Annotated in this window: 61 protein-coding genes and 1 tRNA gene (2 of these 62 cut by a window edge); 42 read left to right on the forward strand and 20 right to left on the reverse strand. The window is 57.1% G+C overall.

Annotated elements, in window-relative coordinates; all coding sequences use genetic code 11:
* The 3 genes from gcvA to QMZ18_RS25025 form a co-directional block, all read left to right on the forward strand.
* On the forward strand, positions 1-88 hold the end of the coding sequence (gcvA, locus tag QMZ18_RS25015; protein WP_282609101.1) for a transcriptional regulator GcvA. It extends 815 nt beyond the left edge of the window; 88 of the gene's 903 nt are visible here — the last part of the coding sequence; its start codon lies off the left edge, out of view; its stop codon occupies positions 86-88.
* A 173-nt stretch (positions 89-261) separates the two neighbouring features.
* The gene (locus tag QMZ18_RS25020) at positions 262-1407 is read left to right on the forward strand and encodes an FAD-binding oxidoreductase (RefSeq protein ID WP_322097313.1); all 1146 of its coding nucleotides are present in this window, start codon (positions 262-264) and stop codon (positions 1405-1407) included.
* 252 nt (positions 1408-1659) lie between these two features.
* Positions 1660-2265 carry a hypothetical protein gene (locus QMZ18_RS25025; RefSeq protein ID WP_282609103.1) on the forward strand — a complete coding sequence of 202 codons (606 nt, stop codon included), beginning with the start codon at positions 1660-1662 and terminating at the stop codon, positions 2263-2265.
* 125 nt (positions 2266-2390) lie between these two features.
* Here the strand turns inward: QMZ18_RS25025 and QMZ18_RS25030 are convergent, their stop codons facing one another.
* The 9 genes from QMZ18_RS25030 to metA all read right to left on the reverse strand — a co-directional run bounded on the left by QMZ18_RS25030 (position 2391) and on the right by metA (position 12691).
* Positions 2391-3815: a gamma-aminobutyraldehyde dehydrogenase gene (locus tag QMZ18_RS25030; protein WP_282609104.1), complete on the reverse strand. Its 1425-nt coding sequence runs from the start codon at positions 3813-3815 to the stop codon at positions 2391-2393.
* A gap of 22 nt (positions 3816-3837) precedes the next feature.
* On the reverse strand, positions 3838-4653 hold the full coding sequence (locus tag QMZ18_RS25035) for an ABC transporter permease (RefSeq protein WP_282609105.1): 816 nt from the start codon (positions 4651-4653) through the stop codon (positions 3838-3840).
* The gene (locus QMZ18_RS25040) at positions 4643-5590 is read right to left on the reverse strand and encodes an ABC transporter permease (RefSeq protein ID WP_322097276.1); all 948 of its coding nucleotides are present in this window, start codon (positions 5588-5590) and stop codon (positions 4643-4645) included. The genes QMZ18_RS25035 and QMZ18_RS25040 overlap by 11 nt, the downstream gene beginning before the upstream one ends.
* Positions 5583-6575 (reverse strand): ABC transporter ATP-binding protein, encoded by a 993-nt coding sequence (locus QMZ18_RS25045; protein WP_282609107.1) that lies wholly within the window; start codon positions 6573-6575, stop codon positions 5583-5585. Before QMZ18_RS25045 ends, QMZ18_RS25040 begins: the two co-directional genes overlap by 8 nt.
* Before the next feature lie 84 nt (positions 6576-6659).
* Positions 6660-7823, reverse strand: coding sequence for an ABC transporter substrate-binding protein (locus QMZ18_RS25050; RefSeq protein ID WP_322097277.1), 1164 nt, complete (start codon positions 7821-7823; stop codon positions 6660-6662).
* Between the two features lie 137 nt (positions 7824-7960).
* On the reverse strand, positions 7961-8869 hold the full coding sequence (locus tag QMZ18_RS25055) for a LysR substrate-binding domain-containing protein (RefSeq protein WP_282609108.1): 909 nt from the start codon (positions 8867-8869) through the stop codon (positions 7961-7963).
* Between the two features lie 27 nt (positions 8870-8896).
* Complete coding sequence (gene hemB, locus QMZ18_RS25060) at positions 8897-9934, reverse strand: porphobilinogen synthase (RefSeq protein ID WP_282609109.1); 1038 nt, start codon at positions 9932-9934, stop codon at positions 8897-8899.
* 187 nt (positions 9935-10121) lie between these two features.
* Entirely contained in the window at positions 10122-11438 is a 1317-nt protein-coding gene (locus QMZ18_RS25065; protein ID WP_282609110.1) for an O-acetylhomoserine aminocarboxypropyltransferase/cysteine synthase family protein, read from the reverse strand.
* Between the two features lie 320 nt (positions 11439-11758).
* Positions 11759-12691, reverse strand: a complete 933-nt coding sequence (gene metA / locus QMZ18_RS25070; protein ID WP_282609111.1) for a homoserine O-succinyltransferase — start codon at positions 12689-12691, stop codon at positions 11759-11761.
* Between the two features lie 305 nt (positions 12692-12996).
* On the opposite strand from metA, the gene QMZ18_RS25075 reads away from it, so the two are divergent.
* Entirely contained in the window at positions 12997-13833 is an 837-nt protein-coding gene (locus QMZ18_RS25075; RefSeq protein WP_282609112.1) for a carbon-nitrogen hydrolase family protein, read from the forward strand.
* Positions 13834-13866: 33 nt separating this feature from the next.
* On the opposite strand, the gene QMZ18_RS25080 is transcribed toward QMZ18_RS25075, so the two are convergent.
* Positions 13867-14871: an aldo/keto reductase gene (locus QMZ18_RS25080; RefSeq protein WP_282609113.1), complete on the reverse strand. Its 1005-nt coding sequence runs from the start codon at positions 14869-14871 to the stop codon at positions 13867-13869.
* 227 nt (positions 14872-15098) lie between these two features.
* On the opposite strand from QMZ18_RS25080, the gene QMZ18_RS25085 reads away from it, so the two are divergent.
* From QMZ18_RS25085 to QMZ18_RS25095, 3 genes are all read left to right on the forward strand, one after another.
* Positions 15099-15857, forward strand: coding sequence for an SDR family NAD(P)-dependent oxidoreductase (locus QMZ18_RS25085; RefSeq protein WP_282609114.1), 759 nt, complete (start codon positions 15099-15101; stop codon positions 15855-15857).
* Between the two features lie 61 nt (positions 15858-15918).
* Positions 15919-16590 (forward strand): LysE family translocator, encoded by a 672-nt coding sequence (locus QMZ18_RS25090; protein ID WP_282609115.1) that lies wholly within the window; start codon positions 15919-15921, stop codon positions 16588-16590.
* Between the two features lie 44 nt (positions 16591-16634).
* A complete protein-coding gene (locus QMZ18_RS25095) occupies positions 16635-17426 on the forward strand; it encodes a hypothetical protein (protein WP_282609116.1) in 792 nt (263 codons plus the stop codon).
* Between the two features lie 321 nt (positions 17427-17747).
* Here QMZ18_RS25095 and QMZ18_RS25100 read toward each other — a convergent pair whose 3' ends face one another.
* From QMZ18_RS25100 to QMZ18_RS25115, 4 genes are all read right to left on the reverse strand, one after another.
* On the reverse strand, positions 17748-18851 hold the full coding sequence (locus QMZ18_RS25100; RefSeq protein WP_282609117.1) for a lyase family protein: 1104 nt from the start codon (positions 18849-18851) through the stop codon (positions 17748-17750).
* The gene (locus QMZ18_RS25105) at positions 18844-20379 is read right to left on the reverse strand and encodes a tripartite tricarboxylate transporter permease (protein WP_282609118.1); all 1536 of its coding nucleotides are present in this window, start codon (positions 20377-20379) and stop codon (positions 18844-18846) included. The genes QMZ18_RS25100 and QMZ18_RS25105 overlap by 8 nt, the downstream gene beginning before the upstream one ends.
* A 6-nt stretch (positions 20380-20385) precedes the next feature.
* Entirely contained in the window at positions 20386-20856 is a 471-nt protein-coding gene (locus QMZ18_RS25110) for a tripartite tricarboxylate transporter TctB family protein (protein ID WP_282609119.1), read from the reverse strand.
* Positions 20857-20932: 76 nt separating this feature from the next.
* Complete coding sequence (locus QMZ18_RS25115; protein ID WP_282609120.1) at positions 20933-21892, reverse strand: tripartite tricarboxylate transporter substrate binding protein; 960 nt, start codon at positions 21890-21892, stop codon at positions 20933-20935.
* Between the two features lie 115 nt (positions 21893-22007).
* On the opposite strand from QMZ18_RS25115, the gene QMZ18_RS25120 reads away from it, so the two are divergent.
* The 9 genes from QMZ18_RS25120 (at position 22008) to QMZ18_RS25160 (ending at position 29171) form a co-directional block, all read left to right on the forward strand.
* Entirely contained in the window at positions 22008-22922 is a 915-nt protein-coding gene (locus QMZ18_RS25120) for a LysR family transcriptional regulator (protein ID WP_282609121.1), read from the forward strand.
* A 65-nt stretch (positions 22923-22987) separates the two neighbouring features.
* Positions 22988-23755 (forward strand): SDR family NAD(P)-dependent oxidoreductase, encoded by a 768-nt coding sequence (locus QMZ18_RS25125; protein ID WP_282609122.1) that lies wholly within the window; start codon positions 22988-22990, stop codon positions 23753-23755.
* 44 nt (positions 23756-23799) lie between these two features.
* The gene (locus QMZ18_RS25130; RefSeq protein ID WP_282609123.1) at positions 23800-24177 is read left to right on the forward strand and encodes a VOC family protein; all 378 of its coding nucleotides are present in this window, start codon (positions 23800-23802) and stop codon (positions 24175-24177) included.
* The gene (locus tag QMZ18_RS25135; RefSeq protein WP_282609124.1) at positions 24174-24605 is read left to right on the forward strand and encodes a GNAT family N-acetyltransferase; all 432 of its coding nucleotides are present in this window, start codon (positions 24174-24176) and stop codon (positions 24603-24605) included. The genes QMZ18_RS25130 and QMZ18_RS25135 overlap by 4 nt, the downstream gene beginning before the upstream one ends.
* Before the next feature lie 72 nt (positions 24606-24677).
* A complete protein-coding gene (locus tag QMZ18_RS25140; RefSeq protein ID WP_282609125.1) occupies positions 24678-25817 on the forward strand; it encodes an isobutyryl-CoA dehydrogenase in 1140 nt (379 codons plus the stop codon).
* A gap of 43 nt (positions 25818-25860) precedes the next feature.
* Positions 25861-26940 carry an enoyl-CoA hydratase/isomerase family protein gene (locus QMZ18_RS25145; protein WP_282609126.1) on the forward strand — a complete coding sequence of 360 codons (1080 nt, stop codon included), beginning with the start codon at positions 25861-25863 and terminating at the stop codon, positions 26938-26940.
* 82 nt (positions 26941-27022) lie between these two features.
* Entirely contained in the window at positions 27023-27910 is an 888-nt protein-coding gene (mmsB, locus tag QMZ18_RS25150; RefSeq protein ID WP_282609127.1) for a 3-hydroxyisobutyrate dehydrogenase, read from the forward strand.
* 140 nt (positions 27911-28050) lie between these two features.
* Positions 28051-28494 carry a MarR family winged helix-turn-helix transcriptional regulator gene (locus QMZ18_RS25155; RefSeq protein ID WP_282609128.1) on the forward strand — a complete coding sequence of 148 codons (444 nt, stop codon included), beginning with the start codon at positions 28051-28053 and terminating at the stop codon, positions 28492-28494.
* 464 nt (positions 28495-28958) lie between these two features.
* Positions 28959-29171: a hypothetical protein gene (locus QMZ18_RS25160; protein ID WP_282609129.1), complete on the forward strand. Its 213-nt coding sequence runs from the start codon at positions 28959-28961 to the stop codon at positions 29169-29171.
* Positions 29172-29791: 620 nt separating this feature from the next.
* Here the strand turns inward: QMZ18_RS25160 and QMZ18_RS25165 are convergent.
* Positions 29792-30235: a MucR family transcriptional regulator gene (locus QMZ18_RS25165; protein WP_282609130.1), complete on the reverse strand. Its 444-nt coding sequence runs from the start codon at positions 30233-30235 to the stop codon at positions 29792-29794.
* A gap of 328 nt (positions 30236-30563) precedes the next feature.
* On the opposite strand from QMZ18_RS25165, the gene rpiB reads away from it, so the two are divergent.
* From rpiB to QMZ18_RS25225, 12 genes are all read left to right on the forward strand, one after another.
* Positions 30564-31001 (forward strand): ribose 5-phosphate isomerase B, encoded by a 438-nt coding sequence (rpiB, locus tag QMZ18_RS25170; protein ID WP_282609131.1) that lies wholly within the window; start codon positions 30564-30566, stop codon positions 30999-31001.
* Positions 31002-31042: 41 nt separating this feature from the next.
* Positions 31043-32353, forward strand: a complete 1311-nt coding sequence (glyA, locus tag QMZ18_RS25175; protein ID WP_282609132.1) for a serine hydroxymethyltransferase — start codon at positions 31043-31045, stop codon at positions 32351-32353.
* A gap of 59 nt (positions 32354-32412) precedes the next feature.
* A complete protein-coding gene (gene nrdR / locus QMZ18_RS25180; protein ID WP_282609133.1) occupies positions 32413-32871 on the forward strand; it encodes a transcriptional regulator NrdR in 459 nt (152 codons plus the stop codon).
* Positions 32843-33991, forward strand: a complete 1149-nt coding sequence (gene ribD / locus QMZ18_RS25185; RefSeq protein ID WP_282609134.1) for a bifunctional diaminohydroxyphosphoribosylaminopyrimidine deaminase/5-amino-6-(5-phosphoribosylamino)uracil reductase RibD — start codon at positions 32843-32845, stop codon at positions 33989-33991. Before nrdR ends, ribD begins: the two co-directional genes overlap by 29 nt.
* A gap of 2 nt (positions 33992-33993) precedes the next feature.
* The gene (locus QMZ18_RS25190; protein ID WP_282609135.1) at positions 33994-34587 is read left to right on the forward strand and encodes a riboflavin synthase; all 594 of its coding nucleotides are present in this window, start codon (positions 33994-33996) and stop codon (positions 34585-34587) included.
* Positions 34584-35723 carry a 3,4-dihydroxy-2-butanone-4-phosphate synthase gene (ribB, locus tag QMZ18_RS25195; RefSeq protein WP_282609136.1) on the forward strand — a complete coding sequence of 380 codons (1140 nt, stop codon included), beginning with the start codon at positions 34584-34586 and terminating at the stop codon, positions 35721-35723. The genes QMZ18_RS25190 and ribB overlap by 4 nt, the downstream gene beginning before the upstream one ends.
* A 58-nt stretch (positions 35724-35781) precedes the next feature.
* Complete coding sequence (gene ribH, locus QMZ18_RS25200; RefSeq protein WP_282609137.1) at positions 35782-36246, forward strand: 6,7-dimethyl-8-ribityllumazine synthase; 465 nt, start codon at positions 35782-35784, stop codon at positions 36244-36246.
* A 10-nt stretch (positions 36247-36256) separates the two neighbouring features.
* Positions 36257-36787, forward strand: coding sequence for a transcription antitermination factor NusB (nusB, locus tag QMZ18_RS25205; RefSeq protein WP_282609138.1), 531 nt, complete (start codon positions 36257-36259; stop codon positions 36785-36787).
* A gap of 23 nt (positions 36788-36810) precedes the next feature.
* Complete coding sequence (gene thiL, locus QMZ18_RS25210) at positions 36811-37794, forward strand: thiamine-phosphate kinase (protein WP_282609139.1); 984 nt, start codon at positions 36811-36813, stop codon at positions 37792-37794.
* Positions 37795-37970: 176 nt separating this feature from the next.
* Positions 37971-38411, forward strand: a complete 441-nt coding sequence (locus tag QMZ18_RS25215) for a hypothetical protein (protein WP_282609140.1) — start codon at positions 37971-37973, stop codon at positions 38409-38411.
* A gap of 135 nt (positions 38412-38546) precedes the next feature.
* Entirely contained in the window at positions 38547-38843 is a 297-nt protein-coding gene (locus tag QMZ18_RS25220) for a YciI family protein (RefSeq protein ID WP_282609141.1), read from the forward strand.
* A gap of 70 nt (positions 38844-38913) precedes the next feature.
* On the forward strand, positions 38914-39849 hold the full coding sequence (locus QMZ18_RS25225) for a PhzF family phenazine biosynthesis protein (protein WP_282609142.1): 936 nt from the start codon (positions 38914-38916) through the stop codon (positions 39847-39849).
* 18 nt (positions 39850-39867) lie between these two features.
* Here QMZ18_RS25225 and QMZ18_RS25230 read toward each other — a convergent pair whose 3' ends face one another.
* Entirely contained in the window at positions 39868-40305 is a 438-nt protein-coding gene (locus QMZ18_RS25230) for an EamA family transporter (protein ID WP_282609143.1), read from the reverse strand.
* 185 nt (positions 40306-40490) lie between these two features.
* Here QMZ18_RS25230 and QMZ18_RS25235 point away from each other — a divergent pair, with 185 nt between their 5' ends.
* The 3 genes from QMZ18_RS25235 (at position 40491) to QMZ18_RS25245 (ending at position 45069) form a co-directional block, all read left to right on the forward strand.
* A complete protein-coding gene (locus tag QMZ18_RS25235; RefSeq protein ID WP_282609144.1) occupies positions 40491-41675 on the forward strand; it encodes an MFS transporter in 1185 nt (394 codons plus the stop codon).
* 165 nt (positions 41676-41840) lie between these two features.
* Positions 41841-43937: a sodium-translocating pyrophosphatase gene (locus QMZ18_RS25240; protein WP_282609145.1), complete on the forward strand. Its 2097-nt coding sequence runs from the start codon at positions 41841-41843 to the stop codon at positions 43935-43937.
* Between the two features lie 271 nt (positions 43938-44208).
* Complete coding sequence (locus QMZ18_RS25245) at positions 44209-45069, forward strand: MBL fold metallo-hydrolase (RefSeq protein ID WP_282609146.1); 861 nt, start codon at positions 44209-44211, stop codon at positions 45067-45069.
* 57 nt (positions 45070-45126) lie between these two features.
* On the opposite strand, the gene QMZ18_RS25250 is transcribed toward QMZ18_RS25245, so the two are convergent.
* Positions 45127-45636, reverse strand: coding sequence for an outer membrane protein assembly factor BamE (locus tag QMZ18_RS25250; RefSeq protein ID WP_282609147.1), 510 nt, complete (start codon positions 45634-45636; stop codon positions 45127-45129).
* 260 nt (positions 45637-45896) lie between these two features.
* Between QMZ18_RS25250 and QMZ18_RS25255 the strand changes: the two genes are divergently transcribed.
* From QMZ18_RS25255 to QMZ18_RS25290, 8 genes are all read left to right on the forward strand, one after another.
* Positions 45897-46442: a ubiquinol-cytochrome C chaperone family protein gene (locus QMZ18_RS25255; RefSeq protein ID WP_282609148.1), complete on the forward strand. Its 546-nt coding sequence runs from the start codon at positions 45897-45899 to the stop codon at positions 46440-46442.
* 174 nt (positions 46443-46616) lie between these two features.
* Complete coding sequence (locus tag QMZ18_RS25260; protein WP_282609149.1) at positions 46617-47231, forward strand: DUF177 domain-containing protein; 615 nt, start codon at positions 46617-46619, stop codon at positions 47229-47231.
* 99 nt (positions 47232-47330) lie between these two features.
* Positions 47331-47510, forward strand: a complete 180-nt coding sequence (gene rpmF / locus QMZ18_RS25265) for a 50S ribosomal protein L32 (RefSeq protein WP_282609150.1) — start codon at positions 47331-47333, stop codon at positions 47508-47510.
* A gap of 63 nt (positions 47511-47573) precedes the next feature.
* Entirely contained in the window at positions 47574-48620 is a 1047-nt protein-coding gene (gene plsX, locus QMZ18_RS25270; RefSeq protein ID WP_282609151.1) for a phosphate acyltransferase PlsX, read from the forward strand.
* A 1-nt stretch (position 48621) separates the two neighbouring features.
* On the forward strand, positions 48622-49596 hold the full coding sequence (locus QMZ18_RS25275; RefSeq protein ID WP_282609152.1) for a beta-ketoacyl-ACP synthase III: 975 nt from the start codon (positions 48622-48624) through the stop codon (positions 49594-49596).
* A 172-nt stretch (positions 49597-49768) separates the two neighbouring features.
* The gene (locus QMZ18_RS25280) at positions 49769-50074 is read left to right on the forward strand and encodes an integration host factor subunit alpha (protein WP_282609153.1); all 306 of its coding nucleotides are present in this window, start codon (positions 49769-49771) and stop codon (positions 50072-50074) included.
* A gap of 69 nt (positions 50075-50143) precedes the next feature.
* Positions 50144-50545, forward strand: a complete 402-nt coding sequence (locus QMZ18_RS36955) for a MerR family transcriptional regulator (RefSeq protein ID WP_322097281.1) — start codon at positions 50144-50146, stop codon at positions 50543-50545.
* A gap of 234 nt (positions 50546-50779) precedes the next feature.
* A tRNA-Pro gene (locus QMZ18_RS25290) sits at positions 50780-50856 on the forward strand.
* Positions 50857-51002: 146 nt separating this feature from the next.
* Here QMZ18_RS25290 and QMZ18_RS25295 read toward each other — a convergent pair.
* Both QMZ18_RS25295 and QMZ18_RS25300 read right to left on the reverse strand, forming a co-directional pair.
* Complete coding sequence (locus QMZ18_RS25295) at positions 51003-51809, reverse strand: citryl-CoA lyase (RefSeq protein WP_282609154.1); 807 nt, start codon at positions 51807-51809, stop codon at positions 51003-51005.
* A complete protein-coding gene (locus QMZ18_RS25300; RefSeq protein WP_282609155.1) occupies positions 51806-53017 on the reverse strand; it encodes a CaiB/BaiF CoA-transferase family protein in 1212 nt (403 codons plus the stop codon). Before QMZ18_RS25300 ends, QMZ18_RS25295 begins: the two co-directional genes overlap by 4 nt.
* Before the next feature lie 124 nt (positions 53018-53141).
* Here QMZ18_RS25300 and QMZ18_RS25305 point away from each other — a divergent pair, with 124 nt between their 5' ends.
* Positions 53142-53819 (forward strand): IclR family transcriptional regulator, encoded by a 678-nt coding sequence (locus tag QMZ18_RS25305; RefSeq protein ID WP_282609156.1) that lies wholly within the window; start codon positions 53142-53144, stop codon positions 53817-53819.
* Positions 53820-54013: 194 nt separating this feature from the next.
* A complete protein-coding gene (locus QMZ18_RS25310) occupies positions 54014-54268 on the forward strand; it encodes a DUF1344 domain-containing protein (RefSeq protein WP_282609157.1) in 255 nt (84 codons plus the stop codon).
* Positions 54269-54421: 153 nt separating this feature from the next.
* Here QMZ18_RS25310 and QMZ18_RS25315 read toward each other — a convergent pair whose 3' ends face one another.
* Complete coding sequence (locus QMZ18_RS25315) at positions 54422-55294, reverse strand: serine protease (RefSeq protein ID WP_282609158.1); 873 nt, start codon at positions 55292-55294, stop codon at positions 54422-54424.
* Between the two features lie 636 nt (positions 55295-55930).
* Here QMZ18_RS25315 and tssA point away from each other — a divergent pair.
* Positions 55931-56167: the 5' portion of a type VI secretion system protein TssA gene (tssA, locus tag QMZ18_RS25320; RefSeq protein ID WP_282609160.1), read on the forward strand. It continues 888 nt past the right edge of the window; only the first 237 of its 1125 coding nucleotides appear in the window; its start codon is at positions 55931-55933; its stop codon lies off the right edge, out of view.

The following is a 56167-nucleotide window of genomic DNA, read 5'->3' on the forward strand; positions in this document are numbered from 1 at the left end:
GGCGCCACGAAATGCAGGACCCGTAAAGCAAATGAGAGATTGGCTGATCTCTCAGAGTCGATCGGACTCACTCGCTGTAAACGGCTGAATATCTGGCTTCACGCTGGTCTGAAGCCCACATTGTTAAAAGAGACGTTGTTGGATTGCTGAGGTCGTTCGGATGTATCGCCAACCTAATAGTTCGGTTAAAGCTGGTACCTATGTGGAAACCTGGACTCGACCTTTGCTGCCCAATGCATTTTACGAAGTCGAATTTTGACCGTGCGACCCTCATCGGTGCCCGCCAATAGGGCTGATGTGATCGTGATCGGCGGAGGACTGCACGGTTGTTCGGCCGCACTTCACCTCGCACGGCGCGGCCTGTCGGTGATCCTCCTGGAAAAGGATCATGTCGGTCGTCACGCTTCGGGCGTCAATGCCGGTGGCGTGCGCCGCTTGGGTCGCGCGCTGCCCGAGATCCCATTGTCGACCGCCTCGGCAAAGATCTGGCATGAGATTGAGGATCTTGTCGAAGACGATTGCGGTTTCGAGGCCTCCAATCAAATCAAGATCGCAGAAACGGAAGAGGGGCTCGCGCAGCTGAGACAGCGAGCTTCAGATGTTTCCGCCCTCGGGTTCGCTCATGAACAGATCGTCGACCAAGAGTCTCTGCGCGAGTTTCTGCCGGCTGTCGCCCCTCATTGCCAAGGGGGTATGATCGTCGAGGGTGACGGCCATGCCAATCCGCCTCGTACGGTGCAGGCCTTCCGGCGCAAAGGCGAGAGCCTCGGCGTACGTTTCAGGGAAGGTACGTCGGTCGGACATGTCGAACGCAAAGCGGGTGTTTGGTTTATTGAGACCAATGACGGCAGCTTTGAAGCCGGCGTCATCGTAAACTGCGCGGGCGCCTGGGGCGGCAGGATTGCCGAGATGATCGGCGAGCCGGTTCCCATCGAGGTCCGCGCGCCGATGCTCATGATAACAGCACGCATGCCGGCCTTTGTGGCGCCTGTGGTCGGGGTTCAGGGGCGGAAGCTGTCTTTCAAACAGTTCGCGAACGGAACCGTTCTGATCGGCGGAGGTTACGAGGGGACCGCCAATCCCGAGACGAACGAAACCAAACTTGACCGTACTGGCCTAGCAGAAAATGCGCGAAACGCAATGGAGGTTTTCCCCATCATGCGGAAAGCCAGTGTTCTTCGTTGCTGGGCGGGGATCGAAGGAATGATGCCGGATGGAATTCCCGTCATGGGGCCGAGCCAGGAAGAGGGGGCCTTTCACGCCTTTGGCTTTTGTGCCCACGGATTTCAACTCGGGCCTGTCAGCGGTAAAATACTCAGCGATTTCATCGTCGATGGCGGAACAAATTTGCCCATGTCAGCTTTTCGGATCGAACGTTTTTCTGAGATCCGACAAAGCGCCTCTTGAGGGCCGACATCGGCACTCTCATTGACAAAATTGGCGATTGGATCTAGTCAGGCGGCATTATGAAAGCCTGACAGCACAGCAACCGCCACGACCAACTGGACGTTCGCCTCACATCTCCATGATCGGAGATCGATCGCCGGTACGCCTTGTGGCGGTTCGTACCTCAATTCAAACAGAGACGTAAGCGACGCACCTGGTGCCGCATGATTGAGCGCGCCTTGTGACTTGCTGCGCATGTCAAGGATGTCACAAGTGAAAACCTATCCATCTATTCCAACTCAGTTCCAACCCGAGACTGCCTATCACGTATTCGATAAACTTGATGGCTCCAACATCAGAGCCGAATGGACGGCAAAGGCCGGGTTTGACCGCTTCGGCACCAGAAGGTTGCTATTGTCCGAGGGCGATCCACTGGCGCCTTCAAGAGACCTGATTCTCGAGAAGTACGCTGCAGCGCTAGAGACAGTGTTTCGGCGTGATGGCTATCAGAAAGCAACGTGTTTTTTTGAATATGTCGGTCCGAACAGTTTTGCAGGGAATCACCCGGATCCCCTTGAGCGTATGGATGCGATCCTGTTCGACGTCAACCCGCACCGGCGGGGGATCCTGGGGCCGAAGGAATTTTTAAACCTCTTCGGGCATCTGCAGATTCCGAGTTACATCGGCGAACACACGCTGGATGATGGTTTTGTAGAGTCGGTGCAAGCTGGCAAGTTCGAGGGCGTGACCAACGAAGGAGTGGTTTGCAAGGCTGTGCTCAAAAATCGACTCAAAATGACGAAGGTCAAGTCACGTGCCTGGCTGAACCGATTGCGGACAGAGTGTGATAGCGAAGACGAATTTGTCCGGCGGGCCTAAAGCGCAAATGACGCTCACAAACGGCCGGCTCTTATCGGCTGCAGTTGTTTGTGAGCGTCGTGCTGCGATCTTTGTGTCGTTCAGATTCGCAGCCGGAAATACCTCTAGCGCATGCCGGTGCTTGCTCAGTGCGCGATCATGACATGGCGTACGGCTGTGTAGTCCTCCAACGCGTAAACCGACATATCCTTGCCGTAACCCGATTGTTTCAAGCCGCCGTGGGGCATTTCGTTGACCAGCATGAAGTGGGTATTGATCCAGGTGCAGCCGTACTTCAATTGGGCGGCCGTGGACATGGCGCGTGACACATCCTTGGTCCAGATGGACGAAGCGAGCCCGTAGTCGCTGTCGTTGGCCCAGCGAACCGCTTCGTCTACTTCGCTGAAGGGAGTGACGGAGACGACCGGGCCAAAGACCTCACGGCGGACGATTTCATCCTGCTGGGTGGCACCGGCGATCACGGTAGGCTGGTAGAAGAAACCTTTTCCGTCAGGCGATGCGCCGCCGGTAGTGATCTCCATGTGTTTCTGTTCGGACGCCCGTTCGACGAAACTGGCCACGCGGTCGCGTTGGCGTAAAGAGATCAGGGGGCCGATTTCGTTTTGCGCGTCGTCGTCCAGCCCGTACTTGATGTCCGAGACGGCGGAGGTCAGATCGGCGACCAGCTTTTCGTACACTTTGGGACCAGCGTAGATACGGCAGGCTGCAGTGCAATCCTGTCCGGCGTTGTAATAACCAAACGCCCGCAGGCCCTCGACGACTGCACCGATGTCGGCATCGTCGAAGACGATGACCGGAGCCTTGCCGCCGAGTTCCAGATGCGTGCGTTTGACGGACTTTGCCGCGGCTTCCAAAACCTTCTTCCCGGTGGCGATGTCGCCGGTAATGGAGACCATGTCCACCTTAGGATGATTGATCAGCGCGCTGCCGACGCTCTGGCCACGCCCAAGTACGATGTTCACCACGCCCGCAGGCAGGATATCGACCAGGATCTGCGCCATCTTGAGGGCGGTCAGCGGTGTTTGTTCCGAGGGTTTGAAGACCACGGTGTTGCCGCCGCCGATGGCGGGCGCGAGCTTCCAGGCCATCATCATCAGTGGATAGTTCCAGGGTGCGATGGAGGCCACGATGCCGATGGGATCACGGCGGATCATCGAAGTATGGCCCTCCATGTATTCGCCGCCCGCAGAGCCTGGAACGCAGCGCACGGCGCCGGCAAAGAAGCGGTAGCAGTCTACGATGGCAGGGATCTCGTCTTCTTTGACCGCATTGATTGGTTTGCCGCAATTCAGGGCTTCGAGTGCGGCGAAGGCATCCGCCTCGGCTTCGATCCGGTCGGCGATCTTCAGCAGATAACCGGAGCGTTCCGCTGGTGTGGTACGCGACCATTTGGCAAAGGCCGTTTCCGCCGCGGTGACCGCGAGGTCGATTTGGCTCTCAGAAGCTTCGGGCAGCGTGACGATGCTTTCCCCTGTTTTGGGATTGAGGACGATCTCTTCTTTTTCGGTACCGCTTTTGAAGTCCGATCCGATCAGCATTTGGGTATCCATGAGACGTACCTCCTCTGGTGAATTACCTGCCGTGCCCAGCGACCTGATCGCCGTCACGGGTGAGATAGTAGGCTGCGAGAATGGGCAAAAAAGTCACCAGGATTACGACCATGGCGACGACGTTGGTGACCGGACGCTGGCGCGGACGGACCAGTTCTTCGAGCATCCAGATCGGCAGCGTGGCCTGTTGCCCGGCGGTGAAGGTGGTGACGATCACTTCGTCAAAGGACAGCGCGAAGGCCAGCATGCCGCCGGCCAGAAGTGCTGTGGCGATGTTCGGCAGGACGACATAGCGGAAGGTCTGAAAGCCGTTGGCGCCCAGGTCCATGGAGGCTTCGATCAGCGAGCCGGAGGTCCGGCGGAAGCGCGCGACAGCGTTGTTGTAGACCACGACCACGCAGAAGGTCGCGTGCCCGAGCACGATTGTCCAGAAGGAGAAGGGGATGTCCGCGATGTTGAAGGCGGAGCGCAGCGAGATGCCTGTGATGATACCAGGTAAAGCGATGGGCAGGATTACTATCAAGGAAATGGCTTCGCGCCCGAAGAACTTCGTCCGGACCACGGCCGCCGCGCAAAGGGTGCCCAGCACCAGCGCGATCGCCGTGGAGATGCTTGCGACCCGCACCGAAAGCTGCAGAGCTTCCCAAACGTCGGGGCGGTTCCAGGTGACTGCGAACCACTTCAGCGTCAGGCCGGGCGGCGGCCATTGGTAGGTCTTGTCCTCGGTGGTGAAGGCGTAGACCAGAATCAAGAGGATCGGCAGGTGCATGAAGGCCAGTCCGGCTGCTGCCGCGATCTTCAGGCCGGTGGGGGCGCCGGATCTTTTGTCAGAGCGCATCGAATGCCCCCTGGCGTTTGGCCATCCATAGATAGAAGCCCATGATGACGACCGGCACGACGGTGAAGGCGGCGGCCAGCGGAATGTTGCCGGCGGTTCCCTGATGGGTATAGACGGCCTGCCCGATGAAGAGCCGGGATGAGCCGACAATCTGCGGAATGATGTAGTCACCCAGGGTGAGCGAAAAAGTAAAGATCGAGCCGGCGATGATACCCGGCAGCGCCAGTGGCAGCAGCACCAGCCGAAAGGTCTGCAACGGCTTCGCACCAAGATCGGCCGAGGCTTCCAGATAGCTGGCTGAGACCCGTTCAAGTGATGCCTGCATGGGCAGGACCATGAAGGGCAGCCAGACATAGAGAAACACCAGGAAGGTGCCGCTGTAACTGACCGAAAGCGAATTGCCGCCGATCAAAGGAATTGCGAGATAAGCCTCCAGCGCCCAGGTCAGATGTAGAACTTCGAAGATCCAGTTCAGGATGCCTTCCTTCGCGAGGATCAGTTTCCAGGCGTAGACCTTGACCAGATAGCTCGACCAGAGCGGCAGCATGACCCCGAGGTAAAAGAGGGCCTTCCATTTCCCCCGGGCATAGCGGGCAGCATAGTAGGCGATGGGGAAAGCGAGGACCGCCGCCCCGAGAGTCACGCAAGTGGCCATCAAGGTGGTTCGGATGATGATGTCGAGATTGGCCGGAATGAAGAGTTCACGGTAGGTCTTCAGAGTGAATTCGTAGTTGATCAGGCCGGAGAACTCGTCGATCGAGAAGAAGCTTTGAGCCAGGAGTGCGAAGAGCGAGCCCAGGTAGATGATCCCGAGCCAGAGGGCAGGGGGCGCCAACAGCAGAACCAGGAATAAGGTCGGGCGCCGCCAGAGGGCATCGGAAAGTCTGGCGAGGATACCGTCGCCGCGCGGTTGGCTCGTGATCGCGACGTTACTCATCGCCGCCATCCATGAGGTGCAGATCTTCAGGGTTCCAGTCGATGAGTACCTGTTGCCCGACCTCGCAGTCGTGGGTCCGGTGATCGATCAGCGCATGCAGGCGGATGTCGCCCATCTGCAGCGCGAGTTTGGTGGCGGCGCCGACGAAACTGGTCGCGATGATCTCGGCAGGATGCCCGCCTGCACTCACCAATCTGATTGCCTCAGGCCGGAGGCTGGCCTGTGCGTGCCCGCTGCCAAGCTGCGCCACCAGATCCGCCGGCAGAACGTTGGAGGAGCCGACGAAGTTCGCAACGAAGGCTGAAGTCGGTTGCTGGTAGATTTCCTGCGGTGTGCCGATTTGCCGGATCTTGCCCTGATCGAAGACGGCGACACGATCCGCCATGGAAAGCGCTTCACCTTGATCGTGAGTAACGAAGACGAAAGTAATACCGAGGGAACGCTGCAAGACCTTCAGTTCTTCCTGCATGTCCTCGCGCAGTTTCAGATCCAGTGCGCCCAGCGGTTCATCCAGCAGCAGAACTTTTGGTTTGTTAATCAGCGCCCGTGCGAGGGCAACCCGTTGTCGCTGGCCACCGGAAAGCTGACTCGGTTTGCGGGACCCGTAGCCGGTGAGGCGGACCATCTCCAGCGTGGCCTCGGCTGCCCGTCGGCGCTCAGCCTTGCCGACGCCTTTAATCATCAGGCCGTAGGCCACGTTGTCCATGACAGAGAGATGGGGAAAGAGGGCGTAGTCCTGGAAGACAGTATTCACGTTGCGTCGGTAGGGCGGCACGCCGCCCGCAGGCGAACCGAAGATCTCGATCTCACCCGCTGTCGGCTGCTCGAAGCCGGCGATCAGGCGCAGGCAGGTCGTCTTGCCTGATCCCGATGGCCCCAGCATCGCGAAGAACTCGCCTTCACCGATAGCGAGGTCAACCGCGTCGACGGCTTTTACGCTGCCAAAGTGCCGAGATACCCCGTCGAAACGAACCGCAGTGGTCATGAGAAAATCCAGCCGGGCTGCTCCGCCGGGAAGTTCCGGCGGGCAGTCAACATAACAATGAAGCGAGAGTCCGGTGTGACGCGTTCAACGCCCGCCGATCACCCCGATATAGTCGCTGACCCAGCGATAGTAGGGCACGCATTCATTGTTTTGCGTGGCACACTTGGAGACCGGTGTGGTCCAGAACCTGATCTTCTCGAAGTCATCCATGCCGTTGGTCGTACAGCCCTCGGCGGTCTGCATACCCCGGCCGTCGGTGCAGGCGGCGGGAACGCCCGGATTGGCGCCGAACCAGACCGAAAGATCGCTCATGAGGTTGGAAGACAGAGTGTGCTCCATCCACATGTAGGCACAGTTCGGGTTCTCCGCTTCACTGTGCATCATGGTGGTGTCGGCCCAGCCGGTCGCGCCTTCTTCCGGGATCACCGAAGCAATCGGCGCGCCTTTAGATTTCAGAATGTTGACCTGGAAGGGCCAGGAACCGGACGCGACCACGCCTTCATTGGTGAAATCGTCCATCTGAATAAAGGCGTCATGCCAGTAACGCGAGACCAGCTTGCGTTGACCGCGTAGCATGTCGAGGGCGGCCGCATACTGCTCTGCGTTCAGCTCGTAGGGGCTTTTGATGCCCAGTTCAGGCTTGTGCTTCATCAGATAGTTGGCGGCGTCGGCCACGTGGATCGGACCGTCGTAGGCCTGGACCCGACCCTTGTTGGATTTGCCGTCGGGCAGGGTCATTTCTTCGAAGACCACGTTCCAGCTTGTCGGCGGTTCCTTGAAGACCTCGGTGTTGTACATCAGCACGTTCGGACCCCACATGTAGGGCACACCGTAGTGCTCGCCGTTGACCGTATGCCAGGGCGCGGACTTGAGGCGGTCGTCGACCGTATTCCAACTGGGGATCAGATCGGTGTTGACCGGCTGCACCCGCTTTCCGGCTATGAGCCGCAGGGAGGCATCGCCGGAGGCGGTCACCAGATCGAACCCGCCTTCGTTCATCAGCGCGACCATCTCGTCGGAAGTGTTCGCCGTCTTGATCTGGACTTTGCAGCTGGTCTTTTTCTCAAAACCGGTGACCCAGTCGAACTTGGGGTCGGTCTCGCCGCGTTCGATATAACCTGGCCAGGCAACGATATTAACCTGGCCTTCGCCCGCACCAAGGCTCGTCAGTTTTTCGGCCTGTGTGGCCTGCACAAACATGGCCGACGCCAACAGCGCCGTGCCAAGACCTGTCACGATCCTAGTCATCCGAAACTCTCCCTTGTTCAGGTTCCCCGTTTTTCTTGGAGGAAACAATGAACCGCAGGGCGCGTATTCGCAATTTCAATTACCAGAATAGTGATTTCGGAAAAACCGATATCACTGCCTTCGACGGTTCCTCGCGATCACTTCTGACGCATGAGGTTTTGGGATTGGGCGACGGCGATAAAGTTGCGCGCTGCCGTCGAAAGCGACGAGCCGCGGCGCCAGACAACACCAACCTGAACGACCGGCAAAGCTGCAGAGACATCGCGGCTTTCGATGCGATCGCCTTCCAGAGACCAGGGGCGGTAGACCAGGTGGGGCAGGAGCGCGACACCGGCACCGGTCGCGACGAGGCTGCGGACCGCCTCGACCGAGCGGGTGCGGAAGGCAATCTCCGGGCGGGCACCGAGTGCCCCCAGCAGTTTGCCAGTCGCTTCCTCGATCTCATCGATGGTCAGGAGGATCAGCGGTTCGTTGGAAAGATCGGCCGGATCGATACGTTCGGCTGTGGTCAGGGAATGACCCATGGGCAGCCAAAGTTTATAGGGCGAGACTTCCAGAATTTCCGCCTGCAGGGCATCGCGGCTACGTAAGTTCGAAATGACCATGACCGCAGCGTCAAGCTCGCCATTGATCAGGAGGTGTTCCAGATAGCTGCCGTCATCTTCGATCGCGGTCACGTCGATGGAGGGATAAGCCCGGCGGTAGCGAGAAAGAATGTCCGACAAGACATAACCGGCAACCAGAGAGGTGACCCCGAGGTGCAGCGTACCGCTTTCGTCGCGCTGCTGCTCCTGAAAGGCGCGCCGCGCGTCTGAGACGCCGCTAAGGATCGTAGTGGCGTGGCGGAGGAACTGATGGCCCTTGTGAGTGATGTTGAGGCCGCGCGAATGGCGTTCAAAGAGCGGCACGCCAAGATCCGCCTCCAGTTCCTTGATTGCCTCTGTGATGGAAGATTGAGAGATGGACAGGGCCTGTGACGCGCCGGTCACCGTGCCGGATTCTGCAACGGCGACGAAGTACTGAAGCTGGCGGATGGTGAAGGCCATGGGGCGCTTGCTACGGTTTTGGACGCGTTAACCGGCCTTCAGCTTCTCCGCAACTTCGATCGCGGAGTAGGTGAGGACGGCGTCGGCACCGGCTCGTTTGAAGGCCATCAAGCTCTCGTAGACCACCTTGTCGTTGTCCAGCCAGCCGTTGGCTGCCGCAGCCTTCATCATGGCGTATTCGCCACTGACCTGATAGGCCATTGTCGGGACGCCGAAACGGCTCTTCACTCGGTGAATAATGTCCAGATAGGGCAGGCCGGGCTTGACCATCACCATGTCGGCGCCCTCGCCCAGGTCGAGCTCTACTTCGCGCAGGGCTTCGTCGGAATTGGCGTAATCGAGCTGATAGGTCTTTTTGTCGCCGGTCAAAGCGCCGTCGGCACCGACAGCTTCTCGGAAGGGACCATAAAAGGCGCTGGCGTACTTGGCCGAGTAAGCCATGATCTTGGCGTCCTGATAACCCGCGTCATCCAGCGCGCGCCGGATTGCGCCAATACGCCCATCCATCATGTCAGAGGGGCCCAATACATCGCAGCCGGCCGCGGCCTGCACCAACGCCTGTTTGCACAGGGCCTCGACTGATTCGTCGTTCAAAATTCGACCGTCTTGCACCAGACCGTCGTGGCCGAGGGAGTTGAAGGGATCGAGCGCAACATCACAGAGAATACCGATATCGGGCACCTGTTCCTTGATCAGGCGCACAGCGCGGCAGACGATGTTCTCTGGATTGAATGCTTCTTCGCAATCCGGTGTTTTTAGGGACTCATCCACATAGGGAAAGACCGCAATAGCCGGGATTTTGAGTTCTGCGGCCTTGGCAACGGCCTCTACCACAGTATCCAGGCCGTATCGTTGGACGCCGGGCATGGAGGAAATGCCGCTGGTGCCGCTGGGCTCCTGAACAAAGACCGGCCAGATGAAATCCTGCGGCCCCAGGCGGTTTTCCGCGACCAGACTGCGGCTCCAGGCGTCGGTGCGGTTGCGGCGCATTCGAATCTGCGGGTAACCGCCCAATACGGCAGGTTTACGCAAATAAGGGTTCAGTTCGCTTCTTTGGCTGGCCATGACGTTTCCCGTGGCGGCGGTGAAAGAGGCCGCCGGTTCCTTGTTTGTTGCCCGGCAACATTAAATCCGGATTGCCAATGCAACAAGTGCGGGCCTGACAAGGGCCGCGCAGGCCATGGAAAAGTAGCATCCATGACCTGCGCTCTCCTTAACAGACGTCAAGTCGGCAAGCGCTCAAGGCTACGGCTTATTCGGCTGCGGCGGCACTCGCCCCGAGTGAGCTCAGAGCCTGATCGAGATCGGCGAGGATATCGTCGATGTGTTCGATTCCGATCGATAGGCGGACGTAGCCATCGGAAACGCCGCTGGCGAGTTGCTCTTCCGGAGAGAGCTGCGAGTGGGTCGTGGTCGCCGGGTGAATCGCCAGGCTGCGCGCATCCCCGATATTGGCGACGTGATAAAAGAGCTGAAGCGCATCGATGAATTGCCGACCGGCGTCCTTACCGTCCTTCAACTCGAAACCCATCAGGGCGCCGTTCTTGCCGCCCAAATAGGTCTCGGCGCGGCGTTTTTGCTCACCGTCGAAGAGGCTCGGGTGGATCACTTTGGTCACCGCCGGATGGTCGTTGAGGAACTGTGCGACCTTGTCGGCATTGGCACAGTGCTCGCGCATACGCAGGGGCAGAGTCTCCAGGCCCTGGATAAACTGGAAGGCGTTGAAGGGGCTCATGGCCGATCCGAGATCGCGCAGCAGGGTGACGCGGGCCTTGATGATATAGGCGATCGGACCCAACGGCTTGACGGCTTCGGTCCAGACGGCCCCGTGATAGCTGGGATCCGGCTGATTGAGCAGCGGGAAGCGATCCGCATTGCCTTCCCAGTCAAAGGTGCCGCCGTCGACGATCAGTCCGCCGATGGAGGTGCCGTGGCCACCGATGTACTTGGTGGTCGAATAGACCACGATGCTGGCGCCGTGGGCGAGCGGCTTGCAGAGGATCGGTGCGGCGGTGTTGTCGACGATCAGGGGCACACCAAGCTCATTACCGATGTCGGCGACTTCGCGGATCGGGAAGACCGTGAGTTTGGGGTTCGGCAGGGTTTCGGCGTAGTAAGCGCGGGTTTTGTCATCGGTTGCGCGCCGGAAGTTTTCCGGATCGGCTGGATCCACGAAACGTACTTCGATCCCCATGTTGCTGAGCGTGTTTGCGAAGAGGTTCCACGTGCCGCCGTAGAGGTCGGTGGAGCTGACGACGTTGTCGCCCGCTTTAGCAATGTTTTGGATTGCGATGGCTGATGCAGCTTGGCCGGAACTTACCGCCAGCGCTGCGACACCGCCTTCAAGTGCGGTTACCCGCTCTTCCAGAACCGCACAGGTCGGGTTCATGATGCGGGTGTAGATGTTGCCCAGTTCCTTGAGCGCAAAGAGGTTGGCCGCGTGTTCGGCGCCTTGGAACTGATATGACGTGGTCTGATAGATTGGCACTGCGACGGCGCCGGTTTCCGGATCGCTGCGGTAGCCGGCGTGCAGGGCCAGGGTTTCCGGGTTTTGTGACTTAACGGACATGATATTTCATCCCTTCTATCTCTTCGTCGCAGAGCCGTTTTTGCTGATCGGTCACTACGGATAATATAACGGTAGCGGAAGGCTTCGTTGTTCGACCGACGCATCCGCAGGGCAAAAAAACAAAAAAACCGCCGCAGCTATAGCTGGGCGGTAAAATCCGCTCGCTTTAGCCGTATTTATAGAGCGCCCGCAAGCTGTGCTTCAAATCGGCGCTAAGCGCATCCAACGCTTTTGCTGTGTTTTTGTCAAGTTTGATCATTGAAGGACCCGCGGTCCAATCTGATCTCCGTTCACACGCGCTCGGGCTTTCGGTTACAGAGTTACCGTGCCCGGCGTTGCTCTGGGATATTGGCAAGTTCGAACGAGGTCGATTGGTAGAGGTCGTTGATCCAGTTGCCGATGAGCAGGTTGCCATGTGCCCTCCAACGGTTCATTGGCACCTGTGCGGGATCGTCGTCCGGAAAATAATTGGCCGGTAGTTCGATCGACGCCCCGGCAGCCAGGTCGCGGCGATACTCGTCCCCCAAGGTGCCCGTGTCGTATTCCAGGTGATTGAAGATATAGGTTTGCCGTTTCGCTTCGTCGCGCACGAGGCACAAACCAGCTTCGTCAGATTCCAAAAACACTCTGAGGCCCGCCTGTTCCGGTAGATCTTCGCGCCTTACTTCCGTATGGCGGCTGACCGGAATGGCGATATTATCGTCGAAGCTCCGCAACAGACCGTTGCGTCCACCCCTGACGTGATGGGGATAGACTCCGAACATCTTTTGACGCAGCTGGTGTTTCGGCACCCCATGAAAATGCTGAAGCGCCGCTTGGGCAGCCCAACAGATGTTGTAGGTCTCCTGTACCTGGGTTTGCGACCAATCAAAGATCTGCGTCAGTTCACGCCAATAGACGACATCCTGAAACGGTAATGTTTCGATGGGTGCTCCGGTGATGATCAGGCCGTCGAACTTGCGGTCACGAACTTCTTCCCATGGCTGATAAAAAGCCAGCATATGCTCGGCTGAGGTGTTCTTCGGCGCATAGCTTGAGGTGGTCACGAGGGTAAGTTCGATTTGAAGGGGCGTAGCACCCAGCAGCCGGGAAATCTGCGTTTCGGTCTTGATTTTTTCCGGCATCAGGTTGAGCAGAGCGATCTCGAGCGGTCGCACGTCCTGACGCAGCGCCGCCCGCTCGGGAATCATCAGAACCCCTTCGTTTTCAAGCGCTGCCTGTGCAGGCAGATTGTCCGGGACCTTGATTGGCATGTGTACGCGCCCTTTTTTAAGCGGGCCTGACGGGGAACCGCTACTTGATATTGGGCGCCTACAATAACCGAAAGTGATGTGTGTGAAAGCGTTGCGTTAATAGCCTGCGCTTACTCAGGTCTTCTGATTACCGCTTATTCGGATCTCGTTGATAACCGGCTCAACAGTTTGCATGGGTAACTCGCAGGGGTTTTGGAACCTGCCACGCTTTGGATCGTTGTTGTGTATTGTGACGTCTGGGAACGCGTTCACGTTTTCTTTAACGGATTCGCATCGCACTTGGCCACGTACGGAACATTACCTTCATGCCAGGCATCAGATTAGCCGTCGCCCATACGCCGGTCACCGCTGACCCGGCCCGGAACGGCGCCGCGATTCGGGCGCAGATGCGTGCCGCGAACGATCTGGGAGCGCGGCTGGTTCAATTTCCGGAAGCGGCGGCATCGGGCTATACCAAAAGTGAAATCAAGGACTGGCGGACTATCGACTGGCTGGCCTTGCGCCGTGAGTTGGAGGCGACAGCGGATCTGGCGCGGGAACTTGGTCTATGGGTTGTTCTTGGCAGTGCCCATCCGCTGTCCTCCGGAAACCGGCCGCATAACAGCCTCTATATCATCGATGACAAAGGCAGGCTCTTCGACCGCTACGACAAGCAGTATCTCTCCAATTCTGAGGTTAACGACTGGTTTTCGCCGGGCTTTCGCCGTGTTCAGTTCGAGGTCGACGGCATTCGCTTCGGCTGTGCGATCTGTATCGAGATCAGCTTTCCGGAATTGTTCCAGCACTACGAAAAATCAGGTGTAGATGTGGTGCTCATTTCAAGCTACAGCGACTCTCTCTACGACGAACTCTTGGCGCGTGCACATGCGCACCTTTACAAGCTTTGGGTGACGCTGTCCGTTCCGGCAAATCTACGGCATGACGACGTGACAAGTCTGGTCGCGGGACCGAACGGAGAGGTGCTTGTGCAGGGTGAGCGTGGCGCGCCGTCGATCACGGCGATCGATGTCGATCCGGACGATGACCGCTGGGAAATCGAATTGCGGCGGGCGCGACCCTGGCGTCGGCGGGCCAGGGCGGGCGGTATCTACCGGGAAAAGAACGTGATCGACGAAAGAAGCGATCGGCGCACGTCGTTCTGAATAACTGCCGTAATCTACAATCCAGTTTTGTTCCTATTCATAGGGATTTCCTTCAGGAAGAGGGGCGTCCGGATGCAAAAGGTCCTTTTCGCGCAGGTCTTCCCAAAACGCCGTTGGAATCGGCTGCTTCGCCCACTTTAAAATACCTTCGAATTCGGCCGCCGAGCGGGAGCCGGGGATTACGCTGGCCACTACGGGGTGCCCGAGCGGGAATTGCAGGGCGGCAGCGGGCAGCGGGACGCCGTGATCTGCGGCGACGGCCTTCAGCTTTGCCACACGCTCAACGATATCCTCAGGTGCTTTCGCGTAGTTCCACATTTCTCGGCCGACCAGAACGCCGGAATTGAACGGACCTCCGCAAATTATCGAGGTGCCTGCGGCTTCACAGGCAGGGAAGAGATCGTTCACAGGTGTCTGTTCCAGCAGAGTGTAGCGTCCGGCCAGCAAGAACACATCCCACTGGCCTATTTCGAGTGCAGCGAGGCAGATTTCCTTCTCGTTCACGCCCAGGCCGATGGCGCTGACCTGTCCGGAGGACTTGAGTTCTTCAAGCGCCTTGTAACCACTGGTCTTGAGGTCGCCAAAGTGCCGGGCATTCTCTTCCGGGCCGTGTTGAAACTCGCCTATGTCGTGCGCCATGAGGATGTCGATGCGGTCCAGACCCAGACGTTGCAAACTGGCGTCATAGGAGCGCATGACGCCGTCGTAGGTGTAGTCGTAGACCGGGTGGAAGGGCAGGGGATCGATCATACCGAATTCCATGGGGTCCGGCGCGGCACCTGGCACCAGCAATCGTCCGACCTTTGTGGAGAGGACATGCTGTTTGCCGCGCAGGAGGTCGCCGACAACGCGTTCGGAGCGTCCGAAGCCATAAAAGGGTGCCGTGTCCACGTAGGAAATACCTGCGGCCAGCGCGGTTTCCAACACGCCTGCAGCGTCTGAACGGTCAAGCGTGGCGAAGTTCCCGCCAAAGGGAGCGCCTCCGACACCGAGCACATCGACTTCGATGTCGGTCCGGCCGATTCTTCGTTTTTGCATCTTTGCTGCCCTTGTCGTCAGGTCGACCGGAATTGTTTACTTGCCCGGCCGTAGGTTCAACATCGACGATAATGACAATCGAACTCAGAGTCTAAATGTGGGTGCTGAGTACAGGCTGTTTGCGGTCTTTCCGGTTCAGCGGTTTTAGTCACCAGGTTTCGGTTCTAGACTAGGATCTGCCCAACCCCTTCTCCATCTGCTCACCTACAGCATCGAGGCTCGCTTACATGACCAATCGCTTTGCCACCTATCCCAGTCTTGAAGATAAAACCGTTTTCATTTCCGGCGGTGCGTCGGGAATTGGGGAGCAGATTGTGCGGGCCTTCGCCGCACAAAAAGCGCGTGTCGGCTTTGTCGATCTGGACGCAGCCGCTAGTGCGGCCCTGGCGGAAGAACTCGGTCCGAACGTCATCTCCGAACTCTGTGACCTGCGAGATGTGGAAAGCCTGAAGGCAGCCTTTGGCAAGTTGCAGGAAAGGATCGGGCCAGCTACGGTGCTGGTCAACAATGCCGCGCGGGACGACCGCCATTCCTGGCAGGATCTGACCGCCGAATACTTCGACGAGCGTGTTGCGACCAACCTGCGGCATATGTTCTTTGCCATTCAGGCCGTGGCGCCAGGCATGATCGAGGCAGGCGGCGGTTCCATCATCAATATGGGTTCGAATTCTTGGTGGGAAGCCGGCGGCGGGTTCCCTGCCTACGCAACCTCGAAAGCAGCCGTCCACGGACTGACCCGGACCATGGCGCGTGACCTCGGCGACCATCGCATTCGCGTGAATACCGTTGTTCCCGGCTGGATCATGACGGATCGGCAGAAAACGCTTTGGGCAACGGAAGAGGCTTTGGAAAACCATGTGAAACGGCAATGCCTGCCTGATCTGATCGAACCGGTTTATGTCGCGCGTATGGTGGTGTTCCTTGCGTCCGACGACGCCGCCATGTGCACCGCCAATAACTATATGGTTGAAGCGGGCTCCATTTGAGAGCGGGTGCGGTTATTTCGGCTCCGATAATCGGAGACTGTTACATCGAGGCGGGTAAGCTATGCTCGCCTCGAAAATCTCCTTGGAGTATCCCATGCTGAATGGCGCATTACTTTTAGGTTTCGTCGCGGCGGCGCTCGTCGTCCTCGTCCTGCCCGGCCCCGGCGTGTTCTATGTGATGGCACGGACGCTTGGCCAAGGAACGCGGGCGGGGCTGATTTCAGCCTTGGGATTGTCCGTCGGGGTGTTTGCACATGTAGCCGCGGCTGTTGCCGGGCTTTCAGCCATTCTGACAACTTCGGCAACCGCTTTCGAAGTTGTCAGAATGTTGGGAGCTGGATACCTGATTTACCTTGGCCTGAGCGCCCTTTTGTCTGCAAGAAAAACGAAAGCCGGCGCGGTAACCGCAGCAAGCTCTCTGCCGAGCGGACGCATCTTTCGAGATGGGGTGATCGTCAGCATTCTAAATCCAAAGATTGCGGTCTTCTTTCTGGCTTTTCTGCCGCAGTTCGTCGATCAGGCCCTGGGTGCGGTGCCGCTGCAGATCCTGCTGCTCGGCCTTATCTATGCCGCACTGGCGGTGATGACCGACGGCAGCTACGCCCTGCTGGCCGGCAACCTGCGTCACCGGTTGCGCGGGCGATTGGTCCAGGGGTCGCTGCCCCAATACTTCAGCGGCTTTGTCTACTTGGGTTTGGGTCTGCATACATTGCTGACTGGGCGGCGGGATTGATCCGTGAGGTCCGCTAAATCGTGCTCAAATGAAGGGACTCGCTTGTGAGCAGCAGCCATCCCGAGATGGAACGTGAAGTTACAGTCAGGATGATCGTCTATATGGCCGACGAGCTGGCCGGGTGGTGCGGCAAGGCTACAGAGTTGAGCGCAAACCCAGATCTGCTGGGTTTGGTTGTCGAGCCACATTACCATGGAATTCTACTGGGATTTGCGTACGACGAGCATGCCCTGTTCGATGATGCCGTCGACGTTTTGTGGAGCTACGACATCATCGAACCTGTCGTGGCCTACGGCGAGGCCGAGACTGTCTTTCCACGAGTGCCGAACTTCAGTGAAGCCTATCCCGGCGCCCTTCGATTTATTTTAAGTCGCGAGGCGATCCCAAAGAATGCAAGGCGGGTGTATGACGAGAAGGACAAATTTGGATATGTGTTCGCGAAGTTCGTCACATGGATTGAGTGCTATATGGACGTTCCGGCCGGTGAGCTCCACGATCTCAACGAGGTCTCGGAGATCGTTCGTCTCCTCGCCAGTCTTGGCTATCTCGTCAAATCGGACGGCAGCTACAATTTGACGGAGGCAGCTCATTTGCTGGCCGAAAAGTGTCTGGAACCGGAGAAGGAAGCGCGCGACCATGCTGGGCTTCGTCAAGAGATGAATGACATGCCGCTGTCCACGCAAACGTTGATAGCCGTTTTTGCTTTGCTGCGTCGAGCCGACAAAGCAGTGAAGTTCCTGCACTGGCGGCATGGTTGGAAACTCGAAAAAGCCCGGCTGGCTATTGCTCTGTGTTATCCGAAGCTCCAACTGGCGCAGACGAAAGGCACATCTTGAAGTGTTGAGCAAAAAGACCTACTGGGCTCGGGCTCATGCGCAGCATCAGTGGCAAGGCCTTACGTCGCTCATCGGTCAGTTTATAGGCACGGACGACGTGAGCAATCTCCTCTGCGACAGCGGTTTTGTCCACCTTGCTCAGCCCACGCAGAAATAGGTGCGTTCAGAAAAGATCGTTGGGCGAGCGTTTGGAAGTCATGATAGAAGCGTTTTCCCGCCGCAGAACACAAACCAACGTGTATTTGTCGTCGTTGCTGAGATCGTTGAAAAGCTCGAAGAATTTGGGACCCCCAGTCCTTTGAGTTGAGCCGTCGCTGATTGTTATTCCGACCGTAAGGCCTTTTCATGCCGGGTGACGGCTTCGGCCATGGCTTCCGTATTGACTTCGAGGCTGTCGAACAGATGTCCCGTCCACATCAGGGCGCCGGAGGTGAAAAGAAAGGTCTCTGGCACGACAAGCCATTCCGCGATCCAGACGCCGCCCGAACGCTCGTGCTGATGTAGAGTGAGCTCGCCGATCTGCTCGCTGCGCTGCCGGCCCAGCCGGGCCACGGCTTCACCGAATTCGGACGCCCGCTGGTTCTTCTTATGGAGCATGGAGGAGGAGGCACCCTTGCCGATTTCGTAACCTTCGCAGATCTCGCCGATATCCGAGGACGAGAGCAGATTGATATTGTGAGAGATCTTGCAGAGCGACGCGCAGAGGCTGCCGAGCGATGTCACGATGTCGGCGACGGCATCGCGGGCGTTTTGCCAATGAGGGTCGGCAATTTGCAGGCCTAGTGTAGCAGCTACCGCCTGCTTGACCGCCAGACCCGTATTGCCCTCATACCTGCTGAGATCGCCGACAGGTCCTCCCATCTGAACCAACAAGCCGCGGGCGGCAGAGTCTTCAAGCGCCGCTTTCCTGCGCTTCAATTCACTCATCCAGACCCTCAGCTTCGTGCCGAGGGATATCGGCAGTGCGAATTGACCATTCGTGCGTCCCATCATTCTTGTGACGGCGTTGGCTTCCGCCAACTGCTCCAACCGGTCCATCACTCGATTGAGCTGAATCTGGATGGCATCGGTGCTCTGTTTCATCTGGAGCGACAGCGCCGTATCCATGATGTCCTGGGTTGTTGCCAGGTAGTGGACATAGGAACCCTGTTCGGACCCGGCCAGGGAGCGCATTTGATTAACCAGGCCGACGATAGGGCGTCCTACGACGCTCATATCTTCGGCCAGACGGGAACGATCTATCTGTGCGGCGGAAATCGCTTCAATGGTGTCTGCCGCCACCGTTGGGATCAGGCCTTCCTGCGCCTGGCATCGCGCCAGAACCTGTTCAACCCGCACCCAGGTTGAAACGGTCTCGCTCTCCGACCAGATGCGCCGCATATCGGACGTCGAAAAGCTGTCGCGATACAGCGCCCAGTCAAGCATCCTCCAGGCCTCCACTGGCAAGCTTGCGGTCCTTCATGATACCACGAATGCGAAAGGCCATGGCTGCCAGACCGACCAGCAGGAAGGCCAGCGCGATCGGCCGCTCAATGAAGATCAAGGCGCCACCGTCGGACATCAGCATAGACTGACGGAAGGTCTCTTCTGCGCCCTTGGCCAGCACGAATGAAATGACGAAGGCGGCGACGTTGAAGTCGTACTTACGCATCAGCCAGCCGCCGAAGCCCGCGAAAGTCATGACCGTGACGTCGAACAGCGATCCCCGCGCCGAATAGGCCGCGACGAAGGTTGTTAGAAAGATCAGCGGGTAAAGCACTTGGGTCGGGATCTTCAATATCAAACGGGCGACCTGGGTTGCACCGAAATATCCGATCAGACCATAGGCGGCGATCCCGAATATCCCACAGGCGAAGAGCTTGTAGACCAGTTCCTTGTCGGTCAGGAACAGCGTCGGACCGACCTGGATTCCATGGATCAGGAATACGCCGAGCAGGATTGCGCCGATCGTCGAGCCGGGAATCCCAAGGGTCAGCAGGGGCGCCATGGAGGGGCCTGAAACGGCGTTGTTGGCTGCTTCCGGAGCCGCGACCCCTTCCAGTGCACCCTTGCCCCATTGTTCCGGATTTTTTGCGCGGCGTTTGCCTTCACCGTAGGAAATAAAGGCGGCGATGGCAGAGCCCAATCCGGGAAGAACGCCGATGCCGGCGCCGATCAAACCGCCGCGCAGGGCGTGTGGCAGGCAGGGTTTGTATTCCTGCCAGGTCAGGCTGTTGCCATCGTCGAAAGATTTATTGCTTTCAACTTCCCGCGTGTCGTCTTCGGTCGGGTTCGCGGTTTTGCGACGCTCCTCGAACTGAGCGAAGACCTCACCGAGAACGAAGACACCGATCATCAGTGGCACCAGACCGATCCCGTTCGACAGCTCGAAAGAACCGAAGGTATAGCGCTCCTCGCCTGAAATGGGATCCAGACCGACCATGGCGACGAGAATTCCGATCAGCGCCGAAGCCAGGCCCTTGAGGATTGATTTTCCAATAACCGAGCCGATTACCACAAAGGCCGCGAAATAGATCGCGAAAGTCTCGGGCGGTCCCAGTTTCAAAGCCAGGGCGGCGATGAAGCCAACACCGATGACCAGCATGATGTCACCCATGAAGTCGCCGATGATCGAGGAGATCGTGGCAACCTTCATGGCCTTTCCCGCCTTGCCCAGACGGGCCAGCGGATAGCCGTCGAGCTGGGTCGCCGCCGAGGCGGCCGTGCCGGGCGTATTGAACAGGATTGCCGCTATCGAGCCGCCGTAACGGCCGGACTTTCCGATCACGTAGAGAAAGGCCAGGGCGAAAAGTGGCGGCATGTAGAAAGTGATCGGCAGAAGCATGGCAATGGCGGCTGAAGCCGTCAGGCCAGGCGTAGCGCCGACGATCATGCCGACGACCGCGGCCAGCAGAATGGCCAGCAGAAGAACCGGATCAGTGACGACGGAGAGAAGTGCAGGGAAGATTTCCATTATTTCTTACTCTCTGATCGCATCCAGCAGATCGAAGACCTCGCCGAATGGCGGGAAGACCCCTAGAAGTTCGAAAAAGACGATGTGGAAGATGAGCGGACAAAGCACGGCTGATAGGGCCAGTCCAATCCAACTGCGGACCCCAAAGGCGTAAAGCGCGACCGGGGCAACGAGCGCCGTGGGAAGAAGGTATCCGAACCACTGTAAAGACTGTTGATAGATCACAGCCAACAGGAACAGGCCAATCACCTGCAGCGATGCATCGTCAGCTATGGGGCTATCTGCCGCACGCTCCGTGGCTGGTCTCCGCACGCACGCCAGCTTCAGCCCGGAAATGATCAGCAATCCGAGTGCCGCGCCGAAGGGAACGATACCGGCCCAGGTTTCGCCGGTTGAGGCGCTCGGCACCTGCCAGGCCCCCCAAAGTGCCGCGATGCTGAGTACCGCCAGAACTATGCCTTCGAGGATCGCACGCATGGCGAACGCCTTCCTGTTACTTTTTGCCAACAGAGGGACGTCCGAACGGATCTGTATCCGCCCGGACGTTGGGCACCTATTTGCCAAGCCCGGCAATCAGTGGCTCTGCGTCGGCTTTCATGGTTGTCAGCCCGGTCTTTGCATCCGATCCGGTCTGGTAAACCGGGCCTGTACCGCGTTTGACCAAGAGTTCAGCGAATTCGGGTTTTGCTGTGATCTTCTCCAAGGCCGTTTCCAATTTTGTCACGATCTCGGACGGCGTGCCCTTGGGCGCGAAGACGATGACAGGCGACGAGACGGCAGCGAAGGGAACACCCAGTTCACCGAACGATGGCACCGCAGCCATGATTTCGTCGCGGTCTTTGCTGTTGACCGCCAGTGCGCGAAGCTGTTCCTCGAAACCGGCCAACTGCTGAACGCCGAGGAAACCGAAGTCTGCCTGTGCGCCGATGAGCGCAGCGCGGGTTGGTCCGCCGCCTTTGAAGGGGACATCCTGGGCTTCGATATCGTTTTTCGCCAGGAAGCCGAGGCCGGCGACAAAGTGGAAGCCACCGCGTCCGGAATGCGCCCAACGCAGTGAGCCCGGTTTGGCCTTGGCGGCATCAATAACATCCTGAACGGATTGAAAAGGGCTGTCCTTCGGAACCATGATCGAGGTTTTAAGCTGTCCGACCTGGGCAACGAAATCGAAGGATTCCAGCGCGTCGATCTTGGTTTCGCGCATCATGGTCGACAGCAGAAAAGAGCCGCCTGAAGTCATCATCATGGTGTAGCCATCCGGCTTTGCCCGAACGACGGCATTGGCACCATTGAGGCCACCCGAGCCCGGCTTGTTGACGACGACCACGGGCACGTCCAGCACACCTTCCGCTGCGGCCGAAATGGCGCGGGCGTAGGCATCGGTGCCGCCGCCAGCCTTGTAGGGCACGACCAGATTGATCGGTCGTCTCGGCCAATCCGCTGCTAAGCTGCCGGTTGCAACTGCGGTTACGGTGGCTGCCGCGACCAGCCCCGCAAAGAATGATCTCCGTTTCATCTCGTCCTCCCTCTAGTTTGTCGGGATCTTTATGCCACAAGGAAAGAGTTGCTAAAAATGCAAATATATTTAGTTTACTTGCAAAAATAGAAAGTGATAACAGCAAGGCGGCGCCATGAACATCAAAGCCCTTCGGGCTTTCCGGGCTACCCTTTCGGAAGGGTCGCTTGCCGCCGCGGGAGAACAGCTGCATCTCAGCCAACCTGCGGTGAGCCGCCTGATATCCGCCTTGGAGGGCGAGCTTCGCCTCACGCTCTTTGACCGTAGTGGCCGAAATCTGACTCCCACACCGGAGGGAACGGCCTTTTATCGCGAAGCGGGCCGTATTCTGGATAATCTGGACGAAATTCCGAAGATCGCCGCTGAAATCCGCGCTGGCCGTAAAGAAAGCCTGCGGATCGTGGCAATGCCGCGCATTGCGCAGTCATTGGTGTCACCGTCGGTTGGCGCGTTTCTGCGCGGTAATCCAGAGGCGAGCGTCAATCTCGATGTCCGCGCACGACGGGAGGCGGGAAAGTGGCTGGCCGGCAGGGAGTACGATATCGGTGTAGGCGCGCTGCCGGTTGATCATCCAGAAATTCGCACTGAGTTGCTATTGCGTGTGCGGGCACAGGCCGTTTTGCCGGCGGGACATCCTCTCGCCAATCGTACTGAAGTGTCCGGCGAAGATCTGGCCGACCAGCCGGTCATTCGCTTGATGCACGGCCTGCTTCTTCGTGATCAGCTTGATGACATTTTTCGTTCGGCCGGCCTCGAACCCAATCAGAGCTGTGATGTTGCATCGTCCCAACTGGCCTGTGCGCTTGTCGCCGACGGCGGCGGGGTTACCATTGCTGATGAATTGGTTGCGTCGCAGATACCCGGGTGCAGGATCAGGCTGGTTCCACTTTCCCCGGCGCGCTGGATGTCGTTCGGCCTGCTCATTCCGAAAGCCCGAGAACTCTCGGAAGGCTGCAGGGAGTTTGTCAGGATTCTTCAGGAAAAAGCCAAAAGTCTTGCAGAGAGGAGCGAGACGATTGAATCAGTTTGATAGCGCTGTTTTACGGAGCATCTACATGACCAGGAATCAACAGCCTGAAATTCGGACGAAACAGAATGACTGATAAAACTCAGAAAACGGCGCTGGTCACGGGCGCGGCCAGGGGCATCGGGTTGGCGACGGCACATTTGTTTCTCGACCGCGGCTGGCGTGTCGCAATGGTCGACATCGACGGCGCCGAACTCGGACGCGCTGCCTCCGGTCTGACAGATGTCCTCGCCATAACCGCGGACGTGTCGGACCCCGAACAGGTCGCGGGCATCCGGCAAAAGGTGTCTGAGCTGGATTCAAGCCTCGCTGCGCTGGTGAATAATGCAGGGGTCGCCGACTTTGGGCCGATTGCCGAGACGACCTTCGATCGCTGGCGCCGTGTGATGGCGACCAATCTGGACGGTCCCTTTCTGATGACGCAGGCCTTTACCGAGGCACTCGCGAAAGCGCGCGGGGCCGTCGTCAACATCACCTCGATTTCCGGCGTGCGTGCCAGCACGCTCAGAGTGGCCTACGGAACCTCGAAGGCGGCGCTTGCTCATCTGACGCTGCAGCAGGCCGTGGAACTCGGAGAACTGGGAGTGCGGGTCAACGCCGTAGCGCCGGGTCCTGTGGACACCAAGTTGGCCATGGCGGTTCACACCGCGGATATCCGTGCCGCCTATCATGACGCGATCCCGCTCAATCGCTACGGTCAGGAGGCGGAAATCGCAAACGCGATCGTGTTTCTCTGCAGTGCGGAAGCGAGTTACGTCACCGGTCAGATCCTCGCGGCCGACGGCGGATTTTCCGCTGCGGGCGTTGGACTGCCATCCTTGCGTTTGTCCGACTGAATGGTCGAGCTGCCATAACAACACCTGTTGCGAGATATCAGCCCATGACGATCACCGCCAATCAGCAGATCACTTTCCTCTACACTACCGATCTGGAAGCGAGTTCAGCGTTCTACCGGGAGGTCATGGAACTTCCCTTCGCGCTGGATCAGGGATGCTGTCACATCTATCGCTTAAGCCCGAGCAGTTTTCTCGGGGTGTGCGATATCGCGGATCGGCCCAAGTCGCCCGTCGGGGTCACTGTCTCGCTGGTAGTCTCTGACGTGGATGCCTGGTGTACGCGTCTGAAAGACAAGAGCGTAGTCTTCGAACGCGAGCCTGGTTACAGCGAAAAGTTCAAGGTCTATGGAGCGTTGTTCCTGGATCCCAATGGTTACCGTATCGAAATCCAGCAGTTCAGGGATCCGGACTGGAAGGAATGATGACGCCGGTGATCGTTTTTGCTGAGGGTGGCCCAGAAGAATCAGTCACGATCGAGACAGAGTTGCTGACTGCCTTACGCAACAGCCTGCAGCAATCCACGAATTCGTCCTTCGTCCTTACCGTCAAGGAATCAGACGGCAATCTGGTTGCAGGATTGACCGCAGGCTGCTCTTACGGCTGGTTGCTAATTAAGACGCTTTGGGTGGCGGAAAGTTACCGCCGTCAAGGCTTGGCGCGTAAGCTGATGGCACAAGCGGAGGAGAAAGCTGTCGGTCTGCATTGTCATGGCGTGTGGCTCGATACCTCAAGCCCCGGCGCCATGCGTTTCTATGAAGGAATCGGTTACGAAATCTTTGGAGAACTAAGGAACGAAGAAGACCAGCTGCCGCCGTCCCACCGGCGATGGTTCATGAAAAAACGGCTGTGACCGGGTTTAAAATGGACGTCGGCGCAGCGCTCCTTTAAAAGAAACCTAACAAGTGTTAGGGAGGACCGGTTCGTGCAGTTCGATCTGTCCGAAGAGCAACGCGCCTTTCGCGATATGGCGCAGGATTTCGCAAGTAATGAAATGGCGCCCCATGCCGCGGAATGGGACGAGGAAAAGGTGTTTCCCGAGGAAACGCTGCGTAAAGCTGCGACGCTGGGCTTCGGCGGCATTTACATACGCGACGACGTCGGTGGTTCCGGCCTTTCGCGCCTGGATGCAGCGGTGATCTTTGAGGAACTGGCCGGCGGCTGTACCTCGACCGCCGCCTATATCTCGATCCATAACATGGCCGCCTGGATGATCGATCAATTCGGCAGCGACGAAACGCGACGAACCTTCCTGCCCAAGCTGACCTCCATGGAGCATTTCGCCAGCTACTGCCTGACGGAACCCAGTGCCGGCTCCGACGCCGCCTCATTGAAGACGCGGGCCGAACGTGACGGCGATTGTTATGTGCTAAACGGCACCAAGGCCTTTATCTCCGGTGGTGGACGCAGCGATACCTACGTCGTGATGTGCCGAACGGGCGGCGAGGGGCCGAAAGGCATCTCTGCGCTGGTCGTGCCCAAGGACACACCTGGACTGTCCTTCGGCAAGCAGGAAAAGAAAATGGGCTGGAACAGCCAGCCGACGGCGATGGTGATCTTCGAGAATGCCCGCGTAGCGGTTGCTAACCTTCTGGGGAAAGAAGGTGATGGCTTTAAGATCGCGATGATGGGATTGGACGGTGGCCGGATAAATATTTCCGCCTGTTCGCTCGGTGGCGCACGCCAGGCCCTCGAAGCGGCGCAGGGCTACATGAATGAGAGAAAGCAATTCGGCAAACCACTGGCTGCGTTTCAAGCTCTGCAGTTCAAGCTGGCAGACATGGCAACCGAGCTAGAGGCCGCCCGTCTCATGATCCACAGCGCGGCACAGAAGCTCGACGACAACGACCCCGGTAAGACGGCCTATTGCGCCATGGCCAAACGCTTTGCGACGGATGCCTGTTTTAACATCTGTAACGATGCGCTTCAGATCCATGGCGGCTACGGATATCTTCGCGACTTCCCAATTGAACGCATTCTGCGTGATCTGCGGGTCCATCAGATTCTGGAAGGCACCAACGAAGTCATGCGCGTCATTATCGCTCGCCATTTGCTGTCCGATTGAGCCTCTATTTTTCGAACATCAGATTTTGACAGGAACTCCGATTATGTCTGCAATCGACGAAGTCCTTTTTAAGCGGCGCGGTGCCGTTGGCTTCATCACGCTGAACCGGCCAAAATCCCTCAATGCGCTGACTCTGGAGATGATCAGGGCGATCGATCCGCAGCTCGACGCCTGGGGATCTGACAACTCGATTGCGGCGGTTGTCATCCAGGGCGTGGGTGACCGGGCATTTTGCTCTGGAGGCGATGTACTTGCGATCTGGCAGGCGGGGAAATCGGCAAAAGCCCGTGGCGTGGCCGAAGGTCTTGCAACGGAATTTTTCCGGGAGGAATATCGTCTGAACCGACGCATACATCGTTTCCCCAAACCTTATATCGCACTGATCGATGGCATCACCATGGGAGGCGGAGTTGGCCTTTCGATCCATGGGACTTTCCGTGTCGCCACGGAACGAACGCGTTTTGCGATGCCGGAAACCGCAATCGGGCTCTTCCCCGATGTGGGGGGCGGCTATTTTTTGCCCAGACTTCCCGGGCAGATCGGGCGCTATCTCGCACTGAGCGGCGCCCGTCTTAAAGCGGCAGATTGTCTGCACAGCGGCCTCGCCAATGCTTTCGTCGAGAGCGCTGACCTGACAGCACTGGAGGCGGCCTTGGCACAAGCCGACTGGACGGGTGAGGCGGCCGAGGTCGCCAAAAACATCATTGCCGGTTTCTCGAAGGATCCCGGTAAAGCACCTTTGGCCGCCCAGCAGGCGCAAATCGACCGGATTTTCGGCTCAGAGACACTCGACGACATTCTTGCGGCATTAATGGCGGAAGAAGGAGATTGGGCGGCAGAGACGCTCAAGGTCCTACAAAGCCATTCACCGACCTCCATGAAGGTGGCGCTGGAGCAACTGCGCCGTGGCAGCGAGATCGAATTCGACGAGGCCATGACTATGGAATACCGGATGAGCCAGGCTTTTATGGCCGGGCATGATTTCTACGAGGGAGTCCGCGCGATCCTGATTGATAGGGATCAAGCGCCAAAGTGGGATCCGGCGACACCGGACGGTGTTTCCGAAGAAGTGGTCGCGCGGCATTTTGAAACACTTGGGCCTCGCGAACTGACTTTCTCATGATTGCTTTCGGGCATAGCATTGAGGCCAATACAAAGGTTGAATGCCGCGATGCAGAGCGGCATAGCGATAGGGAGTTAAACGCATGACGGATATCGGTTTCATCGGACTGGGCAATATGGGTGGCCCGATGGCAAAGAATCTGGTTGGAGCCGGTCATAAGGTGAAGGGCTTCGATCTAGGGTCGGCGGCCCTGGAAACGGCAAAATCCAACGGTGTTGAAACCGTTACTTCCGCGACTGATGTTCTCCAAGGCAGTGGGGCCGTCGTTACCATGCTGCCGGCCGGCGAGCATGTCCGTTCGGTCTATCTTGGAGAAGAAGGATTGATCGCTCAGGCGGAGCCGAACACGCTCTTCATTGATTCCTCGACTATCGACGTTACGAGCTGCCGGGAGGTTCACGACGCCGCTGCTGCTGCTGGACACTTGATGCTCGACGCGCCGGTATCCGGTGGTGTCGCAGGTGCGGATGGCGGGACCTTGACCTTCATGGTCGGTGGATCGGATGACGCCTTTGCCCGTGGCGAGGCCTTGTTCGAGATTATGGGACGCAATATCGTTCATGCCGGTGGTGCGGGGAACGGCCAGGTTGCTAAGGTCTGTAATAATATGATCCTCGGCATCTCCATGCTTGCGATTTCCGAGGCCTTTACTCTGGGCGAAACACTTGGGCTCGCGCCGGAAAAACTGCAGGAAATCAGCTCCACTTCTTCGGGGTCCTGTTGGGCAATGCTGAACCACAATCCGGTGCCGGGGCTGGTCGAGACTGCTGCTGCCAACCGTGACTACAAGCCCGGATTTGCTGCCTTTATGATGCAAAAGGACCTGAGGTTGGCCCAGGCCGCAGCGCACCAGGCCGGTGTGCCGACACCCCTGGGTGCGGAGGCCGCTGCGCTCTATACCATGTTCGTAAAATCAGGCCGGGGCGATTTGGATTATTCGGCCATCATCAAGATGTTACAGGAAACCTAAAGGTTGTATAGCCATAGGGCTCGTGACCACTTAATCAAGTTTTAACGTCCTCACGTCATGATTGGGATGAAACATCTGCGCCCACATGAACATTATGATGCGAGGTTGCCGTGAAGGCCTCATATTTAGAGACGATTAGCTTGGTTGAACGCCTGCACCGCCAGTGTCTTGAGGTGGTCAAATCCGAACTGGATCGTATGGGCGTACGCGATCTCAACAACGTTCAGGCCTTGATCCTGTTCAATATCGGTGATGAAGAGCTGACGGTCGGCGAGCTGACCCAGCGTGGCTATTACCTGGGATCGAACGTTTCCTATAACGTTAAGAAGATGGTCGAAAACGGCTATCTGATCCAGGAACGCTCGCTGCACGATCGCCGTTCTTTTCACGTCCGGGCTTCTGAAACCGGCCTGAAGATCTGCCAGTCCCTGGGACAGCTGTTCGATCAGCATGCCGAAAACGGCCTGCAGAATGCGCAGCTTTCCGATGATACGCTGAAATCCGCCAACGAAACCCTGGCGCGTCTGCAGCAGTTCTGGTCCGTTCCGGCACAGTTTTCGAGCAGAATGTCACCGGCTGCCTAAGTTTAACCTACTAAAGGCCAGGCCGTATCGTCTTGCCGTATCTCCCACATAAACCACCTGCCAAAGCGTTTCTTGCACGCTTTGGCAGGTGGTTTTGTGTTTCCAGAGGCAACTTGCTTGAAATTTCCAGTCGGACGCCCAAAGTCGAATCTATACGGTATTAACTGAGTCCGTCGTGCAATAGCTGAGACGCAACGGCGGCAAGAAGGGGTTATGATCTACAAGATTGTTATTGCGCGTCCGATCTCTGCCCGGTCCGCGCGGCACGAACGCTTAGGACGATTGTTTTCCAAGATATTCCGTTGCTTTGGGTTTCGAGCCTGATGGGCAACCCGTTTCTCAAGGCCTGTCTCATTGCCTCGCATAGCCTTTAAAGTCCTGATGAGTGACATCTCCCAAAACCTCCCCGTCGGCCAAGGTATTGGCAAGGACCTAAATTCATCTGTTTGGCTGAATTTGATCGCATGAAAGAGACCGATGTCATCGTCGAATTCGTGCGACTCGGCGCTTATGTCAGAGTATCGGCGATGCATGCGCCGACCATGATTGAAGCGATCATCGTGGGCCCACCATCGGCAGGGGAGTATGTCTTGCGACAAAATGCCCTGCGAAAACTGAAGTATCTTCTCTCGAAATCGCAGACCGTTGGTAGTGCTCGCCCCGGAATTCTTGCCTGATAATACTAAAGTATAGTTTTACTGTTTGGTCTTAGCAGCGCAGTCGCTTGGGCGATTGTGACTGACGTTCAGGCTGGCGGAATGTGTGCCCGAACTTCCATTCAAAAGACTTCGAATAAAGCTTCAATAATATGGATTGCCGTACCAGAAAATGATCCTTTGCCACTGAAACGACGCAGTTTGAATGCCTTTTGGATCCCTACAACACCGTAAGCGGCTATGGATGATCTCACACGTTCTGTCCGCAGCCGTCAGGTCGTCCGGCGCGCAATTGGTTCTTTTTTAAAAAATGCAATCGAAGTGAGAATTATTTGAAGAGTTAATAAACAAATAGGTTTGTGACTTTTGTTTGTTACACCTGTTCCAATTGTTGTTATTGGATCAGGTGGTGCGGCTTAAACAGATGATTTTTGAGATTTTCCGTGAGCCGCACCATGAGGACGAAGCCTCGATCTTGTCCGGTTGTCGGTTGACTAGAACGCCGTCCAACTCGCTCTGTTTTACAGATAGTAGTATCTGAAAACACCATTTAAACAATAAGTTAGAGGCTTGCACGCTGAAAGCACAGCGACCTGATTCTTAACTTGAGCAGCCGGTCACGTCTCGGAAGAGTGGAATGATCAGGCAGCTTTACCGCGTCTGCGAGTCTGCTTTGCACCGCGGCCAAGCCCAATTTTCTTTGCAAAGGCAGACCGCTGTGCAGCGTAGTTGGGAGCAACCATAGGATAGTCGGATGCCAGTCCCCACTTTGCCCGGTATTCTTCCGGAGTCATGCCGTAGGAGGTCCGAAGGTAACGCTTCAGCATCTTCAGTTTTTTGCCATCTTCGAGACAGACGATGTAGTCGGGCGTGATTGATTTGCGCACGGATACGGCAGGTTTCGGCGCTTCAGCGGCGCCGGGAGTTCCATTGTTCAAATCCATGAGAGAGTCATGGACGGCCTGTATGACGCCGCGCAGCTCATCGCTGGCGACCGGGTTATTGCGCACGTAGGACGCGACAACATCCGATGTCATTCGCAAAATATCTTTGGAAGTCAGTTGTGAGGTTACAGGTTCAGTCATTTTTATTCCGCTTAATCTCAGAAATACTGTATTTTGAGCAAAAATTTGCACAACTATAAAATAATGTCAACTATTCAGTTGTTTCAGTGAGTTGTGTTGTCGAACAGGCCAAGATTTTTTTGCGATCATGCAACTATTAATTGGTATTGTTTTTAATCTCCTGATCCGGCGCATATGGGCGCTGAATTTGACTCATTCTGTTGTAATTAGGTGTCCTGCACAGCTTTTCATCGCGCGAGTGCCTATGTTAGTGTCCGCCCGCATTTGACCGGCTCTGCAATTGAGCGGCATGCGCTTAGCGGTACAGATTTCAGATTTGGTGAGACTCATGACTGAGAAACCGATTGCGATAGCCTCGGATCACGCAGGCTTTGAACTAAAATCTCTGCTCGCCAAGGACCTTGAGGCTACGGGCCATGAGGTGTTGGACCTGGGAACCTATGGTCCTGAATCGGTCGACTACCCGGATTTCGGGGTCGCGCTTGCACAAGTTATCGAACTCGAAAAGGCGGACCGAGGCGTTCTGGTCTGTGGGTCGGGGATTGGGATTTCGATTGCGGCGAACCGGAACCCTTCGGTGCGCGCTGCTCTGTGTCACGACGAAACGACGGCGAGGCTCGCCCGTGAACACAATAATGCAAACGTGCTGGCCCTTGGCGCACGCACAACCGGCGTAGAAGTGGCAAAGGAATGTCTTAAGACTTTCCTGGCGACCGATTTTGCCGGTGGTGAACGCCACGAGCGCCGGGTCTCTAAACTGGGTTAATTTATTCGTTTCACCTTGGACATAGTTGGAGAACCGGCGCCATGACTGCAGTCACCTCGAAGGCTGTTTCTGAGAACGCTTTCTTTTCCGCCGGCCTGGCGGAGACCGATCCCGAGCTCGCGGAAGCGATTCGCGACGAGTTATGCCGTCAGCAAGACCAGATCGAACTCATTGCCTCAGAGAACATTGTTTCGCGGGCGGTGCTCGAGGCTCAGGGCTCGGTTTTGACGAATAAATACGCCGAGGGCTATCCGGGGCGCCGCTACTATGGCGGCTGCGAGTTCGTCGATGTGGCCGAAAGCCTGGCCATCGAACGCGCGAAAAAACTCTTCAATTGTAACTTCGTCAATGTGCAGCCCCATTCAGGCGCACAGGCTAACCAGTGTGTGATGCTTGCACTGCTCAAACCGGGCGATACGATTCTGGGACTGTCTCTCTCCGCCGGCGGTCATCTCACCCACGGGGCGAGGCCTAACCTATCGGGCAAATGGTTTAACGCTGTCCAGTATGGCGTGAAGGAAGAAGACGGTCAGATCGATTTCGAAGAGGTCGAAGCTCTGGCACGCGAACATCAGCCCAAGATGATTATCGCCGGCGGTTCTGCCTATCCGCGGCAGATCGACTTCGCGCGATTTAGAGAGATTGCGGACGAAGTTGGGGCCTTTTTTCATGTGGATATGGCGCACTTCGCTGGGCTGGTTGCCGGCGGTGTCCATCCAAGCCCGTTGCCCCACGCCCATGTGGTCACCACAACGACCCACAAGACGTTACGTGCCGGTCGCGGTGGCATGATCCTTTCGAACGATCTGGATCTGGGAAAGAAGATCAATTCAGCGGCATTTCCCGGGTTGCAGGGCGGACCCCTGATGCATGCGATCGCCTCCAAAGCAGCGGCCTTCGGGGAAGCTCTGAAACCGGAGTTCAAGACCTATTCGCGTACAGTGGTCGAAAATGCCAAGACCTTGGCCGACGTTCTGATGGAGAATGGCTGTGATATCGTGTCCGGCGGAACCGACACGCATTTGATGCTGGTCGATTTACGTCCGAAGGGGCTCACCGGTAATATCGCTGAGGAAAGCCTGGATCGAGCGGGAATCACCTGCAACAAGAACGGCGTTCCCTTCGATCCGGAAAAACCGACCGTCACTTCGGGCATTCGGCTTGGCACGCCGGCGGGGACGACCCGCGGTTTCGGGCCGACGGAATTTACCCTAGTCGGCGAATTGATCAGTCGCGTACTGGACGGACTGGCCGCGAACCGTGAAGATAACAGCAAGATCGAATCGGAAGTCAGATCGGAAGTGGTGGCTTTGTGCCGGCGTTTCCCGATTTATCCGGATTTGGCAGTATAAGTAGAGAAGTTGGTTTGAATTCTGTGTTGGGTGACCTACGGGTCGCTGGGAGGGGGAATATGCGCTGTCCGTTTTGCGGTCATGAGGACACTCAGGTCAAAGATTCAAGGCCGACCGAGGACCATTCCGCCATCCGGCGACGCAGGCAGTGTCCGAATTGTGCCGCGCGCTTTACGACCTTTGAGCGGGTGCAGCTTCGAGAGCTGACCGTTGTTAAGGGCAGTGGTCAGCGTGAACCTTTTGATCGTGACAAGCTTGCGCGCTCAATGACCATTGCTCTGCAGAAGCGACCGGTGGATCGGGATCGTGTCGAACGCGTGATCAACGGCATTGTACGTCGGCTGGAGTCGTCGGGCGAAAACGAGATCCCGACCAAGCTGATCGGCGAGTTGGTGATGGATGCCCTGGCGACACTCGATCAGGTGGGCTACGTCCGTTTTGCGTCGGTCTATCGCGATTTCCGCGAAGCCCGGGATTTTGGTGAGTTCGTTGGCAAGCTCGGTATCGACCAGGATTGAGAAAACAGACACCGCGTTTCTGAACGCGGCGCTCAATCTTGCGGCACGTGGCCTGGGCTCTGTAGCCCCAAATCCGGCCGTCGGATGTATTCTGGTAAATGATGGACGCGTGGTCGGTCGCGGCTGGACACAGCCCGGCGGGCGTCCGCATGCCGAAACCGAAGCTCTGCGTCAGGCGGGCTCCCAAGCCCAGGGCGCCTGTGCCTACGTGACGCTGGAACCCTGCGCGCACCACGGCCGGACCCCTCCATGCGCCGACGCCTTGATTGAAGCCGGTATTTCTCGCTGTGTGGTCGCCTTGCAGGACCCTGATGAACGCGTTCAGGGGCAGGGGATTGCAAGGTTAAGGGCGGCTGGGGTCGAAGTGTCGCTTGGTCTCTGTGCTGACGCGGCAAGCGAGACCAACGAGGGTTTTTTGCGGCGGGTCACCGAGGGGCGTCCATTGGTTACGCTCAAGATTGCTTCGACCCTGGATGGCCGCATTGCGACCCACAGCGGTGAAAGCCAATGGATAACCGGGCCGAAAGCAAGGGTGCGCGGCCACCTGATGCGCGCGTCCCATGATGCGATCATGGTCGGCAGCGGCACTGCGTTGACTGATAACCCGCGTCTTGACGTGCGCTTGCCGGGTCTGACCGAACGATCGCCTCTGCGCATTGTGATCGATAGGCGGCTGCGTCTGCCTCTGCAGCATGATTTGGTCGTCAGAGCAAAGGAGCAGCCGACTCTGCTGGTGACCAAGACGGACTCTAATGCCGCGCGCCTGCAGGGTTACCGCGACGCCGGTGTCGAAGTTCTGGAGACTTCCGATGGAAAAGACGAGGCGATCTCGCTGGCGGCGGTTTTACAGTCCTTGGGCAGGCGGGGCATAACTCGTCTTCTTGTCGAGAGTGGCGGCACACTTGCCGGGAGTCTCTTTGCTGCCGATCTCGTCGATCGGATTGCATGGTTCCGCTCCGGCGGCGTGATTGGCGGAGATGGAATGCCGGCGGTCTCGGGTTTTGGCCTCGATCGCCTCAAAGAAATGCCGAAATTTTCACTTCGTTCTTCGATAGCACTTGCAGAGGACCGCTTAGAGGTCTTCCATCGTCGTAACTTCCAATCATTAGGATCGACCTGACTGTGTTTACCGGAATTGTATCTGATCTGGGAAAGCTTCGCTCCCTGGAGGGCAGAGAGATACTGCGTCTCGAGGTTGAGACCTCCTATGACCTCGATACGGTTGATATCGGCGCGTCGGTCTGCTGTTCCGGCGCTTGTCTGACAGTGGTCGAAAAAGGGGATGGCTGGTTTGCTTTCGAAGCCTCCCACGAGACCTTGGCAAAGACGACCATGGGGGCATGGCAGGCGGGTATGGTGATCAATCTGGAACGCGCGCTCAAGGTCGGCGACGAACTGGGCGGGCATCTTGTCTCCGGACATGTCGACGGCGTCGGCAAGGTCACGCGGAAGGAGCAGGACGGGGAGTCCTGGCGTTTCAACTTCGAGGTGCCGGAAGATCTTTCGGCCTTTATCGCTCCGAAGGGCTCCGTCGTAATCGACGGCGTGTCTTTGACCGTGAACGAGGTCGAGGGCAATGTGTTTGGAGTTAATATCATCCCGCACACTGCCGCCGTTACCACCTTCGGCAGCCTTAAAGAAGGCGACCGTGTAAATCTCGAGATCGATATGCTTGCGCGCTACGTGCAGCGCCTGTTGGAAAGGGACCGGACATGAATACGCCAGAACAGGAGCCCTGGCGCCTGACCTTCAGCGAGGTCGTTTCCTCGCCGGAGGACGTGATCGAAGAAGCCCGCAACGGCCGGATGTTTATCCTGGTCGACGACGAAGGACGCGAAAACGAAGGCGACCTGGTGATCCCCGCGCAGATGGCAACGCCGGAAGCGATCAATTTCATGGCCAAATACGGCCGTGGGCTCATCTGCCTTGCTATGACCGGTGATCGGATCAAGGAACTGGGCCTGCCGCTGATGGCTCATAAGAATGAATCCCGCCATGAAACCGCCTTTACGGTTTCCATCGAGGCTAAGGAGGGCATCACAACAGGAATCTCTGCGCCCGATCGGGCGCACACGGTGGCCGTGGCGGTTGATCCCAGTAAGGGCGCCCAGGATATCGTGACCCCCGGACATATTTTTCCGCTGGTGGCCCGCGAAGGCGGCGTTCTGGTCCGCACCGGTCATACCGAAGCGGCCGTCGATATCGCCCGGCTGGCAGGACTGAGCCCGGCCGGTGTGATTTGCGAAATCATGAACGACGATGGGACTATGGCCCGGCGGGACGATCTGATCGCCTTTGCCCAGAAGCACGGCCTGAAGATTTCGACCATTGCAGACCTGATCGCTTATCGCAGGCACAACGACCACATCGTCGAACGCACGCTGGTTACCAAATTTAAGAGTGGTTTCGGTGGCGATTTCAATATGGCGATCTACGTCAATCAGGTTTCCTACGCTGAGCACGTCGCCCTCTGGAAGGGTGATCCCGCAAGTGTCGATGAGCCGGTATTGGTGCGCATGCACGCGCTCAATGTCCTTGATGACGTTCTGGGCGATGACACCAGCGGCAAGGCCGGCGAACTTCAGAGGTCCCTGGAGATCATCGGCAAGGAGGGACGGGGCGTGATCGTCCTGATCCGGGAGCCCTCGCCGAAGAGCTTGTCGGAGACCTTACGGGCGCGTATAGGGGAGGCGCCAAAAACCACAGGCGATCTGCGTGACTACGGTGTTGGCGCTCAGATACTCTTGGATCTGGGCGTTCGGCAGATGATATTGCTGTCCAACACACAGCGGACCATTGTCGGGCTGGAGGGTTATGGGCTGGAGGTCGTCGATCAGCGGCCGATCGATTGACAGTTGCCGAAGGCCCGCGAAGAGATACAGATAGAAAATCGAGTGACAGGCAAGAGACATGGATGACGCGCCCCACATTCTGATCGTGGAAGCCCGCTTCTACGAAGAGATCGCTGACGAGCTGGCGAAAGGCGCTATCGCCGAACTGGAAAAATCCGGTGCGACATACGAGCGTCTGACGGTGCCGGGCACCTTCGAGATTCCAGCCGCGATCCGAATGGCGATCCGTTCGATGGATTTCTATTCGGGCCGCCGCCGCTTTGACGGCTATATTGCGCTTGGCTGCGTCATTCGCGGCGAGACGAGCCATTACGACTATGTCTGCGCTGAATCGGCCCGCAAGCTTCAGGACCTGGCCTGTGGTTACACCTTGGCATTGGGATATGGCATTCTGACCTGCGAAAATGCAGATCAGGCCTGGGCTCGAGCTCGGATTACAGAAAAGAACAAAGGCGGTGATGTCGCACGCGCTTGCCTGGATATGGTGGAAGTGAAACATCGCTTTCACCTGTTCCCGCGGTAAGGAGAACAGGATGCCGTCAATGGACACCAATGGCTCGCCCGAAAAGCCACAAGCGCGCGGCCGGCGCAAGGGTACGCTGAAGCGCAGCCTCGCACGCTTGGCCGCTGTTCAAGGTCTTTATCAGCTTGAATTGTCCGGCGGAAATGCGGGCGGCGTGGTTGAGGAGTTCCTGCGCCATCGCCTTAACGATGAGGTGGATGGCCTGGATCTGTCTGAGGCAGACCGCGACTTGCTGACGGTTTTGATTAAGGGCACGACGGCAGAGCGGGATCGCCTGGATGACATGCTGGCAGCTGTCCTCAGCGACGATTGGCCAATCGATCGCCTGCAGACGTTGCTCAAGGTTCTGCTTCGGACTGCGGTCTACGAACTCTCGGAGCGACTCGACACACCGGTTAAGGTCGTAATCAGCGAATATATGGATCTGGCCCACTCCTTCTTCAGCGAGAAGGAGCCCGCCTTGGTTAACGGGGTTCTCGATCGTATCGCGCACAGCTTGCGTCCGGAAGAATTGGAAGAGGACGGCGAAGTCTCGTCTTGAGACCGCAGAGGATTTGCGCAGCCATGTCCGGAGAATTCGACCTCATAGAGCGTTTTTTCGCACCGCTAGCCAAAGATAGAGCCGGCACCTTCGAACTGAAGAACGATGCTGCGATTCTGCCTGACGTTCCAGGTTGCTCGATTGTCGTGACGGCAGACAGTCTTGCAAGCGGCGTCCATTTCCTCCCCGAGAACCCGCCCGAACTCGTGGCCAAGAAATGCTTGCGCGTTAACCTTTCTGATCTCGCAGCCATGGGAGCCAAACCTCTCGGCTATCTACTGGCCCTGGCGCTGCCGAAGGGTGCGAACGAGGAATGGGTCCGCCGGTTCAGTGAGGGACTCGCGGAGGACCAGTCGGAATTCGGGCTCTCGCTTTACGGTGGCGATACGGTTGCGACTGACGGTCCTCTGTTGATTACCATCATCGCTTTTGGCTCGACCCCACAGGGTGGGGCGCTCGGGCGTAATACCGCCCAGACCGGCGATTTGATCTATACCTCGGGCACTCTCGGTGATTCGGCTCTTGGATTGCGCGCATTCCGCGGAGAGCTGCCGGAGTTGGACGACGTTGCTGCCGCACGCTTGAGGGATCGATATCTGCTGCCGCGACCTCGCTGCCGGCTTGGAGAGCGGTTGTTGGCGGGCGGTTTGGCTCATGCCGCGATGGATGTATCGGACGGCCTGGTGGCCGACCTGGGGCATATCTGCAAGGCTTCGAGGCTGGGTGCCGAGATTTCGGTGTCAAATCTCCCGCTTTCTGCTGCCGCGGCTGCCGTCCTTGAGACAAATCCGGGATTGGGTTCCGCTATCCTTGGCGGCGGCGACGACTACGAGTTGCTGTTCACGCTTGCCCCCGAACACAAGGGTGAAATCGCGAAGCTGGCTCTCGATCTCGATCTTCCGCTGACCTGCATTGGAAAAATGGTGCAAGGTGACAAGGTCGAGGTTTTTGCCCCGGATGGGACAAGGATCGAAGTTGACGAGCCAGGCTGGAATCACTTGTCCTGAGGCTTCACGAGTCTCCAGAAGCACAGCAGACACTCCTCTTTTCCATTTGTTTTTAAAGAAAAAATGCCACTCCCGTGGGCTTGCTTTACCTTTGATTCATCATGCTGCGGTACGACTTGTTTTAGGTCGCGGAGAATCCTTCTTTCGGCCGGTGGGTTGAACCGCGGCAGATTTCGATGAAACGGATTGTGATCTTACTGCTCGTGTTTCTCGTGTTGGCGGGTGGCGCCGGTGGCGCCGCCTGGTGGTTCCTGCTGCGCGAACCTGAGGGCGAGCTTGAAGTTGTCGAGGAGCCGGTTGTTGAGTCAGCCTTCATCGAATTCCTGCCTATGATCCTGCCGATTATCGAAAAGGGCCGGATCACCAGCCAGGTAACCATGACGGTCGTGATCGAACTGCCGGAAGGCGAAGATCAGAACCGTGCCGAGATGTACAAGCCGAAGCTCAGAGATCTTTTCTTCTCCGAGCTCCACGCGCTTTTTGCTCTGAAATACGTCACAGACCGCGGTTATGACGGTGAGATCGTCAAGAAACGCCTGATGACAGTTGCCGAGAAGATTGTCGGGCGCGATGTCCTGCGTGGGATCGAGCTGCAAAAGTCGAACTACCCCAGCTAACCCTACGGTTCTGTGCTGTTTGAGGTTTGGTTCTCTGCAACCTTGCCGATCGAATCTGCGGTATTGCAGATTTTCCAACCCTTGCGGCGTGTGCAGGCTATCCGGTGTTTAATCACTGAAATACCGGAGCCAATCATGAATTTTGCTGTTTTGTTTGAAGATGATGATAGCCGTGCGGATAAGCGGGCAGAGCATATGTCCGCGCACCTCGCCTTTTTGGAAGCGAATACCAGCAACATCAGCACCGCCGGTCCGCTGACGGATACTTCCGACGGCAGTTCCGCGGGCGGCCTTTGGCTGGTTACCGCAGAAAGCGCCGAGGCAGTTCAGGAACTTGTTGAACAGGATCCCTTTTGGCCGACTGGACTCCGCAAAGCGGTGCGCATCCTCAAATGGACTCAGGTCTTTGCGGACGGTAAGCGACAAATATGACCGAGACTGGACTCCTCTTTCTTTCAGCTTGCCGTTACCGTGGGGGCCGCACTGCTGCTAGGACTATGGAATGGCCAATTACCGGCTAGAACGCCCTTACGTCGTCGTCGACGTTTTCACTAAAACTCAGTTCGGCGGCAACCAGCTTGCCGTTATCACCGACGCGCGCGGTCTGACCACCGTTGAGATGCAGCGAATTGCGGCCGAATTCAACTTTGCCGAGACCTCCTTTGTGTTGCCGCCGGTTGATCCAGAGAACACGGCCCAGGTCCGGATCTTCACGAGGGCGCAGGAGGTGCCGTTTGCAGGCCACCCAAACGTAGGGACGGCATTTGTCATTGCGCGGGAAAGGATCCTAGTCGGCGCTTTCGAAGATGGGTGCATGCGGTTCGAAGAAGCTGCGGGCCTGGTTGAAGTACGCCTGGTGAGAGACGAAACAGGCGTGCAGGGAGCTACCATCACGGCGCCACGAAAACTGGAAGTGGGAGCCTTGATCGATCCGGCCGTTATGGCGCGCTGTGTCGGGTTGGATGAAGACGCTATTTTGCTGGATCACCACAAACCGCAGAGCGCTTCTGTTGGTTTGCCGTTCTTTATTGCGGAACTGGACCTGACTTCGCTTTCGAGGGCGCATGCCGTGCTGGGCGCATTTTCAGAGGCCGGGATCGGGCAGGGTTATGCGGATGCTTCTGGCCGTTTTTCCGCATTTGTCTATGCCCGCCTTGGCGAAGGCCATGACCGATTGCGTGCCCGTATGTTCGCCCCTTTGAGCGGCAATTTCGAGGATCCGGCGACCGGCAGCGCTTCGGCGGCCTTGGGCGCCTATCTCGCCAAACTCAATCCGGCACCGGACGGGGATTTCCGTATCGAGATTGAGCAGGGTGTCGAGATGGGCAGACCCAGTGAGATTACGCTCGACCTGCGAAAGTCGGGCGGTGAGGTCCGGGATGTAAAGGTGACCGGTCTCTGTGTCCAGGTGATGCGCGGCGTCCTGACGATCGATTAGCTTGTCGAGTTTTGGTTTTTATCCACTCTTGGTCTTCCCGTAGGTAAAGAGCGCGATGGCGGCGACCGCCAGTGCAGTGGCGGCGATCTGATAGGCGTTGATGCTTTCCCGGTAGACGAAGACACCGACGCCAATCGAGGTAGTGAGGATCGAAATCACTGCGTAGAGGGTGTATTGAGATGCGCCGAATTTGTTGAACAGCAGGAAGAAGCCAACGAAGGTGATGAAGAAGCCGAAACCGCTGATAACCATCATCTTCCAGTTTTCCGCCACATAAACTGCGTCGTTCGGAGTCTTGGCGACTAAGCCAGCAGTCACGAAAAACCCAAGACAGGCCAGGACGGCGAACCCGATAAAGAGAAAAGGGTTCTCCGGCGTTGCCGCGCCGCGCTGTCCGTAAACGAAGATCGCGTTGCCGACGGCGGCGAGAGTGGCGAAGAGAAGAGGCTGCAACATCAGAGAATCCGGCGTGGTTTGTTGTGAAGGCCGCAGCTTTGCAGCGTCACGCGCTCTTGTCGACCGGATTGGACGGGCGCTCGAATAACAGCCCGATTTTTTGCTCGAGCGGGCGGGTTTGTGAAATTGTCACCGAGACAATCTGAGCGCTTGCCCGGCGGCCACCAGGCATTATTGTCGCGGGCATGTTCCATGATGCCAATATAAGAAACGTCGGTCTGCTGGCGCTCTGCCAGGCCTTTGCCATGTGCTGCAACGTGATGATGGTGACCATGGCGGCATTGGTCGGTCAGAATCTCGCGCCAGACGGCTCCCTGGCAACCTTACCCTTCGCTCTGCAGTTCATCGGTATCATGCTCACCACGGCGCCCGCATCCTTCATGATGAGCCGCTACGGGCGCCGCTATGGCTTCAGTCAGGGTGCGGTGCTGGGGATTATTGCCGGATTGGTCTGTGCGCTGGCCGTGTTCGACCGCAGCTTTCTTATCTACTGCATCGGTTCTCTGGTCTACGGCGCTTTCGGTGCCCACGCCACTTATTACCGCTTTGCGGCCGCTGACGCAGCGAAGCCCGAGTCTAAGGGGCAAGCTATATCGCTGGTTATGGCCGGCGGCATCGTTGCCGCGATCCTCGGCCCGGAACTGGCGAAGTGGTCCCGTGACTTGTTCGAGCCAATATTTTTTGCTGGCAGCTTCATCGTGGTTTCTGTGCTCAGCTTTTTGGTGCTGATCATCGTACAGTTCATCCGCATTCCGACGCCAAAGCGTGAGAAGAACAGCAAGGGTGGGCGGCCAATGTCGGAAATCGCCCGTCAGCCGGCCTTCGTCGTGGCCGTGCTCTGCGGCATGATCGGTTATGGCGCGATGAACCTGATCATGACGGCAACGCCCCTGGCTATGTTGGCCTGTGGGCATAGTTTCAACGATTCCGCCTTCGTGATTCAGTGGCACGTGCTTGGCATGTTTGCACCCTCCTTCTTTACCGGCCATCTGGCCAAAAGATTCGGCGTAGAACGTATTCTGCTGGTCGGCGGGCTACTTATTCTGGGCTGTATTGCGGTCAACCTCTCAGGAATTGAATTGGAGCAATTCTGGGGCGGATTGATCATGCTTGGACTGGGTTGGAACTTTCTCTTCGTTGGCGGCAGCATTTTGCTGACTTCGACACATCAACCCGAAGAGCGGGGCAAGGTTCAGGCTCTGAACGAATTCCTCACCTTTTCGACCGTGGCAATCACCGCCCTGTCTTCCGGCGCTCTGTTCCACAACTTCGGTTGGGAAGTGGTAAACCTCGGGGTTCTAGTACCCGTCATAGTGGTTCTGATTGCGATCGTCTGGTTTCTCCGTCAGAAGCGTACGGTTCCCGCCTAAGCCTTCTAAGCCCAACCATTTGGGGGATGCCGAAGCGCCTTTGGGACAAGGTGTTGCCATCGTTATACGATTCTGGCACTTTGCGGCGCGATTTGCGCCAAGGGCGCTGATTCCAGCCTTTACCGGCCATTCGAGTCGGGCAATTTTGAGGGGGAAGGTTCTTAGATGTCGACAGAGTTATTGGTTTCCATTGGTTGCGGCGTATTCGCGCTGCTCTATGGAATTTGGGCGGCGCGTTCTGTCTTGGCCGCTGACGCCGGAACGGCCCGCATGCAGGAGATTGCAGCGGCTATTCAGGAAGGCGCACAAGCTTATCTGAACCGTCAGTACCGGGCGATTGGCCTGGTCGGCGTTGTGATCTTCGTGATCCTTGCCCTGGTGTTCGGCATTGCCGACGGTATCGGCTTTCTGATTGGTGCGATTCTGTCAGGCCTGACCGGGTACATCGGTATGAATGTCTCGGTCCGGGCGAATGTCCGCACGGCCCAGGCCGCGAGCAATAGCCTGTCGGAAGGCTTGAGTGTTGCGTTCCGGTCAGGTGCTGTCACCGGCATGCTGGTTGCCGGTTTGGCCCTGCTTGCAGTTGCAGGCTATTACGCAATTCTGCTTCAGATGGGCTTTGAAGGTCGCCACCTGATCGTACCTCTGGTTGCGCTCGGTTTTGGTGCTTCTCTGATTTCCATCTTTGCTCGTTTGGGCGGCGGCATCTTCACCAAGGGTGCTGACGTTGGTGCCGACCTGGTCGGTAAGGTCGAAGCAGGCATTCCTGAAGACGATCCCCGGAACCCGGCGGTCATTGCAGATAACGTCGGTGACAACGTCGGCGACTGCGCCGGCATGGCCGCAGATCTGTTCGAGACCTATGTGGTGACCATCGTGGCCACCATGGTTCTGGCCTCGATTTTCTTCGCGGGCACCGACGTCATGGTTCAGATGATGGCTTACCCGCTGGTGATCGGCGGTGTCTGCATCGTCACCTCGGTCATCGGAACTTTTTTCGTTCGCCTTGGTGCGAGCCAGAACATCATGGGGGCGCTCTACAAGGGCTTTATCGCTTCTGCTGTGCTCTCGGCTGTAGCGCTCTGGTTCGTGACGGACTGGGTGCTTGGAACGGGTACCACCTTCAACGTCAACGATGTCGAGTTTACGGGAAGTGACCTCTTTTATTGTGGTCTTGTTGGGCTGGTGATTACGGGTGGTCTAATCTGGGTCACCGAGTACTACACCAGCACTGAGTACCGTCCGGTTCGCAGCGTCGCGGAATCCTCGGTCACAGGTCACGGCACCAACGTTATCCAGGGGCTTGCCGTCTCTATGGAGGCGACGGCTATTCCGGCACTGATTATTGTAGCGGGTATCATCGTTACATATCTGCTGGCTGGGTTGCTGGGCATCGCTATCGCGGTTACGACCATGCTTGCCTTGGCTGGCATGGTGGTTGCACTCGACGCCTACGGTCCGGTGACCGACAACGCCGGCGGTATCGCCGAGATGGCTGAGCTGGATGACTCGGTGCGTAAGACCACCGATGCGCTGGACGCAGTCGGCAACACGACCAAGGCCGTCACCAAGGGGTACGCGATCGGTTCTGCAGGTCTGGGTGCTCTGATCCTCTTCGGTGCCTATACCGCGGATCTGGAGCATTTCATCGAATCCGGAGCAATCTCGGCAGAGGGCGTGGACTTCTCCTTGTCGAACCCCTTCGTTGTTGTTGGGCTCTTCATGGGCGGTCTTCTTCCGTACCTCTTTGGGGCACTCGGCATGACGGCAGTCGGCCGTGCAGCTGGTTCGGTCGTGATCGAAGTGCGCCGTCAGTTCAAGGATATCCCGGGCATTATGGAAGGCACGGGCAAGCCTGAGTACGGCCGCTGTGTCGACCTGCTGACAAAGGCTGCCATCAAGGAAATGATCATTCCTTCGATGCTGCCGGTCCTCTCGCCTATTGTACTCTACTTCGTGATCGACGTGATCGCGGGGCAGGCGGCTGCTCTGTCTTCGCTGGGTGCGATGCTCCTGGGCGTGATCGTGACCGGTATCTTCGTGGCAATATCCATGACCGCCGGTGGCGGCGCCTGGGACAACGCCAAAAAATACATCGAAGACGGCAATCACGGTGGCAAGGGCTCTGAGGCTCATAAGGCTGCTGTGACCGGTGACACAGTCGGCGACCCTTACAAGGATACTGCCGGTCCTGCTGTCAACCCGATGATCAAGATCACCAATATCGTGGCCTTGATGCTTCTGGCGGCTCTCGCGGGCTAACAGCTCACTCAGCTGTTGGTTCGGGTAACCGAACGCTAAAAGACCCTGGTACTTTGGTTCCTTTCGGACCTGAGTGCCGGGGTTTTTCTTTGGAAAATAGCCGCACTTCAGAGATCATTGCTTGTTGATCCATCGCAGCAATCGAGGTTTCGGCGGATCAAAAGCACTTGAACTGATAGAATTTGAATTACGAATGTATAAACAAACGCGTTAAAACTGCGCTCGCTGAAGTTATATTGAGTGTCCGAATTCGTTGAATGAGAGGACGGAAATGACGCCGAATGTTACGGCCTTTTTCCATGAAGGCACTAATACTGTCAGTTATGTCGTCGCCGAGGCATCCGGACAAAGCTGTGCGATCATCGATTCGGTGCTCGACTATGACCCCAAGTCCGGCCGCACCCAAACAAGTGCGGCAGACGAGATGATTGCTCATGTCAGGCGTGAGGGTCTCAAGGTCGAGTGGATCCTGGAGACCCATGCCCATGCTGACCACCTCTCGGCGGGCAGTTATTTAAAGAGCGAACTCGGCGGCAGAATCGGAATCGGTACGAACATTGTCGCGGTGCAGTCGGTGTTTAAGGACATTTATCACCTGGAAGCCGAGTTTCCAGTGGATGGCTCGCAGTTCGACGAGCTGTTCGTAGACAACGCGCGTTTCACCCTTGGGGCGCTTGAGGGCAAGGTCCTCTGGACACCAGGTCATACGCCCGCCTGTATCACCTACCTTTTTGGTGATGCCGCCTTCGTTGGCGACACCCTCTTTATGCCTGATTTCGGAACCGCAAGGGTGGATTTTCCTGGTGGAGACGCCAGCGTTCTCTATGATTCCATTCACCGCATCTTGGCTCTACCAGACGCGACCCGGCTCTTCATGTGTCACGATTACGGGCCGAATGGACGGGATTATGCCTGGGAGACAACGGTAGCTGCTCAAAAGGCGGAAAACATCCACGTCGGCGCGAACCGTAGCCGGGAGGAATTTATCGGCTTCCGGACCGAGCGCGACTCCTGCCTCTCAATGCCGGAACTACTGCTGCCATCGATCCAGGTGAACATCAGGGCAGGGGCTCTACCCGACGAGGAAAGCAACGGCATCTCCTACCTCAAGATACCGCTCAATGCCCTATGACATCGCACGGCTGAGACAGTGAGTCCTATGGTTTCTAAGCCAACTTAGAGAGGATGGTCAGCGCGGCCGCTGGCTCTCGCGACGTCCGCCGCCGCCCAGGATTGTGCCGGGAACGGAACTGCCGATATTGCCGAAGATCTGTTGTAGTACCGTCAACTCGCGGCCTTCGGTCGGTGTTGTGCGCGACACGGGATCGATGATCTGTCCGTCTGCCAGCGTATAGGCTTTCGTGTCGTCCACCTTGCCGGTGCCATCAAAGGTGACGACCAGGACATTCCGCTCCAGTATCTCTGGTTTGAAAAAGGCAAATTGGGTGCTTTTGTGACCCACGTAATACCATTTCCGGTCTTCGAAGGTTGAAATCGTCGAAGGAGAGCCCAGACGTTCTGCAACCTGACGACGGGAATGTACGCCGGTTTCGATTTCGCCGATCGCTTCCGGATCCGGCAGGTTGCCCCGGACCTGAATATCGTTCGAACAGCCTGAGACCAGGAGACCGAGCGCACAGCTGCCAGCCAACAAGGCGGCACGGTGGCGTCTTAAGACTTTACGACGGGTACTTTGCATCGTTTTCTGCCGAGTAATCTCTGTAAGCGGTCTGTATTGATGGCCCGGGCTGCCTATCAACCCGGATTGTACCGAGCTGCCAACTTATCGAATCTTGATTAAGTCGGGAAACACAGGCATTTCAATACGACAGAACGCTTTATATCGTGTCGGCAGCGTCGCGTGAAGCATGAAACCCGGTGGTTGGGTGCCGATTGCTCTCCTTGCATGAAAAAAAAGGCGTAAGTCAGCCTCTATTTCGGTTCATTAGGTCGTAAATTATGGTGCTAAGACGGCTTTTTCGCCGGGACCCTCCAGAAGACCCTACGCGGGAACTCTATGGCAGGATCGTTGCGCAGGCCCGCCAACCAGCGTTTTACAGCGCCTGCGGCGTTCCTGACACCGTGGATGGCCGCTTCGATCTGATCGTGCTTCATGTTTTCTTGGTGATGAACCGTTTGAAACAGGAACATGACCGTAGCTCGGCAGCGTCCCAGGCGTTGTTCGACCTGCTGTTTTTAGACATGGACCAAAGCCTGCGAGAGATGGGAGTGGGCGATGTTGGCGTCGGAAAGCGGATTAAATCCATGGTTCAGGCCTTTTATGGCCGCCTGTCTGCCTACGAATCGGCTCTGAAATCTGGAGAAGAGGCACTTAAGGACGCATTGAAGCGCAATCTCTTTGGTACAGTTGAAGTGAACGACGATCAAATCGACGCCTTGAGTACCTACGTTCAGGCAGAAGTTTCCAGCCTTGACGGGCAAGAGATGGAGGGTTTGATCCTTGGTCAGGTTCGATTCGGCCCCTTGTCGGAAGGCCGGCATTAGGCCTGGGAGCTGTGCTTTTACACACAGAGCAGGGGAGTGTTCTTCACCTTGAATCCTGACAGCCGCGGATTGGCGGGAACAAGCCTCTAAATGAAGGCATAAAAAGGCGTTGACCGGGGTAGGCTGTCCCCCTAATGTGCGCCGCTTTCTGCGGATAAATTCAAAGGCGTAGCGGTGAAAGCGGATCCTGTGGAAGCTGGTATCGGACAAGAATCTCTCGAATTCAGTCGTGTGATTTCGATGGACGACTTGAATCCAGGCGTGATCGAACGCCGGTTTTCTGCCGATGAAACGGAATGTGCAGCCCTGGCCGCACGTTTTGGCGTAACTGCACTACGAAATGTGCTCGCGACCGTTGTTTTGCGCCGCAAGGCTCGGGGTGATCTGGTTGTTCTGGAAGGCGACTTAACGGCCGAGGTCGAGCAACCCTGTGTCGTGACGCTTGAAGCGGTGAACGAATCGGTGAACGAAAGCTTCGTTTTGCGATTCACGCTGGATTCGGCCAAAGCGGAACTGGACGTGACGATTGACCCGGAAGCGGACGATCCGCCTGAAGCGGTCGGACCGGAAGGTATTGATGTGGGTGAGGTGATTGCGCAGCAGTTGTCTGTGGCAATCAACCCCTATCCCAGGGCGCCTGACGTCGAAATGGAAGAAGTGGTTTTGTCGAGCGCGCCAAAAGGCGCCGGCGAGACCAAAACTGACGAGAAGAACGAGAAACCAGCGGGCCCCAACCCCTTTGCTGTTCTCGAGACGCTGAAAAGCGGCAAAGAAGACAACGATCGTTAGTCCGGTCGGGCTTGCCGCAAGGGTATAATTTGGCTATGAAGCGGCGGTGCGCTCACGTGCCGGCGTAACGATAGCCCAGTGAAAGATGGATAGAGAGCTATGGCTGTTCCAAAGAGTAAAATTTCCCCCTCGCGCCGTAACATGCGCCGCGCCCACGATGCGCTTGCGTCAAACAGCTACCATGAGTGCTCAAACTGTGGTGAACTGAAACGACCGCACCACGTTTGCGCTTCTTGCGGACACTACGACGGACGTGAAGTCGCCGAGACGGAAGCATAGTGCGGTTGCGGCTGGGTTGAGTTGGCCGATGGTCCCTGCTGACGTTTGGCGAAAGTAGGTTTTGTGAACGACCGTCTGACCATAGCACTTGATGCGATGGGGGGAGATGCCGCGCCGCGCGTGGTTGTTGGTGGTGCCGAAATGGCCTGCGAACGCTTCCCTGAAGTCGACTTTCTGATGTACGGGCGAGAGGACGAGGTTGCGCCTCTGCTCGACCGGTCAGAGCGCCTCAAAGCAGTAACGACCCTTATTCACACCGATGACGTGGTCCGCAGCGGCGATAAGCCGTCGGTCGCGCTTCGTGCCGGCCGTAAATCCAGCATGCGTTTGGCGATCAATGCCGTGCAGGAAGGCCATGCCGCAGGCGTCGTCTCGGCCGGAAACACCGGCGCGCTGATGGCGATGGCGAAATTCGTCCTGAAGACCCTGCCTGGGGTTGACCGACCGGCGATTGCTTCCTTTTTCCCGACCCTGCGCGGCGAATCGGTGATGCTCGACCTGGGAGCTAACCTGAACTGCGATGCCGATAACATCGTCGACTTCGCGGTTATGGGAAATGCCTTTGCTCGCTGCGTTCTGGGTATTCTTCAGCCTTCCTACGGCCTCTTGAACGTCGGCTCTGAAGACATCAAAGGTCATGAATATCTGCAGGACGCCAGTGCGATTCTCCGCCGTGCCAATCTGCCGGGCGAATTTGTTGGTTTCGTCGAAGGCGACGATATCGCCAAAGGCAGCGTTGATGTTATCGTTACGGATGGTTTTACCGGAAACGTCGCGTTGAAAACCGCGGAGGGCACGGCGAAGCTGATCAATGAATATGTACGCCAGACCTTCAAAAGCTCTTTATTGGCAGGTATCGGTTATGTGTTGGCGCGCTCGGCAATGCGCAAGCTGCGCAAACGGGTCGATCCGCGAGTCTATAACGGTGCCATCTTCCTCGGCCTGAACGGCGTGGCGGTGAAAAGTCATGGTGGAACGGACGCGCTCGGATTCGCCAATGCCATCGGTGTCGCGATCGACATGGCAAATCACGGGGTCATTGAGAAAATCCAACAGGATTTCGCGAACTTGACCCGCCAACAACCGGAAGCGCAGGCGGCAGCCGTTTAATATGACCATCAGATCACAGGTAAAGGGCTGCGGGTCCTATCTTCCCGCAAAACGAGTCACGAACGCCGAACTGGCCGAACGCATCGATACCTCCGACGAATGGATTACCCAGCGTACCGGGATACGGGAGCGACGTATCGCGGCCGAGGGCGAGCACACTTCTCATTTGGGGGTCAAGGCCGCCCGGGATGCGCTGAACGACGCGGACATGACAGCCGATGATGTCGATCTGGTGATCTGCGCGACCGCAACGCCCGACGATACCTTTCCAGCCACCGCGACCCGTATCCAAGAAGGCCTCGGGATGGTCCGAGGTGCTGCCTTTGATGTCCAGGCGGTTTGCAGCGGCTTCGTGTATGGGCTTTCGATAGCTGACAACTTCATCAAGAGCGGTCAGGCAAAGACCGCACTTGTGATCGGGGCCGAAACCTTCTCCCGCATTCTCGATTGGAAAGACAGAGGTACCTGTGTCCTGTTCGGCGACGGTGCCGGTGCTGTCGTCCTTTCTGCGGAAGAAGGCGAGGGTACGACGGATGACCGGGGCATTCTTTCGACCCACCTTTATTCGGACGGACGGCACCGTGAAGCGCTCTACGTAGACGGCGGCCCGTCAACGACAGGAACCGCCGGTTTCCTCCGCATGGAAGGCAAAGAGGTCTTCCGGCACGCAGTGGTGCGCATGGCCGAAGCCATAGACACAGCGCTGGAGACCAACAATCTGACGGCGGCGGATGTGGATTGGCTGGTACCGCACCAGGCAAACCTGCGCATCATAGAATCTATGGGGCGGCGTCTGAAGCTGCCCGACGACCGTGTGGTCAAAACGGTCGACAAACATGCCAACACATCGGCGGCCTCGATCCCTTTGGCGTTGGTCGAAGCGACCCGTGACGGACGCATCAAGCCTGGCGACCTGGTGCTGATGGAAGCTATGGGTGGCGGCTTCACCTGGGGTTCCGCTCTGGTCCGCTGGTGATATTTGCCGGCTGTATTTCGTCCGCAATAGTAGACTTTTCTATTTAAACCCTTTAACGAAGCTTGGTGCGAAACTGTGTAAAGTTTGGCGCCCATCCATCAGTAGTCGTTGTATGTTTGACGCTTTGAGAGCGATGGGGTAACGTTGAAAAAATGGGGAGTGGAGGGGGCCAATGGCCGAGGCTACAATAACTCGCGCCGATTTAAGCGAAGCTGTTTACCAGGAAGTCGGGCTATCTCGTAACGAGTCTGCAGATCTGGTGGAAACAGTACTGAATGAAATTTCCAGTGCTCTTGTTCGGGGGGAAATGGTGAAGCTGTCATCGTTTGGAAGCTTCTCTGTTCGACAAAAGGGCCAGCGTATCGGGCGCAATCCTAAAACCGGTGAAGAAGTGCCCATTCTCCCGCGGCGTGTTTTGGTGTTTCGTGCCTCGCATGTATTGAAAAACCGAATAAACAAATCTCTATCTTCGTCGTAAGGGCGATGTCTTCCTTGAGGAAGACGGATACGTAGATAGGGGGCGCCGACAAGGAGTCACCGCTGTAAAATGCCTGCTAGCCGCGCTGCTGGTAAATCCCATGCCGCCTTTCGAACCATTAGTGAAGTTTCGGAAGATCTGGATGTTCCACAACATGTCCTAAGGTTCTGGGAAACCAAATTCAATCAAGTCAAACCGTTAAAGCGGGGTGGTGGCAGACGCTATTATCGTCCTGAAGACGTTGATCTTTTGCGACGTATCCGCGAACTGCTTTACACGGATGGTTACACCATCAAAGGTGTCCAGAAGCTGCTGCGCGAAGGCCATGGCAAGTTGGAGCCCGAAGTGGAAGAGACGGCGGAATTGCCGCTAAGTCAGCCGCCAACCGCCAAAACCAAGAAAAGCGAGTTGCAGGAAATCGTCACGGAACTCAGTGAGTTGCGGGATATGCTGCGTGCAGCCAAGGGCTGACGGCGCCAGGGATTGATCCTTGGACAAAGGCTTCCAGAACGACCGGGGACAGGCGTGGCGGCGAGGTTCTCTCGAGTGCTCCGAACGTTCAGCGCCACCTGTAGATCTACACTCCCGCGCCGCGTAAGATTTTCTATTTGAGCCCATTGCGTTGCCGATAACGCCAGAGTATATAAGGCCACCCTGCGGCATGCGGGGCCGGGGATGATCAGAGCCCCATAAGAGATTTTCGTTCGGAGCGTGGCGCAGTCTGGTAGCGCACTTGGCTGGGGGCCAAGGGGTCGCAGGTTCGAATCCTGCCGCTCCGACCAATTCCTTCCCCCGTATCTTCTTTCCCTGCTTTAAGCTGACGCAAGAAGCACACTTGCGATCTCTATCTTGAATCGATCCTGATTTTGAATTGACCCGTTACGGCCTGCGCATGGGGTGGCGTCAAACGCCCGTGGCATTGCTTCCCCTACGCCTGTTCGATTGGATTTTCGCCCTCGTATGTCCAGCGGTAGTCTGGTGGTGTCGGCCCCTTATTGCGCCCGCCTTGTTCCATTTGCTCCCAGGCATGGGCGACGATGCCGATTGACCGAGAAAGGCAAAAGAGGCCACGGGCCAGTGGCGGCGCAAAGCCTAGCTCTGCGAAGATGACCGCTGTAGCGCCGTCAATGTTCATGGGAACCGCTCTGCCCGCTTTGCTTTCCAGGTAGCTTTGGACGGCTGTGCCGATAGCGCCAAACCGACCAGACACGACGCCATTCCTGGCGGCGTCCTCAACAAGCGCGAGAAGGCGGGGAGCCCGCGGATCACGTGGTTTATGAAACCGGTGGCCGAAGCCCGGGATATACTTACTCTTTTCGGTCTGCCAGACGTCGATCCTGCGTGAGGTCGCATCTTCAAGAGGAACCCCTTCCGCCGCACAATGCGCGATCTCGTGATAGAGTTCTACGGACTGTTCGCCGGCACCGCCGTGCACGTCATCAAGAAAGTTGACTGCCGAAGCCAAAGCGCCGTTGAGGTTCAACCCGCAGGTGACAGCCATACGGGCCGCGGCGATGGAGGGCGCCTGCGGGCCGTGATCTACGGCTGCGACCAGGGCGCATTCAAGCAACTTAGCTTCGGCGTCACTGGGGAGCTCGCCACGGGTCATCAGCCAGATCATTTGGGGCAGGGTGACACTCCCGATCAAATCCTCGATCGGGCGGCCACGCATCTGGATCCGGCCCGGCGCCATATCAATGATCGAAGTGCGCCACCAATCGCTGACGTCGCTCATAGGACTTTCTCCTTTACCAGCTTATCGATCTCTTCGGTGCTTAGCCCAAGTGCGCCGTAAACTTCGTAATTATGTTCTCCGAGTTGGGGCGGCGGGCTCTTCACCGCGGGCGCTTTGCCATCCAGCTTGATTCCCGTACGCATAACCTGAATGTCTCGTTCTGCACCCGGTACGTCGGCAAAAGCTCCGATCATGCCACGTTCGCTTATTTGAGGCTGCTCCAATACCTCCGGGACATCCAAGACCCTCCCAGCCGGGACACCTAACCGGTTGAGCTCAGCCGCCCAGTCCTTTGCAGGACGGGTTTTAAGGGTTTTCTCCAGTTCCAGCTTTAGGGCCGCCCGGTTTTTCTTACGAAGCTCCCGGCTGATGAAATCGGAGTTCCGCAACAGGTCTTCTCGTGCCAGGAGCCTACACAGACTCTCCCATTGTTCCTGCTTATTGGCGGCAATATTGAGGGGGGCATCGGCTGTGAGGAAGGTCCCCGAGGGAGCCGAAGTGAAGTTCTCGTTGCCGTTTGCACTTGGGTGTTGACCAGCGATCAACCAGTTGGACAGGACCCAGCCCATAGTGGCCATGGTGGCTTCAAGCATCGACACGTCAATGAAGCTGCCGCCTTCAGATGTACTGCTGTTGGAATCACGCCCCTGAAGTGCGGCAGAGATGGCAAATGCCGCGGTCAGCCCGCCGATGGTGTCGCTTATGGGGTAGCCGACGCGATAGGGCGCGGTGTCCGAATCACCGGTAATGCTCATGACGCCGGAGACGCCCTGAATAATCTGATCGTACGCCGGCAGATCGCGCCAGGGACCATCCTGGCCGAAGCCGGAGATGGCACAATAGATAAGGCGTGGGTTGATCTCCCTGAGCACATCCCAACCCAATTTCAGGCGCTCCATGACTCCGGGCCGGAAGTTCTCAACCAGGACATCGGCCGACAGCACTAGTTTTTTCAACAGTGCGGCGCCTTTGGGATTCTTCAGATTAAGAGTTATCGATTGTTTTCCTGCGTTCTGCGCGAGAAAAGAAACCCCCATAAATTTATGATTCAGCGTTTGATCGGCCCCAAGCTGCCGCGCCAGGTCGCCGCGCCCTGGTACTTCAACCTTAATCACCTCCGCTCCCAGATGAGCGAGCTGATGGCAGCAAAAGGGGCCAGCAAGCACGTTCGACAGGTCAAGGACCCGAATTCCAGATAAAGGGTGCATAGCAGTCCGTTCCTTGCATGAACTTCTCTCGTCGGCCTTTATCTATGTCGCTGGTTGTTCTGTCTGCAAGAATGACGTTCTGCTATTCTGCTGAAGAGAACGCAGTACGAGGAACAAGGCAGAGATGAAGGAACAACGCGTCGAAGCGGTAGAGCGGGCTCTTTCCATCCTGGAGGCTTTTGGCGAAGACAGGCGGCAATCGACGCTGGCGCAACTCGCTGAGGAAACCGGGCTCTATAAAAGTACGATTTTGCGGCTTTCGGCCTCATTGGAGCGCTTTGGGTATTTGACTCGTGACGAGGCTGGGCTTTTTCGTCTCGGTCCCAGTGTGTGGCGGTTGGGATCCATCTATAGGCGCAGCTTCGATCTTGGTGAACGGATTCGCCCCGAATTAAGGCAGCTGGTCGAGGAAACCGGTGAGACCGCATCCTTCTATGTCAGGGAAGCAGCGGAACGCGTGTGCCTCTACCGGGAGAACTCCCGGCACCCAATCCGACACCATTTGGATGAAGGCGTTCGTCTGCCGATGGACCGCGGGGCTGCTGCTCATGCGCTGCGCGCCTTCACAGGGGCGCAAGATGAGGCAAGTGACGAGATCAGAAGTGCAGGCTTTTATGTGTCCGTTGGAGAGCGGAACCCTGATCTATCGGCGGTCGCGGTCCCCTTATTAGGCCGGGACGGGCACCTAAGGGGCGCTCTTGCCGTCTCAGGGCTAACATCTCGCTTTGCACAGGCCGAACGTACGCGGAGCATCTCACTGTTGAAAGCTGCTTCAACAAGGCTTTCCAAGTTGCTGGATTAGCGCATTTTTTTGCGGTTTTTTCTGCAGTTTTTGAATGCAAAAAACAGCGTGTCCCGCGGGTGTCACAGCGGCACGGATGCGGCCTTTTACTGACACACTTTTGCTCGGATCTTGTCCCTTCTCGGTTGTGGTTGTCAGACATACATTTAACCACGCAACTTATTGTAAATCGTAACCAAATTGGGATACAGACTATGAAAAAGTTACTGACTGCACTCTCCGTTCTCGCGTTCTTGGGTTTTGCCGGCGCGGCCAATGCAGAAGAAGCTTCCGGTCGCATCGCCATGGCCGATCCTGGAACCAACACCTTGACCCTTGAAGACGGCACGACCTTTGAGGTTGTCGAGGGTGTTCCGCTTGACGGTCTGGCACCTGGAACCGAGGTCACGGTTTCTTTTGAGCAGCAAGACGGCAAGAACGTTGCAACGTCGATCGCACCTGCTCAGTAAGCGGTTGCACTGACGCTGAGGGCACGGGTCGAAAGACCCGTGCCCCTTGCTCAAAGGTTTTGAAATTTTAAAGCGGCGACCGACCTGTCGGTTTGCGCGAGGCTTGTCGGCTTTCCTGGCTCACCAAGGGTGTTGCCAGGTGAGCAGGTGGGGTCAATTTGTTTTTGTCGTGTCCGGATTTGACGCTGTCACCTTCGGGCAGGCATCGATGCTGTCGTCGAGAGATGCCCAGGCGTCTTCCGGCGCGAGATGGGCCAGTTGGGCCACCTTGAGCTGACAGCGGATATCCGAAATGGGGATGACCGTTGTCTCGCCCGCAATCGGTACGCTTAGGCTCTGGCCGTTACCGCCGGGTACCGAAAGCTTTGCCGTGCGATAGCCCCGCACGATCCCCAGTAAATTGCCGGTTTCACCGTTGAATACGCCACCACCGCTGGTGCCGTAGCTCACTGTCGCGTCGATCAGGCTGATCGGTCCGCGCGTGATGGAGCCTGGATCGTCATTCGCCTGCACCACCTGGCTGACGAAACCGTTGACGACTGTCACGCGGCGTCCCCAGGGGAAGGAAACCACCCAAATGTTTTCACCTAAACGCGCGTCTCCCTGAAAACGGACCGGCGTTGCGCCTAGCGGGACCGTTTCGAGCAGTGCGATATCCTTTTCCGCGTTGACGGTCAGGATCTGCGCTTCGGTGCGCTCTGCATGACCGGGCAGGGCGACGAAAACCTTTTGGGAAACCTGGGGTTCCAATAAATGGGCCGTGGTGACGATATAGGATCGATCACTATCCAAGGCAAAAACCACGCCGGAGCCGGTACGTCGACGGCCATCCTCACGTTCGGTGAAGAGTTGAACCGAGGAGGAGAGAGCGGATTCGATAATCGTGTCGGCCGTTGTTTCTGGCTTCACTGTCGCACAAGCGGTGGCGCTCAAAAGCATTCCAACGCCGACAAAGCGGGCAATCCGGCGCAGCACCGGCGCCGGCCGGTCGAAGATATTGGGTAAGGCGAAGAAGGATCTTGTCATCTCTATATCCGCTGTTCAAATCCACCTGTGGCAAAATTGTGATACCAGAATTATGGTTAACACTTAGTTATCGCCTGTCTACAATTTCCACTCATTTCTCGTTCGGTTTTCAAAAACACCGTTGCAAATTTGCCTAAACACGAACCTGGCCGCTCACTGGTGATGAACGCGATTGGCGATTTTTCCTAATGCCTTGTGCTTGGCGGCTGCAGTGCGGTTGGCAAGGGAAAGCAGGGAGAAGCTTACCCAAGAACGTTCTTAATAGAGTGCAGGAAAGTATTGAAACTCCACAGGTTTTAGGCTTATTCTTTTAGGTGATTTTAAGCAGGCTGTTTTTGTGCGGGCGAATTGTGGCATTCCCTGCCTTTCGAAAGTTATAGTGTCGCGGGTATTCAGGCAGGGGGAATGCCGTATCACGAAAAGTGCAAATCTGTGTGAAGCATGACAAAGTTGGGCAGGGATTCAGCTTTGAACGCGGATTCGAACCAAACGAACGGGGCCTCTAGAAACACCCAAATCAGGTTCGCTGCGTTCGCTTCGCGTATTGTTGGTTTACCTATGTTCGTCGGTCGTCGTATTGTCTCGGTTGCGACCACTCCTGGCGATACAACCTCGAGATATTGACGAGTAAAATTTATGGCGTCGCAAGAAAACTTGGATTTTGAGGCATTGCTGGCTCCCATTGAGGGCGAAAACAGTGCCGGCGAGAACTTGAGGGACGATGCCTCGCCGACCTCGGTCTACTATCAGATCAAGGATGCGCGTTCAGCAGCACGGGCGGCCGAACGCAATATGGAGATGGATGAAGAGCCTTCGGGCTTTCTTGATGAATGGCGCTCCATCCTCGAATTATCACCTGATGTGATCGCTACC

Source organism: Pelagibius sp. Alg239-R121 (assembly GCF_947331435.1).
Taxonomy (GTDB): domain Bacteria; phylum Pseudomonadota; class Alphaproteobacteria; order Kiloniellales; family Kiloniellaceae; genus Denitrobaculum.

Coding starts and splice junctions, on each gene's coding strand:
- nrdR (WP_282609133.1), top strand. CDS start 32,413: ATGCGCTGTCCGTTTTGCGGTCATGAGGACACTCAGGTCAAAGATTCA.
- QMZ18_RS25255 (WP_282609148.1), top strand. CDS start 45,897: ATGGTGCTAAGACGGCTTTTTCGCCGGGACCCTCCAGAAGACCCTACG.
- thiL (WP_282609139.1), top strand. CDS start 36,811: ATGTCCGGAGAATTCGACCTCATAGAGCGTTTTTTCGCACCGCTAGCC.
- QMZ18_RS25275 (WP_282609152.1), top strand. CDS start 48,622: ATGACCATCAGATCACAGGTAAAGGGCTGCGGGTCCTATCTTCCCGCA.
- QMZ18_RS25065 (WP_282609110.1), bottom strand. CDS start 11,438: ATGTCCGTTAAGTCACAAAACCCGGAAACCCTGGCCCTGCACGCCGGC.
- QMZ18_RS25305 (WP_282609156.1), top strand. CDS start 53,142: ATGAAGGAACAACGCGTCGAAGCGGTAGAGCGGGCTCTTTCCATCCTG.
- nusB (WP_282609138.1), top strand. CDS start 36,257: ATGCCGTCAATGGACACCAATGGCTCGCCCGAAAAGCCACAAGCGCGC.
- QMZ18_RS25085 (WP_282609114.1), top strand. CDS start 15,099: ATGACCAATCGCTTTGCCACCTATCCCAGTCTTGAAGATAAAACCGTT.
- QMZ18_RS25115 (WP_282609120.1), bottom strand. CDS start 21,892: ATGAAACGGAGATCATTCTTTGCGGGGCTGGTCGCGGCAGCCACCGTA.
- QMZ18_RS25310 (WP_282609157.1), top strand. CDS start 54,014: ATGAAAAAGTTACTGACTGCACTCTCCGTTCTCGCGTTCTTGGGTTTT.
- hemB (WP_282609109.1), bottom strand. CDS start 9,934: ATGGCCAGCCAAAGAAGCGAACTGAACCCTTATTTGCGTAAACCTGCC.
- QMZ18_RS25145 (WP_282609126.1), top strand. CDS start 25,861: ATGTCTGCAATCGACGAAGTCCTTTTTAAGCGGCGCGGTGCCGTTGGC.
- glyA (WP_282609132.1), top strand. CDS start 31,043: ATGACTGCAGTCACCTCGAAGGCTGTTTCTGAGAACGCTTTCTTTTCC.
- QMZ18_RS25315 (WP_282609158.1), bottom strand. CDS start 55,294: ATGACAAGATCCTTCTTCGCCTTACCCAATATCTTCGACCGGCCGGCG.
- QMZ18_RS25235 (WP_282609144.1), top strand. CDS start 40,491: ATGTTCCATGATGCCAATATAAGAAACGTCGGTCTGCTGGCGCTCTGC.
- QMZ18_RS25080 (WP_282609113.1), bottom strand. CDS start 14,871: ATGCAAAAACGAAGAATCGGCCGGACCGACATCGAAGTCGATGTGCTC.
- QMZ18_RS25240 (WP_282609145.1), top strand. CDS start 41,841: ATGTCGACAGAGTTATTGGTTTCCATTGGTTGCGGCGTATTCGCGCTG.
- QMZ18_RS25105 (WP_282609118.1), bottom strand. CDS start 20,379: ATGGAAATCTTCCCTGCACTTCTCTCCGTCGTCACTGATCCGGTTCTT.
- QMZ18_RS25160 (WP_282609129.1), top strand. CDS start 28,959: ATGAAAGAGACCGATGTCATCGTCGAATTCGTGCGACTCGGCGCTTAT.
- QMZ18_RS25295 (WP_282609154.1), bottom strand. CDS start 51,809: ATGAGCGACGTCAGCGATTGGTGGCGCACTTCGATCATTGATATGGCG.
- ribB (WP_282609136.1), top strand. CDS start 34,584: ATGAATACGCCAGAACAGGAGCCCTGGCGCCTGACCTTCAGCGAGGTC.
- QMZ18_RS25225 (WP_282609142.1), top strand. CDS start 38,914: ATGGCCAATTACCGGCTAGAACGCCCTTACGTCGTCGTCGACGTTTTC.
- QMZ18_RS25215 (WP_282609140.1), top strand. CDS start 37,971: ATGAAACGGATTGTGATCTTACTGCTCGTGTTTCTCGTGTTGGCGGGT.
- QMZ18_RS25130 (WP_282609123.1), top strand. CDS start 23,800: ATGACGATCACCGCCAATCAGCAGATCACTTTCCTCTACACTACCGAT.
- QMZ18_RS25135 (WP_282609124.1), top strand. CDS start 24,174: ATGATGACGCCGGTGATCGTTTTTGCTGAGGGTGGCCCAGAAGAATCA.
- metA (WP_282609111.1), bottom strand. CDS start 12,691: ATGCCAATCAAGGTCCCGGACAATCTGCCTGCACAGGCAGCGCTTGAA.
- QMZ18_RS25035 (WP_282609105.1), bottom strand. CDS start 4,653: ATGCGCTCTGACAAAAGATCCGGCGCCCCCACCGGCCTGAAGATCGCG.
- QMZ18_RS25090 (WP_282609115.1), top strand. CDS start 15,919: ATGCTCGCCTCGAAAATCTCCTTGGAGTATCCCATGCTGAATGGCGCA.
- QMZ18_RS25125 (WP_282609122.1), top strand. CDS start 22,988: ATGACTGATAAAACTCAGAAAACGGCGCTGGTCACGGGCGCGGCCAGG.
- QMZ18_RS36955 (WP_322097281.1), top strand. CDS start 50,144: ATGCCTGCTAGCCGCGCTGCTGGTAAATCCCATGCCGCCTTTCGAACC.
- QMZ18_RS25230 (WP_282609143.1), bottom strand. CDS start 40,305: ATGTTGCAGCCTCTTCTCTTCGCCACTCTCGCCGCCGTCGGCAACGCG.
- ribH (WP_282609137.1), top strand. CDS start 35,782: ATGGATGACGCGCCCCACATTCTGATCGTGGAAGCCCGCTTCTACGAA.
- mmsB (WP_282609127.1), top strand. CDS start 27,023: ATGACGGATATCGGTTTCATCGGACTGGGCAATATGGGTGGCCCGATG.
- QMZ18_RS25030 (WP_282609104.1), bottom strand. CDS start 3,815: ATGGATACCCAAATGCTGATCGGATCGGACTTCAAAAGCGGTACCGAA.
- QMZ18_RS25245 (WP_282609146.1), top strand. CDS start 44,209: ATGACGCCGAATGTTACGGCCTTTTTCCATGAAGGCACTAATACTGTC.
- QMZ18_RS25055 (WP_282609108.1), bottom strand. CDS start 8,869: ATGGCCTTCACCATCCGCCAGCTTCAGTACTTCGTCGCCGTTGCAGAA.
- QMZ18_RS25280 (WP_282609153.1), top strand. CDS start 49,769: ATGGCCGAGGCTACAATAACTCGCGCCGATTTAAGCGAAGCTGTTTAC.
- QMZ18_RS25220 (WP_282609141.1), top strand. CDS start 38,547: ATGAATTTTGCTGTTTTGTTTGAAGATGATGATAGCCGTGCGGATAAG.
- QMZ18_RS25040 (WP_322097276.1), bottom strand. CDS start 5,590: ATGAGTAACGTCGCGATCACGAGCCAACCGCGCGGCGACGGTATCCTC.
- QMZ18_RS25100 (WP_282609117.1), bottom strand. CDS start 18,851: ATGCTTGACTGGGCGCTGTATCGCGACAGCTTTTCGACGTCCGATATG.
- QMZ18_RS25045 (WP_282609107.1), bottom strand. CDS start 6,575: ATGACCACTGCGGTTCGTTTCGACGGGGTATCTCGGCACTTTGGCAGC.
- QMZ18_RS25250 (WP_282609147.1), bottom strand. CDS start 45,636: ATGCAAAGTACCCGTCGTAAAGTCTTAAGACGCCACCGTGCCGCCTTG.
- QMZ18_RS25050 (WP_322097277.1), bottom strand. CDS start 7,823: ATGACTAGGATCGTGACAGGTCTTGGCACGGCGCTGTTGGCGTCGGCC.
- rpmF (WP_282609150.1), top strand. CDS start 47,331: ATGGCTGTTCCAAAGAGTAAAATTTCCCCCTCGCGCCGTAACATGCGC.
- rpiB (WP_282609131.1), top strand. CDS start 30,564: ATGACTGAGAAACCGATTGCGATAGCCTCGGATCACGCAGGCTTTGAA.
- QMZ18_RS25165 (WP_282609130.1), bottom strand. CDS start 30,235: ATGACTGAACCTGTAACCTCACAACTGACTTCCAAAGATATTTTGCGA.
- QMZ18_RS25120 (WP_282609121.1), top strand. CDS start 22,008: ATGAACATCAAAGCCCTTCGGGCTTTCCGGGCTACCCTTTCGGAAGGG.
- QMZ18_RS25300 (WP_282609155.1), bottom strand. CDS start 53,017: ATGCACCCTTTATCTGGAATTCGGGTCCTTGACCTGTCGAACGTGCTT.
- QMZ18_RS25075 (WP_282609112.1), top strand. CDS start 12,997: ATGCCAGGCATCAGATTAGCCGTCGCCCATACGCCGGTCACCGCTGAC.
- QMZ18_RS25110 (WP_282609119.1), bottom strand. CDS start 20,856: ATGCGTGCGATCCTCGAAGGCATAGTTCTGGCGGTACTCAGCATCGCG.